Annotated in this window: 39 protein-coding genes, 1 rRNA gene and 1 pseudogene (1 of these 41 running past the window's edge); 25 read left to right on the plus strand and 16 right to left on the minus strand. The window is 56.3% G+C overall.

Annotated features, from left to right (window positions below):
- From rrf to Poly51_RS26120, 4 genes are all read left to right on the plus strand, one after another.
- Positions 1 to 104, plus strand: a 5S ribosomal RNA gene (gene rrf / locus Poly51_RS26105); the annotation flags it as partial.
- A 229-nt stretch (positions 105 to 333) separates the two neighbouring features.
- The gene (locus tag Poly51_RS26110; RefSeq protein WP_186775824.1) at positions 334 to 936 is read left to right on the plus strand and encodes a class I SAM-dependent methyltransferase; all 603 of its coding nucleotides are present in this window, start codon (positions 334 to 336) and stop codon (positions 934 to 936) included.
- Positions 937 to 1,026: 90 nt separating this feature from the next.
- Entirely contained in the window at positions 1,027 to 2,277 is a 1,251-nt protein-coding gene (locus Poly51_RS26115) for an alginate lyase family protein (protein WP_146461717.1), read from the plus strand.
- Between the two features lie 80 nt (positions 2,278 to 2,357).
- Positions 2,358 to 3,683 carry a sugar porter family MFS transporter gene (locus Poly51_RS26120; RefSeq protein ID WP_146461719.1) on the plus strand — a complete coding sequence of 442 codons (1,326 nt, stop codon included), beginning with the start codon at positions 2,358 to 2,360 and terminating at the stop codon, positions 3,681 to 3,683.
- 139 nt (positions 3,684 to 3,822) lie between these two features.
- On the opposite strand, the gene Poly51_RS26125 is transcribed toward Poly51_RS26120, so the two are convergent.
- The 3 genes from Poly51_RS26125 to Poly51_RS26135 are packed head-to-tail and all read right to left on the minus strand — an operon-like array spanning position 3,823 to position 7,924.
- Positions 3,823 to 5,298 (minus strand): rhamnulokinase, encoded by a 1,476-nt coding sequence (locus Poly51_RS26125; protein WP_146461722.1) that lies wholly within the window; start codon positions 5,296 to 5,298, stop codon positions 3,823 to 3,825.
- On the minus strand, positions 5,295 to 6,053 hold the full coding sequence (locus Poly51_RS26130; protein WP_146461724.1) for a class II aldolase/adducin family protein: 759 nt from the start codon (positions 6,051 to 6,053) through the stop codon (positions 5,295 to 5,297). Before Poly51_RS26130 ends, Poly51_RS26125 begins: the two co-directional genes overlap by 4 nt.
- Before the next feature lie 59 nt (positions 6,054 to 6,112).
- The gene (locus Poly51_RS26135) at positions 6,113 to 7,924 is read right to left on the minus strand and encodes an L-fucose isomerase (RefSeq protein WP_146461726.1); all 1,812 of its coding nucleotides are present in this window, start codon (positions 7,922 to 7,924) and stop codon (positions 6,113 to 6,115) included.
- A 290-nt stretch (positions 7,925 to 8,214) separates the two neighbouring features.
- On the opposite strand from Poly51_RS26135, the gene Poly51_RS26140 reads away from it, so the two are divergent.
- The 8 genes from Poly51_RS26140 (at position 8,215) to Poly51_RS26175 (ending at position 22,193) form a co-directional block, all read left to right on the plus strand.
- The gene (locus tag Poly51_RS26140) at positions 8,215 to 9,417 is read left to right on the plus strand and encodes an AraC family transcriptional regulator (protein ID WP_146461728.1); all 1,203 of its coding nucleotides are present in this window, start codon (positions 8,215 to 8,217) and stop codon (positions 9,415 to 9,417) included.
- 63 nt (positions 9,418 to 9,480) lie between these two features.
- Positions 9,481 to 12,432 carry a PDZ domain-containing protein gene (locus Poly51_RS26145; RefSeq protein WP_146461730.1) on the plus strand — a complete coding sequence of 984 codons (2,952 nt, stop codon included), beginning with the start codon at positions 9,481 to 9,483 and terminating at the stop codon, positions 12,430 to 12,432.
- 173 nt (positions 12,433 to 12,605) lie between these two features.
- Complete coding sequence (locus Poly51_RS26150; protein WP_246114785.1) at positions 12,606 to 14,360, plus strand: alpha-L-fucosidase; 1,755 nt, start codon at positions 12,606 to 12,608, stop codon at positions 14,358 to 14,360.
- A gap of 77 nt (positions 14,361 to 14,437) precedes the next feature.
- Positions 14,438 to 16,009, plus strand: coding sequence for a sulfatase (locus Poly51_RS26155; protein ID WP_146461731.1), 1,572 nt, complete (start codon positions 14,438 to 14,440; stop codon positions 16,007 to 16,009).
- Between the two features lie 49 nt (positions 16,010 to 16,058).
- Positions 16,059 to 17,492, plus strand: coding sequence for a sulfatase-like hydrolase/transferase (locus tag Poly51_RS26160; protein ID WP_246114786.1), 1,434 nt, complete (start codon positions 16,059 to 16,061; stop codon positions 17,490 to 17,492).
- Between the two features lie 24 nt (positions 17,493 to 17,516).
- Positions 17,517 to 19,055 carry a sulfatase family protein gene (locus Poly51_RS26165; protein WP_246114787.1) on the plus strand — a complete coding sequence of 513 codons (1,539 nt, stop codon included), beginning with the start codon at positions 17,517 to 17,519 and terminating at the stop codon, positions 19,053 to 19,055.
- A 127-nt stretch (positions 19,056 to 19,182) separates the two neighbouring features.
- On the plus strand, positions 19,183 to 20,616 hold the full coding sequence (locus Poly51_RS26170; protein WP_390621811.1) for a sulfatase: 1,434 nt from the start codon (positions 19,183 to 19,185) through the stop codon (positions 20,614 to 20,616).
- 365 nt (positions 20,617 to 20,981) lie between these two features.
- Entirely contained in the window at positions 20,982 to 22,193 is a 1,212-nt protein-coding gene (locus Poly51_RS26175) for a hypothetical protein (RefSeq protein WP_146461735.1), read from the plus strand.
- Positions 22,194 to 22,409: 216 nt separating this feature from the next.
- On the opposite strand, the gene Poly51_RS26180 is transcribed toward Poly51_RS26175, so the two are convergent.
- A complete protein-coding gene (locus tag Poly51_RS26180) occupies positions 22,410 to 22,592 on the minus strand; it encodes a hypothetical protein (RefSeq protein ID WP_146461737.1) in 183 nt (60 codons plus the stop codon).
- 155 nt (positions 22,593 to 22,747) lie between these two features.
- The gene (locus Poly51_RS26185; protein WP_246114788.1) at positions 22,748 to 26,185 is read right to left on the minus strand and encodes an aminotransferase class I/II-fold pyridoxal phosphate-dependent enzyme; all 3,438 of its coding nucleotides are present in this window, start codon (positions 26,183 to 26,185) and stop codon (positions 22,748 to 22,750) included.
- A gap of 264 nt (positions 26,186 to 26,449) precedes the next feature.
- Between Poly51_RS26185 and Poly51_RS26190 the strand changes: the two genes are divergently transcribed.
- Complete coding sequence (locus Poly51_RS26190; RefSeq protein ID WP_146461739.1) at positions 26,450 to 27,874, plus strand: asparagine synthase-related protein; 1,425 nt, start codon at positions 26,450 to 26,452, stop codon at positions 27,872 to 27,874.
- 43 nt (positions 27,875 to 27,917) lie between these two features.
- Here Poly51_RS26190 and Poly51_RS26195 read toward each other — a convergent pair whose 3' ends face one another.
- The 5 genes from Poly51_RS26195 to Poly51_RS26215 all read right to left on the minus strand — a co-directional run bounded on the left by Poly51_RS26195 (position 27,918) and on the right by Poly51_RS26215 (position 34,037).
- The gene (locus Poly51_RS26195; RefSeq protein ID WP_146461740.1) at positions 27,918 to 28,835 is read right to left on the minus strand and encodes a ZIP family metal transporter; all 918 of its coding nucleotides are present in this window, start codon (positions 28,833 to 28,835) and stop codon (positions 27,918 to 27,920) included.
- 105 nt (positions 28,836 to 28,940) lie between these two features.
- Positions 28,941 to 31,358 (minus strand): dockerin type I domain-containing protein, encoded by a 2,418-nt coding sequence (locus tag Poly51_RS26200; protein ID WP_146461742.1) that lies wholly within the window; start codon positions 31,356 to 31,358, stop codon positions 28,941 to 28,943.
- Between the two features lie 223 nt (positions 31,359 to 31,581).
- A complete protein-coding gene (locus tag Poly51_RS26205; protein WP_146461745.1) occupies positions 31,582 to 31,914 on the minus strand; it encodes a co-chaperone GroES in 333 nt (110 codons plus the stop codon).
- 98 nt (positions 31,915 to 32,012) lie between these two features.
- The gene (gene gmd, locus Poly51_RS26210; RefSeq protein ID WP_146461747.1) at positions 32,013 to 33,029 is read right to left on the minus strand and encodes a GDP-mannose 4,6-dehydratase; all 1,017 of its coding nucleotides are present in this window, start codon (positions 33,027 to 33,029) and stop codon (positions 32,013 to 32,015) included.
- 54 nt (positions 33,030 to 33,083) lie between these two features.
- The gene (locus tag Poly51_RS26215) at positions 33,084 to 34,037 is read right to left on the minus strand and encodes a GDP-L-fucose synthase family protein (RefSeq protein ID WP_146461749.1); all 954 of its coding nucleotides are present in this window, start codon (positions 34,035 to 34,037) and stop codon (positions 33,084 to 33,086) included.
- Positions 34,038 to 34,294: 257 nt separating this feature from the next.
- On the opposite strand from Poly51_RS26215, the gene Poly51_RS26220 reads away from it, so the two are divergent.
- On the plus strand, positions 34,295 to 37,297 hold the full coding sequence (locus Poly51_RS26220; RefSeq protein WP_146461750.1) for a hypothetical protein: 3,003 nt from the start codon (positions 34,295 to 34,297) through the stop codon (positions 37,295 to 37,297).
- Positions 37,298 to 37,390: 93 nt separating this feature from the next.
- On the opposite strand, the gene Poly51_RS26225 is transcribed toward Poly51_RS26220, so the two are convergent.
- Positions 37,391 to 38,488, minus strand: a complete 1,098-nt coding sequence (locus Poly51_RS26225) for an acyl-CoA dehydrogenase family protein (RefSeq protein WP_146461752.1) — start codon at positions 38,486 to 38,488, stop codon at positions 37,391 to 37,393.
- Between the two features lie 166 nt (positions 38,489 to 38,654).
- Between Poly51_RS26225 and Poly51_RS26230 the strand changes: the two genes are divergently transcribed.
- From Poly51_RS26230 to Poly51_RS26240, 3 genes are read left to right on the plus strand one after another with little or no spacing between them, the layout of a single operon-like run.
- On the plus strand, positions 38,655 to 41,204 hold the full coding sequence (locus Poly51_RS26230) for a circularly permuted type 2 ATP-grasp protein (protein ID WP_246114789.1): 2,550 nt from the start codon (positions 38,655 to 38,657) through the stop codon (positions 41,202 to 41,204).
- Between the two features lie 49 nt (positions 41,205 to 41,253).
- Complete coding sequence (locus Poly51_RS26235; protein WP_315853691.1) at positions 41,254 to 42,168, plus strand: transglutaminase family protein; 915 nt, start codon at positions 41,254 to 41,256, stop codon at positions 42,166 to 42,168.
- Positions 42,165 to 43,307, plus strand: a complete 1,143-nt coding sequence (locus tag Poly51_RS26240) for a tRNA-uridine aminocarboxypropyltransferase (protein ID WP_146461755.1) — start codon at positions 42,165 to 42,167, stop codon at positions 43,305 to 43,307. The genes Poly51_RS26235 and Poly51_RS26240 overlap by 4 nt, the downstream gene beginning before the upstream one ends.
- A 26-nt stretch (positions 43,308 to 43,333) precedes the next feature.
- On the opposite strand, the gene Poly51_RS26245 is transcribed toward Poly51_RS26240, so the two are convergent.
- The 4 genes from Poly51_RS26245 to rsmG form a co-directional block, all read right to left on the minus strand.
- The gene (locus Poly51_RS26245; protein ID WP_146461757.1) at positions 43,334 to 44,017 is read right to left on the minus strand and encodes a CDP-alcohol phosphatidyltransferase family protein; all 684 of its coding nucleotides are present in this window, start codon (positions 44,015 to 44,017) and stop codon (positions 43,334 to 43,336) included.
- A gap of 75 nt (positions 44,018 to 44,092) precedes the next feature.
- Positions 44,093 to 46,039, minus strand: coding sequence for a sulfate adenylyltransferase subunit CysN (gene cysN / locus Poly51_RS26250; protein WP_146461758.1), 1,947 nt, complete (start codon positions 46,037 to 46,039; stop codon positions 44,093 to 44,095).
- 97 nt (positions 46,040 to 46,136) lie between these two features.
- Positions 46,137 to 47,048, minus strand: coding sequence for a sulfate adenylyltransferase subunit CysD (gene cysD / locus Poly51_RS26255; protein ID WP_146461760.1), 912 nt, complete (start codon positions 47,046 to 47,048; stop codon positions 46,137 to 46,139).
- A 96-nt stretch (positions 47,049 to 47,144) separates the two neighbouring features.
- Positions 47,145 to 47,807, minus strand: a complete 663-nt coding sequence (rsmG, locus tag Poly51_RS26260) for a 16S rRNA (guanine(527)-N(7))-methyltransferase RsmG (protein WP_146461762.1) — start codon at positions 47,805 to 47,807, stop codon at positions 47,145 to 47,147.
- A gap of 90 nt (positions 47,808 to 47,897) precedes the next feature.
- Between rsmG and Poly51_RS26265 the strand changes: the two genes are divergently transcribed.
- A complete protein-coding gene (locus tag Poly51_RS26265; protein ID WP_146461764.1) occupies positions 47,898 to 48,302 on the plus strand; it encodes a gamma-glutamylcyclotransferase family protein in 405 nt (134 codons plus the stop codon).
- A gap of 43 nt (positions 48,303 to 48,345) precedes the next feature.
- Here Poly51_RS26265 and Poly51_RS26270 read toward each other — a convergent pair whose 3' ends face one another.
- Positions 48,346 to 48,963 carry an HAD family hydrolase gene (locus Poly51_RS26270; RefSeq protein ID WP_146461766.1) on the minus strand — a complete coding sequence of 206 codons (618 nt, stop codon included), beginning with the start codon at positions 48,961 to 48,963 and terminating at the stop codon, positions 48,346 to 48,348.
- 331 nt (positions 48,964 to 49,294) lie between these two features.
- Here Poly51_RS26270 and Poly51_RS26275 point away from each other — a divergent pair.
- From Poly51_RS26275 to Poly51_RS26305, 7 genes and pseudogenes are all read left to right on the plus strand, one after another.
- Positions 49,295 to 49,582 (plus strand): annotated as a pseudogene (locus Poly51_RS26275) (H-X9-DG-CTERM domain-containing protein); the annotation flags it as partial.
- Between the two features lie 151 nt (positions 49,583 to 49,733).
- Positions 49,734 to 49,925, plus strand: a complete 192-nt coding sequence (locus Poly51_RS26280; RefSeq protein ID WP_146461768.1) for a hypothetical protein — start codon at positions 49,734 to 49,736, stop codon at positions 49,923 to 49,925.
- A gap of 242 nt (positions 49,926 to 50,167) precedes the next feature.
- Complete coding sequence (locus tag Poly51_RS26285) at positions 50,168 to 51,976, plus strand: alpha-L-fucosidase (protein ID WP_315853689.1); 1,809 nt, start codon at positions 50,168 to 50,170, stop codon at positions 51,974 to 51,976.
- A gap of 42 nt (positions 51,977 to 52,018) precedes the next feature.
- On the plus strand, positions 52,019 to 54,181 hold the full coding sequence (locus Poly51_RS26290; RefSeq protein ID WP_146461770.1) for an alpha-L-fucosidase: 2,163 nt from the start codon (positions 52,019 to 52,021) through the stop codon (positions 54,179 to 54,181).
- Between the two features lie 24 nt (positions 54,182 to 54,205).
- Positions 54,206 to 55,405, plus strand: a complete 1,200-nt coding sequence (locus Poly51_RS26295; protein ID WP_246114791.1) for a putative glycoside hydrolase — start codon at positions 54,206 to 54,208, stop codon at positions 55,403 to 55,405.
- Between the two features lie 36 nt (positions 55,406 to 55,441).
- Complete coding sequence (locus Poly51_RS26300) at positions 55,442 to 57,256, plus strand: arylsulfatase (protein ID WP_146461772.1); 1,815 nt, start codon at positions 55,442 to 55,444, stop codon at positions 57,254 to 57,256.
- A 12-nt stretch (positions 57,257 to 57,268) separates the two neighbouring features.
- A protein-coding gene (locus Poly51_RS26305) for an alpha/beta hydrolase (RefSeq protein WP_146461774.1) crosses the window boundary here: on the plus strand, positions 57,269 to 57,671 show its beginning. 569 nt of this gene lie beyond the right edge of the window; only the first 403 of its 972 coding nucleotides appear in the window; it begins with the start codon at positions 57,269 to 57,271; its stop codon lies off the right edge, out of view.

Genomic DNA, 57,671 nt, shown 5'->3' on the forward strand with positions numbered 1-57,671 from the left:
CGACCATATCGCAAAGGTTATACCTGTTCCCATCCCGAACACAGTAGTCAAGCTTTGTGAGTCGATGATAGTGCCTACCAGTGCGAAAGTAGATATTGCCAGATTTTAAAAAACCTTCTTGTGACGATAGTCACAGGAAGGTTTTTTTATGCGCACACAAAATTGCCGTGCGACGCCGTAGCACGCTGTACTTGAGTCTTGTCTTGAACTGTTTGACAGAACACGTGGCACCGCGACCCCGGTTACCTTGCAAGCCGGAAAATCTCACCTTGTAGTGGCATTTGTTAACTCGCCGATCTGCTTGATCGCTAGAATCTCGGTCGGAGATCCATCATGCCTATATTAGAACGCGTCCGTGCGGTCGCTGGTTCGATTAAGTTCAATCTGCAAGTCCAGTCACTGCCAGATCGACGCTATTTGCGCAAGACCATGTTGCCAGCTATGGCCAAGGCGTGCCCAGCCAATGTTTTATTGGCTGGTACTCGGCGGTATACACGGCGTTACCCGGCGGCGTTTGATCCGCATGTAACCAAGGTGTGGACGATCGACTTTGACCCTGGCGCCGAACGTTTCGGAAATGGGTCGCTCCATCACACCGGTGATATGTGTGAAGTGGACCAAGTCTTTCAAGGTGTTTTGTTCGATGTGATTCACGTCAATGGCCTATTGGGGTTTGGCGTGAACGAGCCAGCGGAAGTTTGTCGGATGGTCGAGGCGTGTCACCGTGCGCTAAAGCCGAATGGGTCGCTGATGCTTGGTTGGGACGTTGATTGCTCGCCAGATCCACTGGACAACCCGGATGTGATTCGTTTGTTTTCTCACCAGCAGATCGGCGACCTGCCGGCCCGCCACCGAGAAAGCCGAGTCAATGGTTTTGATCACGTATTCGATTGGTTTGAACGACGCGAAATTTCTTTTCCCGGTCTGATCATTTGAGCGATGGGCGAATACGATAAGGAAACCGTTTGCCCGTAAACGGCTCAGATCACCCTACCACACTCGTCCATACGCCATCCAATTGCTTTCATGACACAGCATCTTCGTTCGTGCATTGTACCTTTCGCTGTCGTTTTCATCGCTGCTTCGTCCGTCGCTTTGGATGGACATGCCTTTGAGCCCGACGGTGGCTTCTCGCATCCAGGTATCGCCCACCGTCGTGCTAGTATCGATTTTGTGAAAGAGAAGTTGAGGGCATCTGAGGAGCCTTGGTCGACGGCATGGAAGCAGTTGTGCGATTCGAGCTACGCCAGCCTGGATTGGGAAGCCCAGCCTCGAGCCCACGTCGAGCGGGGGCCCAGCAACGATCCCAACATTGGATCATCGGAGTTCACGCAGGACGGCACAGCGGCGTACACGATGGCATTGCGATGGACGCTCTCGGGAGACGCCCGCTATGCCAACAAGTCGGCTGAAATCATTGACGCTTGGTCAAGCACGCTGAAGTCGATCTCCAATCACGACGCGCGGCTGTTGGTCGGAATGGACGGCCAGAAGTACTTGAACGCTGCCGAACTGTTAAAACACACTTGGGACGGTTGGCCCGACCAGAATCAGGCACGATTTCGCGAAATGTTACTCGGCATTTGGTATCCCATCATCAAAGATTTCTATCCGTCCGCGAATGGCAATTGGGATGCGTCGATGCTTCAGACGATGATTGCGATGGGGATCTTTTTGGATGATCGTGAAATCTTCGATCGCGCCGCCGACTATTTCCTTTCGGGAGAAGGTAACGGTGCCGTTGCCAACTATTTCAACCAATTTGGTGAGTGTCAAGAATCGGGCCGCGATCAGGTTCACACACAAATGGGATTGGAGTTTCTTGCTAACACGTGCGAGTTTGCGTGGAACCAGGGCGTTGACCTGTACGGCGCCCACGACAACCGTTTGCTTTTGGGGTTCGAGTACACAGCCAAGTACAACCTTGGCCACGATGTTCCCTACGTCCCGTATCGCAGTTTTGAAGGGCGGTACCATTACAAGGAAATTTCGGATAACAGCCGCGGTTCATTGCGTTTGATGTACGAGAAGGTTTTTAATCACTTCGGCAATCGTAAGGGAATGTCCGCCGAATTTACCGAGCAAGCGGCGTTGAAGAATCGCGAGCGAGTTTTTCAGAAACCCGATTCCGATCGTGATCGGGGGCGGAGCCGACGACGTCGGTCTGATTCGGATAGCGAAAGAGGTCGTCGCCGTGGTAGTCGTGGGCAGGGCTCGTTGCCGTGGGACACGCTGATGTTCGCCAATCAATCGACCGTTCTTTTCGCGATTCCGTAGTGAGGCCTGCCTTTTTCGGCAACCTGCATTTAGCTGCTACGTCTTCGTAAGTTTCGCACTCTCGTTTTGATCGGATCATGATGCCCAGTCGACTTTTCCTTTGGTCGCTCACGTCCGCGCTGGCAGGATTTTTGTTCGGCTTTGACACGGTCGTGATTTCGGGCGCTGAGAAAACGATTCAGCAACTGTGGTCGCTCAGTCCCGGTCTTCACGGTTTGGCCATGAGCATGGCGCTTTGGGGCACCGTGATCGGTTCGCTTGTTGGTGCTTGGCCGACGGATCACTTCGGTCGCAAGAAGACATTGCTTTGGATCGGAATTCTTTACCTGGTCTCGGCGGTCTGGTCGGGGTTAGCGACGGACGTCTATTCGTTCATGGTTGCCCGTTGGATCGGCGGACTGGGCGTCGGGATATCGACGGTCGCCGCACCGCTTTTTATCTCGGAAATCTCGCCGCCCGACCGGCGTGGCCGATTGGCGGGAATGTTTCAATTCAACATTGTTTTTGGAATCTTGGTCGCGTTCGCTTCGAACGCACTGCTTGGCGGAATCGGCGACAACGCATGGCGTTGGATGCTGGGCGTAGAAGCCATTCCCGCATTGATCTATAGCTTGATGTGCATCGGGCTTCCCGAGAGTCCAAGGTGGTTGATCTCGCACGGGAAGAACGAAGCCGAGGCGTCTCGCGTCATCGGGCTGGCAAATCCCCGTTTTTCAGAATCGGAAATCGACGGCCAGATACGGCAGATCCGAACGGATGCAGAGAAGTCAGTCGGTTCGGGGAAATTTTGGCAGATGCGACTGCGGACGCCGATTCTGCTTGCGTTCTTGATCGCGTTCTTCAACCAGCTATCGGGTATCAACGCGATTCTCTATTTCGCGCCGCGTATTTTTGAACTCACCGGACTCGGCCAGGAAGCAGCATTGTTGCAGTCGGTCGGCATCGGGGTGACAAACTTAGTTTTCACGTTTGTGGGGCTTTGGTTGATCGATCGATTGGGGCGTCGGACGCTGTTGTTGATCGGATCGTTTGGGTACATCGTATCGCTGGGGATGTGCGCGTGGGCTTTTCAGACCGAGGCGTTCAAGATTGTGCCGGCGTGCATTTTCGCCTTCATCGCGGCGCACGCCGTCGGGCAAGGTGCTGTGATTTGGGTTTTCATTTCTGAAATCTTCCCGAACAAGCAGCGGGCAAAGGGGCAAACCCTGGGCAGCTTCACGCACTGGATTTTCGCGGCGCTGTTGACGACGTTTTTTCCCAGCATGGTGACCGCGTTTCCGGCATCCCAAGTTTTCTTTTTCTTCTGTTTCATGATGGTGCTGCAACTGGTCTGGGTGATTTTTATGGTGCCCGAAACCAAAGGCGTGCCGTTGGAAGAGATGGAAGCGAAGCTGGGCATCGAATGAGGTAGCGACTCAGGCGGCGCGTCAAAGTAGCCGACAAGCGATGAATGAATGTCGAGGGTCGTACAGCGATACCACGCTGGATTGGCGCAGCAATCCACGACAATGCGACACTTTCCGCTCGCCTTATGGACGCTCGTTGCTAACCGGTCAGCGCGTCGAGTCGTTCCCGCGCACTCTTCCACTGGGGATCGCAACTGGGCGAAAATGTGTCGATGGAACACGAGCGACCAACGATTTCTCGCACTTCGTCGAGCGATTTCAGTTCGCCCATCGCAATCGCTTGGATCAAGACGTTGCCGATCGCCGTCGCTTCCACGGGGCCGGCAAGCACCGTGCGTCCCGACGCGTCGGCAGTGAACTGGTTCAGCAACTGGCTTTGGCTGCCGCCGCCAACAATGTGAAGTTTTGTGATCGTACGGCCGGTCATTTGTTCGATCGTGTCGAGAGTCTTTGCATACAGCAAAGCTAGACTCTCGAAAATTGTGCGTGCAAATTGACCGTGAGTTTCAGGCTCGGGCTGGCCCGTTTCGCGGCAAAACTTTGTGATCGTTCGAGGCATGTTCTTCGGATTCAAAAAGCGAGGGTCGCCGGCGTCGATGATCGATCGAAAAGGTTCCCCCTCACTTGCCAGGCGATTGATCTCGGAATAATCGAGTTCGGTTCCGTCGAGTTGCCACAGGCGTCGCGATTCTTGCAGCAGCCAAAGTCCGACAATGTTCTTCAGGAATCGTGTCGTCCCGCCATATCCGGCTTCGTTGGTGTAGTTGTACTGCAGCACAGAGTCATTGATCAATGGTTCGGGAAGTTCGACGCCGATCAGCGACCAGGTCCCCGAGCTTAGGTAGGCCCAGTCGTCGCCGGGTTGCGCAGGCACGGCGGCAACGGCCGACCCCGTATCATGCGAACAAGTGGCGATGGCTTGCGTTGCCCACAGGCCGGTTTCCTCCATGATTTCGTCGGTCAATTGCCCGAGCCGAGTTCCGGAGGGAACGATTTCTGGAAACAGCTTTTTCGGGAGACTGAAACGATCGATCAGTTTGGTCGACCAGTCATGTGTCGTCGGGTTATAGATCTGAGTCGTGCTGGCCAGGCTTACCTCGGATCGGGCCACGCCACAAAACAGGTAGTTGAAGTAGTCCGCGATATTTAAAAACTGATCGGCAACCGAAAGCGTGTCCGGGTTGTTTTCGACGTCGGCGATCAAATGGTAAAGCGTGTTGATCGACATGAATTGGATGCCAGTTTCGGCAAAAATCACTTCGCGACCGTCTTGTTCCAACGACTTGGCATACGTCGACTCGGTCCGCGCATCGCGGTACTGGTACGGCGCCGCAACGAGTGGCTGTCTCTTGTTGAACAGAACGTAATCCACGCCCCACGAATCAACACTCAGCGACGACACGGCAACACCGCGCGAAGCCACTTGGCGAAGTCCCGACTTCAGTTCCTCGAAAATGCCCAGGACATTCCAGCGGAGCGAACCTTGGATTCGCGAAACACCGTTGGAGAATCGGTGGACTTCGTCGAGTTCGATGCGCCCATCGGTGAGTGTGCCCAGGATGACTCGACCGCTCTCGGCTCCAAGATCACACGCGACATAGTGACGGCTGGTCATAGCTTCAACGCTTGTTGGCGATAGTGTTCGTCGATTCGATTGGCGATCCGGTGGACTTCGGCAGGTTCCATAAACACGGGGCCGCCCAATGCCGCAGCGCCGACGAAAATTTCGGCCGCTTTGTGTGCCATCACCATCGCGGCTTTGACCGCACCGGATGTCTTTCCGATCGTGATCAGGCCGTGATTCTGTAGCAAGATGACTCGCGGTGGTGCCCCGTTGCGGTCCATGTACTCGTTCATGGCGTCTCGCATCACCTGGGAAAGTTTCAAGCCCGGGTCGGTGTAATCGACGAACAGCGATTCCGATCCACAGCAAACGATTTCATCGGGAAACAGTCGTTTCGTGGCAAACGATTTCGCAAGTGGTGAGCAAAGGATTTGGTTCACCGCGATGCTGTGCGTATGGCCAACGAACTGGATGCCCGGCAACGTCAACAGGTACGCATGGAACAGAGTTTCGACGGATGGCTTCTTCGATGTCGAATCAACGCGACAAGCGAGCAAGCGATCTTCGACACCCTGGTCGCTGATATCGTCTTCGTCCAACATCGGAAGCAACGCGTCGAACCGGCACGCGACCGCATCGTTCTCGCTAAGCGTTTGCAAGCAGCTTCCGCTAGCTTTGACCAAGAACGTGTCGTTGTCGATTTTCGCTGACGTATTGCCTTCACCAAGAATCGCCAAGTGTCGATGCTCTTCGCCGAGGTAATGGGACAGCTCGAGCATCGCGGCAAGGGTTTCGGGATGGGGCATCAGTGGTCTGCTTAGAAGGAAGGTTTGCTTGCGGTCGTTTCGTTTACTTTCGGCTGGTACTACTTGCGCCCGTACAGCGGGCCAAAGTTTTCACAGGCACGGAAGTCGGCTGATTCCAGTCCGTCGGTTCCGAATGTGTTCCAAGCACTGGGGCGGAATACTCGGCCCGCGTCGACATTGTGCATGTAAACCGGAATACGCAGTATCGATGCCAACGTGATGAACAAGTGTCCGACGTGGCCGGCCGTCATCACGCAGTGGTTGGCACCCCAGTGGTTCATCACTTCATACGTCGACGTGAACGCGCCGCGGCCTGTGACCGTTGGTGCAAACCATGTGGTCGGCCAAGTCGGATTGGTGCGTTGGTCCAGCGCGTCGTGAACGTCCGTCGGCAATTCGACGGTGTGCCCTTCGGCGATCTGCAATGCTGGACCCAAGCCGTCAACCAAATTGATGCGTGTCATGGTCGCCGGCATTCCGCCGCGAGTCTTGTAACGCGTACTCAAACCGCCACCCGGGAAGTACTCGGTGATCGACGGGTGCCACGTCGTCTCCTTCAAGCATTTGGCGACTTCTTCGTCCGTGATTTCCCAGAACGGTTTCATCGTCGGATTACCATCCGCATCGGATTGTTGTCCCGTTCCGTCCAGCGTCGCGGGTCCGGAATTGATCAGGTGCAACAGTCCGTCGCTGGCTAGGCCGTCGAGTTTGTGGCCGCCGCATGCCGACGCCACGGCATCGGGACTCCAATACGTTCGCAGGTCCGCAAACACTTGCGCCGTGTTGGTCAGCAAGTGTCCGAACAGCATCGTGGCCGCGTTCAGGGCGTCGTTTTCCGTCGCGACAATGTACGGGGCTCGTTTGCCGTTCCAGTCGAACGACGTATTCAGAATCGCTTCTAGGAAATCACCGTTGGGGAAGTGGTCCGTCCATTGTCGTTGGCCTTGGAATCCCGAAGCGATGGCACCGTGGCCCTGTGCTTGTTCCTTCAGTCCCATTTCTGCCAGCTTCGGATTGCCGACCATCAAGTCGCGTGCAATCAGCGACATCTTTACGCTGTCGGACCATTCGCTATCGAGTTGCTCGCGAGAACGTTTGCCTTCGTCGCTGTTGTAGTCGTCACCTTCGGGGCAGTTCTCTTTTGTCCACGCCAGCGCCTTTTTGTACTCGGCCGGATCAAACTGGCCTTTGTTCATTCGGCCGATGAATTCCGACATGTCGATGTCTTCGACTCGCATGCCCAGCCATTTTTCCCAGAACGCGACATCGATCATCGATCCAGCGATGCCCATCGATGTTCCACCCATCGAAAGATACGACTTGCCACGCATCAGCGCCGCGGCTAGACCGCAGCGGACGAAATCAAGAATCTTGGCTTGTACGTCGTCAGGCATCGTTGCATCGCCGGCTTCTTGCACGTCGCGACCGTAAATGCCAAAGGCGGGGACGCCCTTCTGTGTGTGTCCGGCTAACACTGCGGCCAAATAAACCGCACCGGGGCGTTCGGTGCCATTGAACCCGAACACGGCCTTGGGGCGCGTCGGATCCATGTCCATCGTTTCCGAACCGTAGCACCAGCACGGCGTCACCGTCAGCGACACGCCGACATTTTGGCGGCGAAATTGGTCCTCACATGCCGCGGCTTCGGCAACACCACCAATGCAAGTATCGGCGATCACGCACTCGACGGCGTCTCCGTTGGGATACCGCAAGTTTTTTGAAATCAGCTCGGCGACCCGCCGAGCCAGATTCATCGTCTGATCTTCGAGTGATTCACGTACGCCGCCGAGTCGACCGTCGATGGTCGGGCGAATGCCAACCTTGGGGAGTTCGCCTTTCCAGACGGTTGGCGATGATGCTTGTTGACTCATGACTTGGCTTTGTTGCGTTTAAGGGAATAGTAGAGCAGACGGTAGTTGTACCAGCCAACGTCCGCGGAACGGATTTCTACAAAACTTTCGTGCTGAAGAAGATAGCGCGTCGAATCACTTTCTTCCAATAATTCCTGGAAATTGCTTCTCACGGAGCCGCGAAAGTAATAGTATGCGTCCAGTCGCAATGCATTTTTACACTACAATCGCGTGCTTTAGCAAGTTGGCAATAACATTTTGCGGCACCGTCGTATCGATTTGCGACACGGCGGAGTTCGATGACTGAATCCATGAACCAAAAACATCGTCCTCAAATCGCCTTGCTGGTCGAAGCTTCACGTGCGTATGGGCGCGAGCTACTTCGTGGTGTCGCGTACTTCGCCAGAACGCAAGTCGATTGGTCGCTTTTGCATCAAGAGATGATGCTCGATTCCGAGATTCCCGATTGGATAATGAGTTCTCGCATCGATGGAGTGATCGCGCGAGTCGACACGCATACGATCAAGCCGCTGAAGAAGTTGAATGTTCCGATTGTCGATGTGCGATGTAATCGGAAATTTCCGGGAGTCCCACAAGTAGGGACCGACGATCGATCCGTTGCCGAGATCGCGTTCAAGCATCTTTGGAATCGTGGATTCCGTCGGTTCGCGTTCTGCGGCTTTCGCTTTGCAACCTATTCCGAGTCGCGGCTTAAACACTTTCGAGCGCTGGTGGAGGAAGCCGGCTGTCCGTTCACCCATTACGAATCCGCGGGCGTCCCCGGCAGCTCAATCACCACAATCGAACGAGCGGGGATCGTAGATATCGAACCTTTGGCAAAATGGTTGTGCACGCTCGAACGACCAACTGGCATGTTGGTTTGTAACGACATTCGCGGGCAGCAAGTGTTGAACGCTTGTCGAAAAGCGAGCATCGGCGTTCCTGATGATGTGGGTGTGATAGGCGTCGACGATGACGACGCGATTTGTTTGATGTGCGATCCGCCGTTGTCGAGTGTCCGTCCCGATGCGGAAGGCGTCGGCTATCGAGCAGCCGAACTGTTGCACTCGTTGATGTCGGGTTTGGCCAATGAAACGGAGATCGAGAACATTAAGCCAAAATCGGTTTCTGAAAGACTGTCGACGAAGGTGCTTGCGATTGATGATGTCGAACTGGCAAAGGTTTGCCGCTACATCCGGCAACATGCATGCGATGGAATCAACGTGGGCAACGTGATTGAAATCACATCACTTTCCCGACGTCAATTGGAACGACGTTTTCGTGAAGAGCTGGGCGTGACGCCGCACGAACAGATCACGATGACGCAGATTGCCCGTGTCAAACAGTTGCTGTCCGAAACCGACATGACGTTGGAGCAGATTGCGCCGAAGGCCGGTTATAGCCACAAGGAAAGTTTGAGCGCGGTTTTCAAACGAGAAACGGGAATCACGCCTGGCGATTTCCGGACTCAGCAGCACGCGGCTTCGTCCAAGCTGGCTGACGAAAAACCTTAGATTGGTACGCACCGTTGTTAGACGTCGGGCCAACAAAATTCATAACAATTACCGAAAAAAGTGATGCGAGAACCACTTCCTCTGACATCCGCCCTCTTGGCGTTTGTGCTGACATCAACATTTGTTTTTACATCGCCGTTGTTTGGCGCGGATCTGTACGTCAGTCCCGACGGAAACGACGTAAACGCGGGGACGGCTGATTCGCCCCTGGCCAGCCTAGCGCGGGCGAAGGCGTTGGCCCGGCCGGTTTTGGGTAAGGAAACGGTGACGGTGCATGTCGCCGATGGCACGTACTACTTGCCCGAAACGCTTGCGTTTGAGCCCGGCGACTCGGGAACTCAAGAGTTTCCGGTCGTCTATCGGGCTGCCAACGAAGGCGGCGCGATACTAAGCGGTGGCACGCGTTTGGAATTGGTTTGGCAAGCCCACCGCGATGGAGTCTTCGTCGCCAAGACGCCGACCGGCTTGACGATCGACCAACTGTTCATCGACGGCCAGAACCAACGCATGGCGCGGTACCCGAACTTCGACGCGGCCAAGAAGACGGCGGCCTATCAAGGTTTCTCGGCCGATGCGTTCGCGAAATCGCGAGCGGACGGATGGGCCAACCCCGTCGGCGGATACATCCACGCGATGCACCGGTCCCGATGGGGCGGATACCACTATCGAATCACCGGCAAGGATTCCGAAGGCGAGGTGACCTATGAAGGCGGCTGGCAGAACAATCGCCAAATGGGAATGCACGACGAGTTCCGGATGGTGGAAAACATCTTTGAAGAACTTGATGCGCCGGGCGAATGGTTCCACGACCCGAGCACACAGTCGCTCTACTACATGCCGTTCGCTGGGACAGATCTACACAGCGCGACCGTTGATGTCGTGCGTCTTCGTCATTTGATCGAGTTCCGCGGAACGGAAGAAAAGCCGGTTCGATTCATTGCGTTGCAGGGCTTCGTCATTCGCCATGCCGCTCGAACGTTCATGGACACCAGCGAGTTGATGCTGCGATCGGACTGGGCGATCTATCGAGGCGGCTCAATCGTGCTGACGGGAACCGAAGACGTTCAGATTCTTGACACCGAATTCGATCAAGTCGGTGGCAACGCGGTATTCGTTAGCAATTACAACCGCCGCGCGCTGGTCAAGGGTTGTCACATTCACGATGTCGGCGCGAGCGGAGTTTGCTTTGTCGGTGATCCTGATGCGGTCCGGGATCCTTTGTTTGGCTATGGCCGAAAAAATGATCTGTCAAAGATCGATCGCACACCCGGGCCGAAAACGAACAACTACCCGGCGGACTCGCGCGTCGAAGACTGTTTGATTCATGGAATCGGTCGCGTCGAGAGACAACCGGCGGGCGTTCAAATCGAAATGGCTAGCCGCATCACCGTTCGCGACTGTTCCGTTTACGATTGTGCCCGCGCGGGATTGAACGTCGGCGACGGAGCCTGGGGCGGTCATTTGATCGAAGGCTGTGACGTGTTCGACACGGTGCTAGAAACCCATGACCACGGTTCGTTCAATTCGTGGGGACGCGACCGTTATTGGCGAAGCGATCACTTGACGGCAAGCCAAGCTGCCGTCGACAAGGATCCCACGTTGCCATTTCTAGATGCCGTCGAAACGACCGTCATTCGCAATAACCGGTTTCGCTGCGACCACGGTTGGGACATCGATCTGGATGACGGTTCGTCGAATTACGACATCTACAACAACTTGCTGTTGTCCGGTGGATTGAAGTTGCGAGAAGGCTTCCGCCGTCGGGCGTGGAACAACATTACCGTCAACAACGGACTGCATCCACACGTTTGGTTCAATCACAGCGACGACGAAGTCTTTGGCAATATTTTCATGTCAGCACCCAAGGGGGCGCGAATGCCAAGCGAAACGGCCAAGGGCAAACGCGTCGACGGCAATCTGTATTTTTCGAACGATCCGAGCATCAAAGATGTTCATGCTAAATATGGATGGGACGTCCACTCGATCGTTGCCGACCCAGGATTTGTCAATCCAAAAGCGGGCGATTTCCGTGTCGCCGACGACTCGCCGGCGCTGCAGATCGGGTTCGCGAACTTTCCGATGGATCAGTTCGGTGTTAAGAAACCGAGCCTTCGTGCGATCGCCGAAACGCCGGTGATTCCGACGTTGACGATTGTCGATGCCGAATCACCAGAACGGCGAACGCAAGTCGCAAACGAAAAACCGTTCACATATTTCTGGCTGGGTGCAAAGCTGACTGAGTTGACCGGTGAAGCATTCTCGGCATTCGGTGTATCCAAAGAGGCCGGCGGCGTCGCCTTGTCAGACGTCAAACCGACCAGCGATGCGGCTCGATCGGGGCTAAAAGATGGCGACTTGATTCAGGGCATCAACGGATCCGGCGTCAAACGCGCTGTCGATCTGTTGGCCGTGTTTCAGAACGGCGACGGAGCGCCTGTGTCGTTGAAGTTGGTTCGCGACCAACAAGCGATGGAGTTGGTCATTGAACCGACGGTCGTTGTTTCGTTTGAATCTTCGGAAACGGATGACGGCTTTTCAACGCTGGTCCCCGAAGCACAAACCAACCGAAACGTCGACACGAATCTCGGCGTCAAAGAATCACCAACCCGCGTTCTGGTTGATGGCAAATTGAACCGCGGCTACGGCCCTGTTTTTCCAAACGGGGTCACGGGCGGCATCTACCGCATGGATCTCGGTTCACCCCAGTCCGTGACGGCCATCACGAGCTGGACGTCCAACGTGAACGGAATCCGCGGGGCGCAGAAGTACACGCTTTACGGCAGTCGCGCGGACAAGGATCCGGGATGGGATGTCGACGATGCATCACGCTTCACCGCGATCGGTTCGGTTGATACGACGTCGGTCAAGTCACAAGCCTTGAATGCCGTCTCGGTGCGGGCAAAGACCGGGTCGGATTTGGGCGAGTTCCGCTGGGTCGTTTGGCGGACGTCGCCGGTATCGCCTCGATCGGAAAACTCGGCATTCCAAGAATTGAACGTCCAAACGGCGCCTTAGCAAAGAGCGGAAAATAGGTGTCGGAAAGTCGCCGAACCTGTCCGCCAGTTCGCATTGAATAAACCGATCGACGAAGCGATCGGACGACGATCATTTTCCGCTCGGTCCTTCGTCTTTTGAAGACGCCCATTTCACTTCCCGTTCCACACCTCGTTCCATTTTTCTTAGGTTCCATGAATATCAACCGATTACGTTTCACCGCGCTTGCATTGTTTGCGATGCTTGGCATCAACGATCTTTGTGCCCAAGATTCTTCGCCGGCCAAACAGTCTCGTGACGAACGGATGGCTTGGTGGCACGAAGCCAAGTTCGGCATGTTCGTTCACTGGGGCATCTATTCAACAACGGGCGGCGAGTACAACGGCCAAAAACTGCCCAACAGTGCCGAATGGATGATGAACAAGGGACGTATCCCGATCGCGGAGTACTCAAAGTATGCCACTCAATTCAATCCGGTAAAGTTTGATGCGGCCGAGTTCGTGGGTCGTGCCAAACAAGCCGGCATGAAGTACTTGGTGATCACGGCCAAGCATCACGACGGGTTCTCGATGTTTGGATCCACGTGCAATCCTTACAACGTTGTCGAAGCGACTCCGTTCAAACGCGACATCATGAAAGAGTTGGCGGATGAGTGCCAGAAACAAGACATCAAGTTTGGTTTCTACTATTCACAGGCCCAGGACTGGCACCACCCGGGCGGGTTCGGCAACAACTGGGACAAGACCTTCGAACGTGTCAGCACCGACGAGTATGTTCGCGACAAGGCGGTTCCCGAGGTCAAGCAGTTGCTTACCGAGTACGGTCCGATCGGAATTTTTTGGTGGGATACGCCACGTGCGATGAGCAAAGAGTCGTTCGACGCGTTGCATTCGCTGACCAAACTGCAACCCAACGTGATCACCAACGACCGGTTGGGCGAAGGATACCGTGGCGACTACAAGACGTTTGAACGCAACATTCCTGCCGAAGCACCGGCAGGCGAAGACTGGGAAGTGTGCATGCCGATCAGCGGTAGTTGGGGATACAAGAAGGGCGACAACGACTTCAAGTCACCGCAAACGTTGATTCGTAACTTGGTCGACATCGCCGGCAAGGGCGGCAACTATCTGTTGAACGTCAGCCCCACCGGCGAAGGCACGTTGCTTCCGCAAGCGATCGAAAACTTGAAGGCCGTCGGCCAATGGATGGCCGTCAACAGCGAATCGATCTATGGAACCACCGCCAGCCCGTTGCCCAAACTTGAATGGGGACGCTGCACCGCGAAGACCACCGATGGCCAAACGACGCTCTACTTGCACGTCTTCGATTGGCCCAGCGACGGAAAGTTGAACGTGCCCGGCTTGAAGACGGCGGTTCGTTCGGCCCGCTTGATTGCCAACAATGTATCAGTGGACGCGAAGTCCATCGATGACGGCGTCGAACTGTCGCTTCCCGGCGAAGCGACCGATCCGCACGCGAGTGTCATCGAGCTAAAACTTGACGGTAAACTTGAGGTCGAAGCGACGCTGCCCAAGCCCGACAAGAACGGTTTGTTGGTCCTGACCGCCGACAAAGCGTACATGCACAACAACGAAGGAAGCCGCGAAGTTGGCGTTCGCATTCACGATGACATTCCGCATATCGGTTACTGGACCGACGATCAAGCATGGGCGGAATGGAGTGTCCAGATGGATCAACCCGGCGACTATGAAGTCACGGCGGTCTTATCGGTCGAAGGTGAGAACACGCACTTCCAGTACGGATTGCCGGGCGGCTTCCAGACCGCAAAAGTGGATTCCACCGGCGGTTACGGCAACTACGTCGAAAAGAAGCTAGGCACGATCAAAGTCACGGATCCTGGTACGACCAGCATCCAAGTCAAACCGGTCCCCGGCCAATGGAATCCGATGAACTTGCGCCAATTGAGTCTGCAGCGAGTCGACCGTTAGCGTTGAGTCACTGAGCGTCAGCGGTATTGGCCTTACGGTGCGCGGCTGCCCGTTTTTTTTCCCAGGAATCTGAAGCCATGAAGCTCTTCTCGTGCATGTTGATATTCACGTTCCTGGTTGGCAGTTGCGCCAACGGCGCTGATACGGCGCCGGCGGCGCAGCCCAACGTTTTGTTCCTGTCGATTGATGACTTGAACGACTGGACGGGCGCGATGGGTGGCCATGCGTTGGCGAAGACGCCGAATCTGGACAAGTTGGCCCAGCAAGGAATCTTGTTCACCAACGCGCACTGTTCGCAAGCCGTTTGCACGGCGTCGCGGAACTCGGTGTTGAGCGGAATTCACCCGAGCACCTCGGGTTGGTACACGTCGACGACCAGGATGCGGAAGACGTACGACCAAGTGATGGGGTCGGAACACCGAATGTTGCCCCAGCATTTCAAAGAGAACGGATATCAAACCTTTGCCGTCGGAAAGGTCTTTCATCAAGGCGTCTCGGATTATGGCGACCGAACGAAAGACTTTTGGACCGAGACGGCGCCGGGTTACAAAGTGCCCAAGAACTTGCTGGCGCGAGGCGATGGTTACGGCGGAAAGCACTTTTATCCGTTCCCGAAAAACGGCAGCCAGATTGTTGATCGATACGGCAAGAAGTATGCCGATGGTCATTCGCTTTGCTACGGCGCATTAGACCGCGACGACATTCCTGGCGGCAAAATGTTTGACGAACAGATTGCCGATTGGGCGGTTGAGCAGTTGCAACACGACCACGACAAACCGTTCTTTTTAGCCGTCGGTTTCGTTCGTCCGCATGTCCCGTACACCGCGCCCAAGGAGTATTTTGACTTGTACGATTTGGACGACATCCAAATTCCGAGCGTGCCCGATGACGAGATGTCGGACATTCCGATGATGGGAAAATCGATCGCCTATGGGACGCTGCGATCGGGCGACCACAATGCCGTCGTCAATCTCAGCGACACGTATTGGAAAGAAATGGTTTATGGATACTTGGCATGCGTTTCGTTCGTCGACGCCCAGGCCGGCAAGGTGCTCGATGCGCTGGCGACCAGCAAGTATCGCGACAACACGATCGTGGTCCTCTGGTCGGATCATGGACAACACTTGGGCGAGAAGAAGCACTGGCGAAAACAAGCGTTGTGGGAAGAATCGACGCGAGTCCCGTTGATGATGAAGGTGCCTGGCGTCTCGCAACCGGCGACTCAAAGCAGCCAACCGGTCAGCCTGTTGGATCTGTATCCGACGCTCGTTGAACTATGCGAGTTGCCGAAATTCGAAAAGCTGGAGGGCGAGAGTCTGGTGCCGCTGATCGCTGACCCGTCGTCGGTGCGAACGCGGCCCGTGCTGAACAGTTGGTACTACGGAAACTATGCCGTGCGAAGTCATGATTGGCGGTACATTTGCTACCGAGACGGCACGGAAGAATTGTACGACCATCGAAGCGATCCGGGGGAACACGTCAATTTGGCCGGCAATCCCGAGCACGCGAACGTGATTGCCCAGCATCGCGAATGGATTCCCAAGACGGATGTGCTGCCGGCGGGAACGGATGCGTGGAAGAGCGATTCACTGGATCGCCGCATCGAAAAATGGAATGCCGACGACTCGCTGCCGGATTGGCTACAGTAGTTCGATCGAAACTGATTCCATTTTCCACCAAGCATCCAAGGACTTCACCTTGTCGCGAAACAAATCTCTGCCCTTTTTGCTCACCAGCGTTTTGCAGGTTTGCATCGCCATTGCGATGACGATCGGTGCGAGTGCCGCGGCGCCGAACGTGATCCTGCTGATGAGCGACGACCAGGGCTGGGGCGATATCGGGTTCAACGGCAACGAGGACATCATCACGCCGAACCTTGACGCGATGGCCGCGGATGGAGTTCGTTTCGATCGCTTTTATGCCGCGGCGCCACTTTGCTCGCCGACACGTGGAAGCTGTTTGACGGGGCGGTTCCCGTTTCGATTTGGGATTTTGGCGGCTCACACTTCGGGGCTTCGCGTCGCAGAAATCACGATCGCCGAAATGCTGAAGAAGAAGGGTTACGCGACGGGCTTCTTCGGTAAGTGGCACATCGGCTGGGTCAAACCGGAAGAACGTGGAACGCGCGGACACTACTCGCCACCGTCGCATCACGGGTTCGACGAAGTGTTCGCAACGACCAGCGCCGTGCCGACTTGGGACCCAACCGTTACGCCCGAGGGATGGAAAAGCAACTCGAACAAGCCGGGACAGCCTTGGAAGGGCGGATTCCCGTACATGCACAACGGAGTCGAGGCGACGGAGAATTTGGACGGTGACGATAGTCGCGTGATCATGGACCGTGTGATCCCGTTCATCGAAGAACGCGTCGCGGCAGGACCGGACGAACGGTTCTTTGCGACCGTTTGGTTCCACACGCCGCATGAACCGGTTGTGGCCGGTGAAAAGTACAAGAGACTTTACGCGGATCGCGGCAATTCGCGTCAAAACTATTATGGCGCGATCACGGCGATGGACGAACAGGTCGGACGACTGCGCAGCAAACTCCGCGAGCTGAAGATTGAGAACGACACGCTCGTTTTTTTCTGTAGCGACAACGGCCCGTCCGATGGTTTGGCCAAGAAGGGTGTCGCGTCGGCGGGGCCGTTCAAGGGTCACAAGCACCAAATGTATGAAGGTGGAATCTTGGTGCCCGCATGTGCTGAGTGGCCGACCAGAATCAAGGCCGGCTCAACAACCAACGTGCGTTGTTCGACGATCGATTACTTTCCAACGATCGCAAACGCCGTCGGTTTTTCGTTCTCGGATTCTCAGTCGCGTCCGATCGACGGAATCGACTTGATGCCAGTCATTCAAGGAGCGTCGGCGCAGCGCGACAAAGACATGTTCTTCGGTTTTCGCCGATTGCATGACGGAACCGATGGTCAGGCCGTGATCCGCGGTGACTTCAAGCTGTTGCGTGAAGCCAAGCGTGAAGGTCGAACGCGATTGTACGATCTGAAGAAGGATCCTTACGAAACGAACGACATCGGCGAGTCGATGCCCGAGTTGTTTCAGTCGATGTCCAGTCGGCTCGAAGAATTAGACGCCAGTTGCCAACAGAGTCGCGACGGTGCGGACTACAGTTACTAACTTCCTTTAGGGAAACGATTGCTCATGACAAACACGACTCTCCGATGGGACGCGCCCATGGCTTTGGCTGCGTTGGCACTCTTCGCCGCGTTCAGCTTTTCAGCGCGCGACGTGCGAGGGGCCGAGGCCGCCAAGCCGAACATCGTTTGGATACTCGCAGACGACTGGGGTTACGGGGACGTCCAGTGCTTGAATCCGAATCGCGGGAAGATCGCGACACCGGCGATGGACCGGCTTGCTGCGCAGGGGATGACGTTCACCGACGCGCATACGACGTCATCCGTTTGCACGCCCACTCGGTATGGCATTCTGACGGGACGATACAACTGGCGGACGCATTTGCAAAAGAGCGTCCTGTACGGTTTTAGCGAACCATTGATCGCCGAAGATCGAATGACGGTCGCCGGACTTCTGAAACAGAACGGATACGCGACGGGGGCCATCGGAAAGTGGCACTTGGGTTTGGACTTGCCATTCACCACCGACGAACGGCCGAAGGGTAACAACCCTGATAACATCGATTGGAAGGGGCGAGTGGGTGGAGGCCCGGTGGACCGTGGATTCGATTACTTCTATGGCATTTCAGCATCGCTGGACATGCCGCCCTACATCTACATCGAGAACGATCGTTTCGTCGGGGAAGCAACGGCAACCAAAGCATTCCAACGAAAAGGGCCGGCCGAACCGGATTTTGAAGCAATCGATGTTTTGCCGATGATCGGGAAGAAGGCGGTTGAGTTTATTTCAAAGCAAGACTCGTCCAAGCCGTTCTTTGCCTATGTTGCTTTCACGTCGCCACACACGCCGATCTTGCCGTCAAAAGAATGGCAGGGCAAAAGTGAACTCGGCAAGTACGGCGACTTTGTGATGCAGACCGATGCGGTCATCGGCGACATCGTTGCGGAAATCGACCGAGCCGGTTTCGGCGACAACACGTTGGTGATCGTGACCAGCGACAATGGTTGCTCGAAGGCGGCCGGCATTGAAGCGATGCAGGCCAAGGGACACTTTCCAAGCGCCAATCTTCGTGGATCGAAGGCCGACTTGTGGGATGGCGGACACCGTGTTCCGTTCATTGCCCGATGGCCGGGTGTTGTCCAGCCTGGATCGAAGTCGGATCAAACGGTTTGCCAGGTCGATTTGATGGCGACGTGCGCAGACATCTTAGGCATCGCGATGCCCCCGGGCGCGGGTGAAGACAGCGTCAGTTTTCGAGCGGCGTTGTCGGACAAGCCGATCGCGTCGACTCGCAAGGGGCTGATTCACCATTCGATCGAGGGAAACTTTGCCTATCGCCAAGGCAAATGGAAACTGCTGTTGGCTCGCGGATCGGGTGGATGGACTGCGCCGCGAGAAAAGCAAGTGCCGGCCGGCAGCCCCGATGGCCAACTTTATGATATGAGTGCCGATCCGGGTGAGACGAACAATCTGTTTGATTCCAAGCCTGAGATCGTGGCGATGCTGTTGGCCGACTTGACCGCCGATGTGGAACGAGGCCGCAGCACCGACGGGCCGGACGCAACGAATGATGCACCGATCGTGGTCTGGAAAGGCAAGCAATAGGCATCCATGATGTTACGCTGGTCGTTGTTTGTGTTTTAAGACGAGTTTCTACGCAAAGGTTAGCTCGAGTATGAAGTCCCGACATTCGTTTTGGTCTCGCGCGATCGCCGTGATTTTCTTGGTCGCCATGTCACTTTCGCCGGCAATCTCGGCGGCTGATCCAGCAACGCCGAACTTTGTCGTCTTCTTGGTGGACGACCTTGGCTACATGGACATCGGGGCGAACAACCCGAATTGCTTCTACGAGACTCCCAATATCGATCGCCTCTCGGAATCAGCGATGCGGTTTACTGACGGATACGCCGCGAATCCGGTTTGCTCGCCAACTCGCTATAGCATGATGACGGGCAAGTACCCGACACGTGCGGGTGCAACGAACTTTTTCTCGGGCAAGCGAAGCGGAACATTCAACCCCGCGCCGCTTACAAGTCACATGCCGCTCGATGAAATCACGATCGCCCAGACGTTGAAGCAACGAGGCTACGGAACGTTCTTTGCCGGCAAGTGGCACCTTGGCGAATCGGAAGAGTACTTTCCACAGAACCGTGGCTTTGACGTTAACGTCGGTGGCCATACCGGCGGCGGCCCCTACACGGGCAAGCGGTACTTCGCACCGTTTCAAAATCCGCAGATCGAGGTCGAGAGTCCGGACGGGGACCATTTGCCCGATCGGTTGTCCCGCGACGCGGCCAGTTACATCGAAGCCAACAAAGACAGTCCGTTTTTGGTGTACCTGTCGTTCTATTCCGTTCATACGCCCTTGATGGGTCGGCCCGATTTGGTGAAGAAGTATCAAGCGAAAGCTGCGGCGATCGAAGGCGTAGAGTTCGGCGAAGAAGAGCAAGTGCTCGGCAACTCGCCTCGGAAAGTTCGCGTGCTGCAAAAGCATGCCGTCTACGCAGCGATGGTCGAAGCGATGGACCAAGCGGTCGGCAAAGTGCTGAAACAGCTTGTTGAATCGGGAGTTGCCGATAACACGGTCGTTGTCTTCACATCAGACAACGGCGGGTTGTCGACGTCCGAAGGCTTGCCCACCAGCAACCTGCCGCTGCGGGGTGGAAAGGGCTGGGTCTATGAAGGCGGCATTCGCGAACCGTGGATCATCCGTTACCCCGGTGTCACCAACCCAGGTTCGGTTTCGAAGCAACCGATCTGTTCGATCGACCTGTTTCCAACGATTGCGGCGGCGGCCGGTATCGAGTTCGATCATTTGGTAGACGGAGTCGATTTGCGACCAGCGCTCGAAGGCCGGTCGCTTGATCGGAAATCGTTGTTCTGGCACTACCCGCATTACAGCAACCAAGGTGGCATCCCCGGCGGCGCGATCCGCGAGGGCGACTACAAGCTGGTCGAGCGGTACGAAGACGGAAGGGTGCATCTTTACGACTTGGCGTCTGACATCGGCGAAGCGACCGACTTGGCCAGTGAGATGCCTGATCGCGTGGCCCAAATGCGAGATCGCTTGCACGCTTGGTACCAATCGGTGGACGCGAAGTTCTTGCAGCCCAAGGACGGCGCGGTTCCTTGGCAACCAGCGTTCAGAGAAACGCTGGAAAATTAGACTCTCGCGTGATTCGGGCTGAGTGTGCCACTTTGGGCGGAATTCGCTGGCCCTGAGGGGCTTCGGCGCCCCGGCGATGGTTTGTGAAACAATGCCGGTTTTGCAGATTCTTACTCTTTTACCGTTTCTATCCCCAAAGAAACTAAGCCTTTTCGCCTGACCTGGCCGATACTACCGGCACAACCCGAAGTTTTCTAGTTCGGCGAGCTCCTTTCGGGGAGACGATTTGTTGGAAGGATCAAGGTCCTGAAGACAGTTCAACTGGAAATTGGGGGTGCCGGAAGCTGTTCCGGTACTGGGATGACGGTGGTCGGTTATGGATCGGCTGCCCGAGAAAAATTAACTGCAAGACGGTGGAACAAGCGATGTCGGTACGGAAGCTGACTGCAAGTCTACTCACAGCCCTGGCGTTGCTGGGCGGAGTCGCATCTGTGGAAGCCCAGGAGCATTTTCCTGCGGCGGACCCTTTCGCGTTCGATCCCGACTTCAATTGGTTCGAGCCGGTCTATGACATGGACTTGGCCGACATGAAGCCGAGCAAGCGAGCGCCAACGGGCTGGTTCGCGACGTACGATCGCTTGAACCTTTATGGGTCTCGTCCGGAATTGAACGAGCCGCAAATTGCTGGCTTGTCCGGTACGACGAACGCTCAAACGAAGCTCGACTCGGGCTGGGGGCATCGCTACGAAATCGGCTACATGCTGCCGGGCGAGGACAAAGGTTGGACGTTCAACTGGACATCCAACGATGTTCACGAAACGTATGCTGTGCGTCGCGAACGACTCAACCGGTACAACGGTGGCCAAGTCGTCGGCGGCAGCGGAACCAGTGATACGTTCGGTGCATTCGGGTTTGAAACTCCGCCGGGAACTCGTAACAACGAGGGCTACAGCTATCGTTTCATCGATATCACCGACTCCTTGAACTTTATCAATTACGACAGCTACGAGCTGAACAAGACTTGGCGAATGGAACCGTATCACTACGGCGGCATTCTCGAGCCTTTGGTGGGACTTCGATGGATGCGGCTTAACGACCACAACTATGCCGAAGATTTTGCCATCACCGGACTTTTGCCCGGAGACCTGGGCGGAGCGGGCGACTCGGTCGCGGAACAGTTGACCACGGACGAAGCACTCACGACGAACGATATGCTGGGAGCTCAGGTTGGTTTCCGCTACACCAAGGCGGTGAATCGTTTCACCTACTCGAGTGACTTCAAGTGCTTCTTCGGCGGCAACTACCAGTGCTCGACCTACGACCGAACTATCGAGCGGGTGATTTACGACAACCCAGTCACCATCGGCGACCCGCCGATCTTTATTCGATACGACCAGGATTCAGTTCGTCCGACCAACACTCGCAACGAAGAATTCTTTGTCGGCTTCGACGTTCGCGGTGAAGTCGGATATCAACTGACAAAGATGATCCAAGTCCGAGGTGGTTTCCAAGTCATTGACATCGCTCGCGGCGTTTGGCGAGGAGGAACCGGTTCGGGTGGTGCCCTGGGTTCGGGTGACAATGACCAAGATTACCTGATGGTCGGCGGTACCTTCGGACTCAGCCTAAACCACTGATCCGGCAGACCAATCGGGTCGGAAACAAAGAGTCAATCGCGGGGGCGAGAGACAACAACAGCTTCGCGAGAGAAATCTCGCGAAGCTGTTTTTTTATGCGCGCATAAAAAATCCCGAAGCGATGCCCAACATCAACAATACGGGCGGCCTCGGGAACGGGATCGACTGAGGTAAGCTCTATCCGAACCTATCCAGAGAATTCCTAAACGACAAACCCTAAGACTTTGTCGCCAACATTCGCAGTTCTTCCAGTTCAACCGTCAAACGATGACGTAACGGGCTTTCGGGACGGAGCTCGTCTTCGAGCAACTCTTCGGCCTTGTCGAACGTTTCTTCTGTTCGCTCTTCGGTCTTCATCAACTCGCGAAACATAGATTCGACGGTGGACTCGGTAAGCAAGACAATCTCCTCGAGATTAGGGCAAGTGTCGTTGCTGCGAGGAAACCAAAGTTTCCTATCGCCATCCGCAGCAGCCGCACCCCCTAATTCTAGAACGGCGATCGGGCGCCGCAAGGGCTAAACCGGATTGCTGGGGTGAAGTGCTTCGCAACGCGCTAGGCTTTCGCCTCGAGTTCCAATCCGCCTGACGCAAGTTCGTTCAAGTGGTCGGCCGTTCGGGCTACCGTAAAGCGAATCTGTTCTTCACTATGCTCGCTGGTGATGAAGAACCGCAGCCGAGCGGCCGATTCATCGACGGCTGGGTACAAAATGGGTTGAACGTTGATGCCATCGCCCTTCAATCGATTTGACAAACGAAGTGCCAACATTGAATTGCCTGTGATCACCGGAACGACGGGGGTACCGCCGCTGTCGCCGGTGTCGAGTCCGGCTTCGCGGCACAGCGAGAGAAACAATTCGCTTCGACGTCGCAAACGATCGACGCGATCAGGTTCTTGGTCCAACGTGTCGATCGCGGCGAGGGCTGCGGCAACTTGTGCGGGTGGCATACCGACACTGAACACGAATCCGGGCGCCGTGTACCGCAGTAACTCGACAAGGGCTTCGCTGCCGGCGATGTAGCCGCCGCACGACGCCGCACTTTTGCTGAGCGTACCCATCCAGATATCGACGTCACGGGCGTTGATGCCAAAGTGTTCGGCCATCCCACGGCCGGTCGGGCCCATCGTGCCGAAACTGTGCGCTTCGTCGACCATCAACATGGCGCGGTGTTTCTTTTTGACTTCGATGAACTTGGGAACGTCCGAGAAGTCACCGTCCATGCTGTAAACGCCCTCGATGACCACCAAAACGCGTCGGTATTGGTCGCGAAGTTCGGTCAGCATTCGGTCCAATGCCGCGTAATCGTTGTGCGGAAACGGTCGGCGTCGTGCACCGGACAACAACGCGCCTTGCACGATGCTGTTGTGGGACAGTGCGTCGTGAACGATCAAGTCGCCGGCACCCACCAAATGGCCAATCGTGGTTTCGTTGGTAGCGTGGCCGCCGACCATCAGGATCGAATTGTCGACGCCGATCCACTGGGCGATGCGTCGTTCAAGCTGTCCGTGAATGGGCTTTTCACCAGAAACCAACCGACTGGCCGAGACACTTGTGCCGTACTGGCGGACCGCGTTGGCGGCAGCGTCGGAAACGTCCGGGTGACCGCTCAAACCGAGATAGTTGTAACTCGCAAAGCTGATCAATTCACGCCCGTTGACGATCGTCTTATCACCAACGATGCCGTCGTGAACCGTGAAGTAGGGATTCGGCACGCCGGTCATCAACATTTGACGCATCGTCGTTTTCAGGCGGCGATATTCCGCAAACTGTTCGACGCTGTCCTCCGCTTCGACTGTCGTCGGTGGGCGACCGTTTTGAATGACGCTGCTGCGATTGTCGGATCCCGATGCGCCGTCGTCGTCGCTGATACCGCTGCGCAGCATCGCCTCGGCGCGTGCTTCGCCGCCGGGTGGCAAGTAGCGTTGAATGGCCATCGCCGTTTGGCCGATCGTCTCGATCTCATCCAGAACCTGTTCGGGAAATCGACCGCCAAACGTACGTTCCAATTTGCGTGCAATTTCGAGTCGCTCGAGACTGTCCAGTCCCAAGTCCAGCACGATGTTGGTGCCAATGTTCAAGTGTCCCGCCCGTTCGCCGGCGACATGGCGAACATGATGCCCGATCACTTCAACGATCGCGGCGCTGACATCCGAAGCATCAATCGACTCGGTGCCGCTTGCAGAAGCCGCTTGCATCATCGGCGCGGCGTTCATCTTTGTACCACCGCCCGATTCTTCCCATCGAACCCACTTCGCGATCAACTTCAAGTCGCCGTCGCGTACCGCGTGCAGGCAAGCATGACGCTGGATTTTGCCGCTGCTGGTCTTCGGGATGCTGCTGTTGCGGACCAGGTATACCGCATCGGGTGGCAGTTCATGTTCGGCGGTTACGGCGCGACGGATGGCTTGGATTTCCGAATCCCAATCCAAGTCGCGTGCCCGTACGGTTTCGGCAACGATCACAAGTTGCTCTCGTCCGTCGTGTTCCATTGCCACGGCGCCGACGGATCCGGCTTGGACGGCCTCGGATGCTGCTTCGACGGTCTCTTCGATGTCCTGCGGGTAACGATTCACTCCGCGAACGATGATCATGTCCTTCAACCGGCCCGAAACGTACAGTTGATGGTCGTACAAGAATCCGAGGTCGCCGGTGCGAAGAAACGGACCGTCATCGTCGATCGTTGTGGCGTGGAACGTTTGTTCCGTGGCTTCTTTGCGTCGATAGTAGCCTTGGCCGACGGACGGGCTTTGCACCCAGATTTCGCCGATCGAATCGCTGGGCAGCTTTTCGCGGGTTTCCGGGTCGACGATGATGACGCGCTCGCTGGACAGCACGGCGCCGCAGCCGACCAAATTCCGCGCCGACGCGTTGTCATCCGATACGGGGCGAACAATCTTTTCTTCTAAAGCGCGACCATCGAACGTCGTCATCACAGGACGCGGTGTCCGTGGGCCGCCGGTCACCAGCAGCGTTGTTTCGGCCATCCCGTAGCAGGGCAGCGATGCCTGTGGATTGAATCCATACTTCTGGAACCGCGCCGCAAACTCTTTCAACGTGGATGACCGAATCGGTTCGGCACCGTTGAATGCGATCCGCCAATTGGAAAGGTCAACGCCTTCCATCTCAGAATCGAGAATCTTATCGGCGCACAGCTGGTACGAAAAGTTCGGCCCGCCACTGATCGTCACGCCGTACTGCGAAATGCCCTGCAACCAACGTGCTGGGCGTTGCAGGAACGTCATCGGGCTCATCAGCACCGTGGTTCGGCCGGTATACATCGGCATCAACACGCCGCCGACCAGACCCATGTCGTGGTACGTCGGCAACCAACTCATGCCGACGAAGTCGACTTCGGGATCAAACGCCTCGAGAATCAATTCGCTATTCGCGATCAGATTGCGATGGTTCAGCATCACTCCCTTGGGCGATCCCGTCGAGCCACTGGTGTATTGCAACACGGCCAAGGAATGTTCGCTCAATTTTGGCCGTTGCCACCCGCTAAGATTGCGACAATTCGGGTTGTCCGTCCCCAGCAATTGAACGCCGATCAAATCGTCGTGCTGTTGATCACCGGAAAGTTGGTCAACGATACTCGAAGTCGACAATGCCCAGCGTGCATTGGCGTCTACGACGATGGACCGAATCCGCGAAGCCTTGCGGTTTCTTCGCGGCGGATACGCGGGTACGGCTATCGCACCGGCTGCGTGGCACGCGAAGAAGCCAACAACAAATTCCAATCCGGGTGGATACAGCAACAAGATGCGATCGCCAGCTCGTACGCGACATTCCGTTTGTAGGTAGCCGGCCAAAGCACGGACTTCATCCCACAATTCGCCATACGTCAAACGCTGTTCCACCGATTCGGTGTCCGTGAAGACGTAGGCAGTCTCACTGTGGCGGTGCGCAGCCCAATGTTCGATCACTGAGATCAAGTGATCTCTTGGCGGCGGCTCGGGGCCAAAGTACGTATGCAAGTCCACGGAGCAAATCACCGTTCGGTCGGCGGGGGGAAAGGACGTTATTCTAACTCGACGAATCCACTAGGATAACGGAACGGACATTCGCGTCACCTTGCCTGCGTGACTTTCCCCCAAAATATCAGGTTTGGGGAGGAAATGACGCTTTGGCCCAGTTTGTTCGCTAATCGCTTACGAAGTTCAGAATGTCAGAGTCCCAACGGGGGGAGCCCACGGGCATCCATGGGCCGGCCCTCGTTGCCCTACCTCTACTGCACCTATTTTCGGAATCACCGATCGATGACGACTGCTAAATCAACCGGCACGAACGAATCGTCGCAACCGACAAATGTGAATGATCGGTCGACAAAACTTTCCGCCAAATCGCCCGCGGTTGGCCAACCCTTGGAATTGATTGATCGCGTTGTGGATCTTTTGGACCCGACCGGCGACATCTTGCTTGGTATGAATCGAAACCAAGCATGCGAAGCCGTTCGCAGCGGGAATGTCGAAGCGGTCCGTCGAATCGGCGGTCAATTCGCCATCCTGCAACAATCCGGCAAGACGATCCGTATGGCCCGTTCGATCGGTCGACCGATGAGATACTTTTTGGCCAAACGCGCCGAAGGGCCTGCTTTGATCGTCGCCGAACGGATGGACGAAATCGCCCAGCAGCTTGCCAAAGAAGGATTGGCGGACCAGTTCCGCCCGGCCTACACACGGATGGTTCCGGCCCATCACTTGTTGGAACTGCAGTTGGTCGGATGTCCTGATCCGAATCCGAAGCTGCACCGATATTTTGCACCGCCTCGCAATCGGTTGCCCACCAACATTGAAGCCATCGGACGATCGTACATCGGTCGGCTCGCCGAAACGATTGACGCTTGGTTGGACACGATGCCGTCGGACGAACCGATCGGTGTCATGTTTAGTGGAGGCGTGGATAGCGGCGCCGTATTGATGGTGACGGATTTCTTGATCCGCCGTCGAGGACAATCGTCTTCGCGGCTAAAGGCGTTCACGTTGTCGGTCGATGGCAATGCGACCGATCCGCAACAAGCGACTGAGTTTTTGAAGCAGATCAACCGTGAAATGTTGCTGGAAATCATATCGGTTCCCAAAGCCGATGTTTCTTGGCGCGATGCGATCGCGGTGATCGAAGACTACAAACCGCTCGACGTGCAATCGGCGACGATGGGCTTGACGCTACTTCGTGAAGTTCGGCGCCGCTATCCCGATTGGCGCTGTCTGATCGATGGCGACGGTGGCGACGAGAACTTAAAAGACTATCCGATCGAGGAAAATCCTGAATTGACAATCCGCAGTGTGCTTGGGAATCGGATGCTCTATCAAGAAGGCTGGGGCGTCGACGCGGTGAAACACTCGTTGACGTATAGCGGCGGGCAAAGCCGTGGCCATGTCCGCACAAGTGCGCCGGCGACGTCGCTGGGCTTCCGTGGTTTCAGCCCGTTTGCGGTGCCCGATGTGATCGAAGTCGCCGAGGCCATCCCGTTTGTCGATCTGACGGACTGGGATCATGAACGACTCTACGGACTCAAAGGACAAGTCGTTGCATCGGGGGTCAAGCAGATCACGGGTGAAACGATGCCTGTGTTCCCAAAGCAGCGGTTCCAACGTGGTGCCGTTGATAAAGCAACGTTCGAGGCGGTGTTCCCAAAGTCCGACCGCGAGTATCGCGAAGCATTTGATCAACTGTTCGCGTAGAGGCGAGCAGCGTCGCGGGGCACATTTGCCGACCGTTTTTGGGCTATTGGTCCAGTTCCAACGGCACCGCTTGAGTCGTTGGCGGTTTTGGCGCCGAGTGTGAATGGCCTGGTAAATTTTCGACCGCCACTGCCAACGCGACACCGATCAGTAGCGCGGCCGTTAACTTGCCGCGGTCGTGGTCGTGAAAGGCAACTTCGGGCAACAAGTCGGCCAACGAGATGCAAATGAAGAATCCGGCCGAAATCGCCAATCCCCATCCCAAAATCGCTGATCCGCCGTTCATCCGCATCACGCCAAAATAGAACAACGCTGCGCCGATCGGGCATGCCATTGCGAATGTCATATTTGCCAACGTTCGTTGCCCCGGCGTCCAGCCACCCTTCTGCATGACCGACGTGATCGAGAATGCGTCGAGCGGTTTGTGCAGCGCGACGGCCAGAAACGTTCCAACGCCAGCAAGCGGTAACCATGAACCGTGAGCCGCGTCGGCGACCACGCTTGCGGCCAACGCTACTCCGTCGACCAACGTGTGCAGCCCCAAACCGAACAACATCGCCAGCCACCCCCAGCCCGCATTCGCGTGATTGTGAGGCTTGTTGTGCGAATGCGAATGATCACAGTCGGCCGCGTGATTGTGGTCGTGCGATAGCTCGTCCGCCGCGGAAGACTGGACCGATGGAGCGTCGTGTTGGTGGACATGGAAGAGGCGGATCAGCAAGAACATCGACAGAACTCCGCCCAGAGTGGCTGCGCCCGCCTTTCGTGCCGAATCAAGTTCGACGGTCGCGTGAGGCAGTAGGTGCAGCGTTGCAATCCCCAGCATCAACCCCGACACGAAACTCATCAACAATTGAGTCCGCAAGTGCGTCATTCGCATCAGCGTCGGTAACCATCCGCCCGCCATGGAGGCGATCACGATGACGACGCAGTAAGTCAGAAGTAGCGGTTCAACCGTCATGGTAATGTCGCGGGAAGATTGCGAAAAACGATGCAATCCTACAGCGTAGGCGATCAGCGGAAACCTGGGAATCGGCGGTGGCATCCGTCCAAGAAACTACGGCGACTAAAACAACCGAATTTCCCCGTCGCGGTCGTCAAGATCCCAGTCTGACGCAACCGCTTGAAAAATGTCGCCCGATTGAAAAATGTGATCGACCGCTTCTGTCGAAACCGATCCGAGATTTTCAGCTTCTAGATTTTCAGAACCTTCGTCTACCAATCGCGGTAACTGGTTGATGATCTGCAGCGCGTCCAACGCCGTGACTTGATAGTCGCCGTTGACGTCAAAAAACGACTCTCCCGGCGAATCGTTCACCGGATCTAAGTCGGGTGTGGTTTGTCGCGCCAATTGGTTGATCACCAGCAGAACGTCGCGAGCGGTGACGCCCTCGCCGTTGGAAACATCAAAACGATCGACCGGGTTTTGGAATTTTGCAGGCTCGTTGTCAAGCAGCGTGAACGATGCCGACGCCGAGTCGTAATTCGTGGCCGAGAACGTCAAATCAAATCGGATCGACCGTTCGGGCAAGTCATCGTCGATCGGTTGCACGGGCAGTCGAACTTCGCGTACGCCGGCAGGCAGTTCGATTGACGTGGCTAGATCCAATTGAGTCGTGTTAACGCCGACGACGCTCACGGTGATCGCTTCGTCGACGTCGGTGTTGGATCGCGTCAAAACGAAAAAGATCGCTGGCGTTCCTGCCTCGTTCGTCGATTCGCCGGTGAAGCTGGCGCTGAGCGACTCGGCATCCCGGACCTGGACATCGACCGAGCCTCCGCTGACGCCACTGCCGGTCGCCGAGATCGTGACGGACTGGACGCCGTCCAAAAGTGCATCGTCGACGGCCGCCACAGAAACGGTAGCCGACGTTTGGCCCGCAGGGATCACGACGGTTGCGGGAACAGTCGCTTCACCGATGTCGCTGGATGACAACGTGATCGTTTGGTCGGTTGTCGGCGCCGCTCCGGTACGACGGACGGTCAATGTTGCCGCGTCTGCGCCCTGGTCTTCGTCAATCGCCGGGATGTCAAGTTCTAGGATCAGTTCGGGCGGTTCGCTCACCGTGATCGTGAACATCTTTTCGCTTGCACCATTGTTGTCGTCGGTGACTCGCACCGTCACCGTCTTGTTTCCGGTGGTCGTGTAGGTGTGGCTGCCGTCGAACGAACCTTCGGTGACGGTTCCGTCACGCCCACCAAGTTGATCGACCGTTGCGGTTCCCGAGTCGATCGTCCCGTCGCCCCAATCGATCGTGAAAGGAAATTCCTCGACAGTGGCGGGGTTGCTACTGGGATTTGAGAAGCCTGGATCAATGAATGTGCCGATGTTTTCGATCGAGAACGGCTGATTAACGGTTTCGGTCCGATTGCCAACGACCGTCAATGTCGGCGCGACGTTGTCGACTCTGACGGTGCGGATGTCCTGGTAAACGATGTCTCCTTGGACCGCACCGGATATCGTCACCGAGATCGTGTAGTCTCCGTCGTCGGCGTAAACGTGATTCCCGGCCGCGGTTGCCGAAAGATCGACCACGTCCCAACCGATGTCGTCCATCGCTGCAAAATCCAGAATCGAAAATGCGGTCCGCGCATTGCCGACGATAACGGGGCCCATCAACGAAGGCTGGCCGGCGGGAACGGATTCGGCCCAGTGCTGTGGCGCCAGAGGGACGTTCCCCGAACCGACGTAGGCGGCTTTGGCGTTCGTTCCTGCGAACGAACCACTCGTGGTGACGGTGTTCCAGGAATCGGACGTTCCGAAACCGAGTGCGTGTGCCAATTCGTGGGTCGCGATGCTGAGGAAATCGAGACCGTCGATGGGGATCTCACTGGGATCGTCACCGACGTAGTACAGCGACTTCCTGGGCGCATCAAAGCTGATCGACGCGTACAGCGGTGCGATGTCGGTTGCCGGTGACGCTAGCACGCCCGGTTCACCGCGGCTGAAAATGGCGTTTTGGTTGGCGATCGCTTCGTTGCATTGGGCACCGGGAATGCACGTCCGGCTGAAGCTGATCGAGGCTCCTCCGCCGACACCGGCCGTGCCCGCCGGAAGGTCTCTAGCGCCGGCGTAAACAATGATCGTGTTCGCTGCGATCGTCGGATTCTCGGGTAAAGCGAACAGATCGCCTTCGACCTTTGCGGGAGACCCTTGCGACGGATGAAAAATTCTCGGCTTTACCGTCACGAACTGCTTCGGGGTGACGGCATCCAGCGTGTCGGTAAAACGAGACACGATGGCGTCGGCTGCCTGCTGAAGCTTCACCCGGCGAGGGTCACTGGCGCTGTTACCGAAGAAACCCGATGAATCTAGCGAATAGTCGAGAACAATTTTGATGTTGCCCGTCGCGTTGCCGCCTGTGACCGTCCCGGTGGACGTCGTCCCATCGCCCCAGTCAATCAGAGCCGTGGCATCGCCGACGAGTCCGGCCGTTGAAACGGGAATACTGAGCGAAAACGAATCGCCCTCTGCGATCATCATCCGCCGAGTCTCGAGCGATTCAAGTCGGCAATGACGACGTCTTAGAAGCTTCGGCCGAGAACACGGCCGAAGAAATCGCGGCATTTGCATGCTATCCCCATGCATAAGTAGATAAGACGAAGCCGCAGAATCGATCCCTCGAGTTCCGCAGAACGGAACCTGATCCTATCGGTTTCCCCGAATCGAACAAGCCGATTTTATCGACCGCGTCGTATCGCAGTGCCTATTCGGCATCCGGCGATGGTGAACGTCGGAACACTGCGACAATGTCATCGACGGGGACGACGAACAATTGGTTGTCGTGTTCCAGGTCGACGGGGATCGCATTTTTGGGGTGAAACAGGATCTTGTCGTACTGGCGCAGCGGCAATTCGTCGTCGTTCTCAACGGCCGCACTGATAGTGACGATGCGTCCCGTAATCGTCGGGATCTCGGCTGCATCGGGCAATGCGATACCGCCTCGCGTCTCGCGTTTCGGTTCGTCCTTGCGAACGAGAACGCGGTCGCCGATTGGTTCGACGTGTTCAAACGCGTTGGCGGTCTTCTTCTTTCCCATCGTCACTCCGAGAGTCCTCCCGTAATACGGGCCGGTCGGGCATCGACCGGATACGCGATTGTGAACTTCAAATCAGGTTGCGCCGAGACGGCACAGGCTCAGTTCGGCACGAACGTCTTCGCGTGCGATTCGCGTTGGGCCAGTTCCAAGTCGTGCTGCGTCATGATGCGCGCGAGTTCTTCTAAATCCGTCGTCGCCACCCAGCCCAGTTTGTCCTTGGCCTTCGACGCGTCGCCAAGCAACAGATCGACTTCGGCGGGGCGGAAGTATCGAGGATCAATTTCGACGTGGTCTTCGTAGTTGAGTCCCAGTTGCTCGAACACCAGGCGACAGAAATCTCGCACCGATTCCGTGCGACCGGTCGCCAGCACAAAATCATCAGCTTCGCTGTGCTGAAGAATCCGCCACATGCCTTCGACGTAATCTTTGGCGTAACCCCAGTCGCGTTTCGCGTCCAGATTGCCGAGGTACAGTTTTTCCTGCAGACCGACTTTGATTCGTCCGGCCGCACGCGTGATCTTGCGAGTCACGAAGGTCTCACCCCGCCGTTCAGATTCGTGGTTGAACAAAATTCCATTGCTGGCGAACAGATCGTAACCGCGCCGATAGTTCACCGTTTGGTGATAGGCATACACTTTCGCACATGCATAAGGCGATTGCGGGTTGAAAGGAGTCGTTTCTTTCTGCGGCGTTTCCAAAACATCGCCATACATTTCACTGCTACTGGCTTGGTAGACCTTCACTTCCTTGTTTTTGTTCAACAACCGGGCCGCTTCCAATACATTCAGAGCGCCGACGCCAACGGTTTGCAGCGTGTAATTCGGTTGATCGTAGGAAACACGAACGTGGCTTTGAGCGCCGAGGTTGTAGATCTCGTCCGGCTCGATTTCCAGAACCAAATTCGTCAGCGCTTGACCGTCCGTCAAATCGCCATAGTGCAAACGCAATCGCGATTCGGTGTGAACGTCTTGATAAAGGTGGTCGATCCGTTCGGTCGAAAACGTGCTGCTGCGTCGTACCAGTCCATGAACTTCATAGCCCTTATCGAGCAACAGTTCCGTCAGATAGCTGCCGTCTTGGCCGGTGATTCCGGTGATCAACGCTGATTTGGTCATGATTGGGAAAGTAGGTTGGTGGCTGCTTCGTGGTAACGTGATTGAATGAGATTCTTAAACCGACCGTAGGTCGCCGGCTTTGTTTTCAGACAGGAAACTCTGGTACGTTCGTTTGAGTCCGTCGGCGAGAGATACTTTGTGTTTCCAGCCCGTCGAATGCAAGCGAGTCGCATCGGTGCATTTTACGGGCGTGCCATCGGGCCGCGTCGGATCGGTGACGACTTTGCCTCGATAGCCGACGGTATCGGCGACCATTTGGGCGACTTCAAAAATGGTATGGTCAACTCCGGTGCCAACATTGACCCAATCCGGTGGGTCGTCGTTCATGCACAGGTGTACCAGCGCGTCGGCCAAGTCGTCGACAAACAGAAACTCGCGTCGTGGTGAACCCGTTCCCCAAATGGTAACCGACGGCGCCGATTCGACGGCCGCTTCGTGGAAACGACGAATCAACGCCGGTAAAACATGACTGTGTTCTGGATGATAGTTGTCGCCGGGGCCGTACAGGTTGGTCGGCATCGCGCTGTGGAACATCACGCCCTGCTGGCGACGATAATACTGGCAAAGCTTCAGACCCGAAATTTTTGCCAACGCATAGGCTTCGTTGGTGGGTTCCAACGGGCCCGTCAGCAGCGATTCTTCGCGGATCGGTTGCGGGCAATCGCGGGGATAGATGCACGTGCTGCCCAGAAACAAGAATCGCCGGACACCGGCTGCATACGCCGCGTTGATGGCCGACATCGCCATGGTCACGTTCTGGGACAGAAACTCAACCGGGTACGTGTTGTTAGCAACAATCCCACCAACCTTGGCAGCGGCAAAAATAACGGTGGAAGGGCGATGCTGGTTGAAAAACGCCAGCGTCGCGTCCGAATCGCACAGATCCAAAGTCCCACGGTCGGCCGTGATCACTTCGCACGGTTCATCCGCAAGCCGTCGGCATAGCGCCGACCCGACCATTCCGCGGTGACCCGCGACGTAGACCTTTCCGATGAGTTCTTTTTTCATGCCCCAAGGGTAATCCGCTCGCCCGTCGCTTGGAATGGAGGACAGGATGGTTTCGCTTGAGTCGCTCGGGGCGTCGGTTGGGAATGCGCTGATTATGCCGGTATCGTCGCCTTTTGCGTTTGGGGGAACTCGACAGGGGATAGTGGACATTTCCGCCTGGCTCGGTCGATCAGCTTGGTACACGTCTGCGTCAAGTCCGGAGGGTCGGGGTTTGTCGCCTGCGTAAACGTTAACGCCAGCATGGAAGAGACTGAGGGATGCGCAAGGAAGTCAAAAGATCGCTACTGCTGTGGCCTGCCGCTGCATCAGCCACCATTACAGCCGCCGCTTGGATCGGAATCCAAGTACCGGTGTATCAATCGCTGCATCCCACGACGGCGTCGCAAGCTCCGGCGCAGTCGATGGCGTCCGTGCGAGTCGCTGCGTTTCGCCAATCGGTTGCTGCCTGGACGAAGAGTGCAAAGCGTTCGGCGTCGAAGCCGTCAGGGAAGTGCCTCTCGTCCGCGTCCTTGTCGTCCGCCGACATCACGCCGCTTGAACCGACCGGGCCGTCGACACAGCCGAGCGCAAACCTGATGTCGCTGAGTTCGGGATCGCTCGCCGATCGTAGCGAGTACGGATCGCGTGGCGTTCGGTTGCCTGCACGCGTCGCCAGCGTGTTTGGCGAAGGCGAACGATTGTTTCTGTTGGCGCCCGTCCGCGATCCGAAGCAAGAATTGGCCGGACTCGCACGTCAGCTTCACGATGAAGCCGCATCGCGTTTCGACGTTGCCAGCGGTACGTGCATCGTCAGCGACGTTCCCATGAGCACCCGGACTCTGCAAAGCTTGCGAAATCGCAGTCGCGTCATTCAAACGGCGCCCGTCGAAGCAAACGCAGTGGGGAGCGTCGAGGAAACCGTCGGGGCCGATACGTTTGAGTTGACGCCCGCCGCCATCAAGCCGAATGCCATCACCGTCGCGACGCCAGTTGCCGAGAAGCCGCAGCCGAAAGTGGCGGCTCGGAAATCGAGTCTGCCCGAATCGAATCGCGTCTTGGCGAAACCGGCGCGGATCGAAAAGCCTGTGTTGGAGACATTGTTCGCAGGTGATGAAGAAGAACAGTCCTACGTCACCGACCTGCCGCAAATCAAAATGAGCGTACGGTCGGATCAACTGACAAAGAAGTCGGCCAGCGATTGGCCCGCCGGTTGGCCGGTGACATCGCAGCTAGACAATCAATTGCAATCGTTGACAGCATCGACGGTCGATCCGCAGATCGCGGACTGGTCGCAACAAGTCCAGTCGGCGCTCGGCCAACTGAGATCGCTTCATCGCTTGGGTGACGCCGAAGCCGGCGATGTGTTGGCCGAACTGGATCTTGTCGCTCGTTCGGGCGAAATCGCAGCCGAGCGTTTGGACGATCGGGACCAGCAAACGAAGTGGTTGCAAGCCGTTCACGCGCTCAACCGTCGGCTTCGCGTGTGGCGGCCGGTTTGGGAAGTCACCCGAAACAGCCAGTCCACTTGGATGGTCTCTGATCAAGTCTCCGATGCGAAGCCGGCGTCGGTATCCACCGAGGAAGTTCTCGCCGCTGTTGAAATCGTCCGCAACGAATTGACGGAAACTGGCGACGAAGATGGCTGGGCGGCGTACCTGTTGCTAGACGAAATCCAAACGGCGGCCAATTCCCAATTTCGTGAAGTCGCTCGCCGCGAAGAGCGATCGATCGTCGCACAACGGTTGCTGTCGCGTTTGAGTTGGCACGCGTTGCAGGAAGACCATTTACAGTGGTTGGACCGCGCGTCGGTGCGAACATTGGCCAGCGTGATCCGTCCTTGGGCCCGCGGCGCCGTGGATTACGCCGACTTGATGGACCAGATCGAACGTCAAGAAAGCGACGCACTCGACATGGCGGCTATCGAGATCGCAGACGCCGTTCAAACGCTTCGCTATGCCGACAATCCTCAAGCCGTTGAAATTGCTTCGTCGCTGGAATCGTACTACCGCAATGCGAACGTTCGAATCGCGATCAGCCAAACGATGCTGAACCGAATGCTGCCGACGATCGATCCCAAGAGTGTTCCGCTGAACACGACGATGTTGGGAACGCGCGTTCGCGGTACCAGTGACATCAGCAGCAACTTAGCGATCCAACTGACGCCCGCAGCAGATCGATGGGCGATGCAATTGCAGACGCTTGGAAATGTGACGACACGATCGACCGGATTCAACGGACCCGTCGCGCTACGGACGACCGGTTCGTCGAGTTTCGTCGCCGCGACACCGATCGAAGTATCAAGTGATGGTGTTCGGACGGGCAACGTATCGGTGGACGTCCAAGGCAATACCCGATTGCGAGGCGTTCGATCCGACTATGACAGTTGGCCTTTGGTTGGGACGCTTGTTCGCTCGATCGCCGAGTCTCGCTATGATCAAGCGTCGCCGATGTCGAATCGCTTGGCGAACCGAAAGATCAAAACGGAAGTCAGCTCAGAAATCCAGACTCGGTTGAACGAACAAGTCGGCGCCGCGTCGGCACAATTGTCGTCCTTGGTTCTGGGGCCTTTGGGCAAATTGCAACTCGATCCCCAAGTGATCGACATGCAAACGACCAACGAGCGATTGTTGGCCCGCTATCGTTTGGCGGGCGACTGGCAGCTGGCTGCGTTCACTCCGCGTCCACGGGCGCCACAGTCGAGTCTGATGAGTTTGCAAGTTCACCAGTCGGCCATCAACAACACGTTGGAACAATTGGTGCCAAGGGACAAACCGACGGCAATCGAGGAAGTACTGAGTCAGGCCGCTACCCTGTTCGGGCAAGAGCTTACGATGCCCGATGACATGCCCGAAGGCGTCACGATCCAGTTTGCTCGGACGCGACCGATCACCGTCGAAATCGAAGACGGCCAGTTGTGGGTGACGATGCGGATCGTTCGATTGAACCAAGGCTCGCGAGTCGACTTGACCCAGTTCATCGTTCGTGCCGCATTCACGCCCCAAGTCAACGGTTTGGAAGCGTCGCTCGTCCGCGAAGGGCACCTGCGAATCAGTGGACCGGGAATGTCGATGCGTGAACGCTTGCCGGTGCGAGCGATCTTCAACAAGGTACTCGCGCAAAGCCGCCCGCTGCCGTTGACGTTGCCCATGATGACCCAACACCCATCAATGAAAGGTCTCGCAGTAAGCCAGTTGGAACTGCGTGGCGGTTGGATCGGAATGGCCTTCAGCGAAGCGACGGCACCGCGAATCGCATTGCAGACGCTCGGCACGGATCGGTAAACCAGATCACAAACGTGGGGAAGGCATCTTGCCTGCCAATCCATTGAGCCAGGCGATCGCAGGTTGGAAGCCTACGCTAAGACTATGCTAAAACTATGTAACGGTCCCTTTCGCGAACTCACAAATGTGTGCGTTCGCGACGGGTGCCGGGCAACTCCAAACCAAAAAGAACATAGCCTGTTTGCAGAGTCGTCCGGCCAAGTGCCCGTCGACGAAACCGGCTCCCTTGGCTGCGGTCAACGCCGCTTGCGTTGATCGCAAAGCCAAACGGTTTGCGTCACCGCGAATTTTTGCGGGGTCGCAATCCGACAACGAAACTTCACCCCGACCTGCGCGCAGCAGCGATGCCTCCGATTGATCAACCTCCCGGGTCAACTCATCGCTTGCTTCGCGCAGGTCGGGTCGGCGTGACGCTTCGTCAGCCAATAACTTACTCGCCGCTCGCGACAGCCCCACCGCCAGCGCTGACGTCTGCAACCCGCCCGCGCCGCCGCTTTGGCTGCTCAACACATTCGTGACTGGGCCGACAAGGACATCGTCGCGTTGGATGCAAACATTGTCGAACCGAACTTGATCGGTACAGCTTCCCGATAGCGCGATCAGGTTCACGCCATCACCGGTGCTCACTCCCTGCATATCCGACGGCACGGCCGCCAAGATTTCACGCCCATCCGAAAGCGTTGCACCGATCACAAACACATCCGCGTAAGGTGCGCCCGTGACCCAAGGTGAAACCCCATCAAGGCGATACCCATCGGCCGTTGCTTGCGCGGCCAGGATGGGGGTCGCCAAGTGGCGACTGCTGGTCGTCAGATGGCTGATGCCGACGGTCGCGAATTTTTCTCCGCTGGCCAAATCACTGATCCAGCGATCGATCATGCTGGCATTGCCACTTGCCGATATTCGTCGGAGCGCACCCATGAATTGCGTGATCACAAACGCGGTCGTCAAATCCGCTTCCGCCAATCGGATGTAGCCGCGAATCAGGTCCTCGTCGCTCCATCCCAACCCACCCGCATTTTTGGGCAAGAACCAACGGTAGACGCCCGCCCGGCCGCACAACTGAAGCGACGCTTGCGGCCATGCGTGGGCCGATGCCGATTCGTCAGCTAGGATTCGCAAATCGTCTCGCAGCCGGGTGATCGCCGGTCCGGTGGGGGACTGCACGATCAGAAATTCGTCATCAGGCATCGCTAAACTCGTCAAAGGCGGAACGCTGTTCAAGACTAACTGCGTGAAGGGCTCGGGCCCAGCATGCGGGCGTGCCAAAGCGGGACGGCTGAGATATAACCAACGCTCAAAGTTCCATTTATTCTGTATGCGCCGAGGTTCGCGAGTTTTGAACTCTACCGTTTCCATGATCAGCTCGCTCAGCAATTATCAGCCGTTGGCGAACCGATACGACGAATGCATGACTTCGGACGGAAAAATCCGTCCGGCCTGGAGTCTATTGTCGAAGCAAGTCGACCAACTCGGCGTCGATGGGATGAGCGAGCGGAAGGCGACGATCGACCAAATGCTCAAAGAGAACGGTACAACGTTCCTTGTCGAAAACGAAAGCGACGGCCGGCAGAATCGACCTTGGCAACTGTCACCGGTACCGCTGGTGATCGACGCCAACTCGTGGGCGACCGTCGAATCCGGTCTGGCGCAGCGGACGCGATTGTTGGAAGCCCTTTTGAAGGATCTGCTCGGCCGCCAACGCTTGATCAAAGAACGAATCGTTCCAGCAGAGCTGCTTGCGGCCAACCCGATTTTCCAACGTGCTTATCACGGCCTGCCCAGCTTCGGTGGCAAACGACTTCACATTACCGCCACCGATATGGCACGTGCGGCCGACGGTTCCTGGTGGGTGCTCGGCGATCGCACGAGAGCGCCAAGCGGGCTGGGATATTTGTTGGAAAACCGCATCATCACCAGCCGCGTTTATCCGAATCTGGTGCGTCAATGCAACACCCGCCGGTTGGCTCACTTTTTCGAATCGCTGCGCGACCACCTGCGATCGCTCGCGCCGGCGATGCGAGAAAATCCTCGCGTCGCATTGCTGACGCCGGGCGAAGACAGTTACCGCGAATTCGAAGACGCTTACCTGGCCCGCTATCTCGGAGTGACGTTGGTTCAGGGCACTGACTTGGCCGTTCGCGGTGGTCGACTGAATCTGAAAACGTTGGGCGGTTTGTTGCCGATCGAAGTGCTGTGGCGCCATGTGTCGGATCGAAAGTGCGACCCGTTGGAATTGATGTCGCATTCATCCGAAGGTGTCTCGGGGCTATTGGGAGCCGTTCGCGAAGGCAAGCTAGCCGTCGCCAATGCCATCGGCAGCGTCATGGCCGAAGTGCCCGCGCTGATGCCGTTCTTGGCCGGTGCGAGTAAGTTTTTGTTGGACGAAGAACTGCAGTTGCCGTCGGTTGCCACGTACTGGTGCGGCGGTGCAAAAGAGCTTAGCCATGTGTTAGCGAACTTGGATTCGCTGACGGTCCGCAATGCCTTTGTCGTTACCGAGGCAGCGCCGGTGATCGTCGCCGACCTATCGCCCGAAGCGAAAAACGAACTGGTCGCTACACTCAAAGCTCGCCCCCGCGAATACGTCGCTCAGGAACGTTTACCGCACAGCACAACGCCGGTTTGGGATAACGGAGCGTGGCGACCTTGGCATGTGGCTATACGCTGCTTCCAGTTGCAAACGTCCAAAACTGTCGAGGTCTTGCCCGGTGCTTTGACGCGGCTCAGTCCCGTCGAAAACGTGCTCGGTCGGTCACCGGTCAGCGGTTTGTTGACCCAGGATTGCTGGATCGCGAACGAACATCCCGTCGACAACGAAACAACGCTGCTGCCGGCGCCCGATGCGAAAGTCGCTCTGAAGCGATCGGGCGATGAGTTGCCCAGTCGTGTGGCCGAGCACCTGTTTTGGTTGGGGCGGTACGCCGAACGGGGCGAAGCGATCGCAAGATTACTGCGAACGACGCTGACGCGATTGGCCAGCGAGAACGAACTCGATGACCTGCCGGAATTGCCGCGTTTGATTGCCGCGCTGGCTGCGATTGGACAGATCGAGCCCGATTATGCGATCGCGCCGCTGGAAGTCTCGATGCCGAAGCTCGAAGACATCTTGCCTGCGTCCGTGCTGGACTCGAGCCAGAGTCGCGGCTTGCAAAGCACCATTCGATCGGTCGTGCATAATGCGTCGGTCGTCCGCGATCGATTGTCGATCGACGCCTATCGGATCATCCAACATGCGTCGTCCGATTTGAATGCTCCATTGGCAGACCGAAACATTGGCCGGCTGATCGAGCGAATGAACGGATTGATCGTTGACCTGCTGGCGTTCGCCGGTGTGCTTGGCGAAAGTTTCACGCGAACGCATGCGTGGCAGTTCTTGGAGTTGGGACGCCGCTTGGAGCGCGCGTATCAAACGGCCGAGTTATTATCAGCAACCTTAGTGCCCGTTGGCGAAGGGGTTCGCGCGGTATGCGAAGCCGTGCTGGAAACGTCGGATTCGCTTATGACGTATCGATCACGATACTTGAATCTGGTTCGCGTCGCCCCCACGCTCGATCTGTTGGTGACCGACGAATCGAACCCTCGCTCGATCCGGTTTCAACTTGACGAGATCGCGAGAGTGTTCGCACAATTGCCCGAACAGTCTCGCCCGGTCGGGCTGGGCATTGACGAAAAGATTGCCTTGGAATTGAGACACCATTTGCAAATGGCAGATCCCAATGTTTTGTCCGGGGAAGATGAAAGTGCGCGAAGAGTACATTTGGAACAGCTCCTCGATCGGTTGATCCAACGTCTGCCCGAATTGTCGAATGCGATTGCGGCCCGATACTTGATTCATACCGGCGCGACGCAAACATTGACGGGGGTCACAGCAGGCCTACCCGGCGTTTTCCCCAAAGAAGCCTAGGCGCGTTCCCATCGATACAAACGTTTACAATCTGCCCGCCCGCTATCGAATCACTCACCGTACGCACTATACGTACTCCGAGGCGGTGGCGATTTGCCAAAATCAATTGCGGATGCAGCCCCGCTCGAGCGGTCGCGTCGTCGTGCATACGTCATCTGTGTCGATCTATCCCAAGCCTGACAATACGTTCGAACACAAAGACTATTTCGGCAACCAGGTCTACTCGTTCGCGATTGAGTCACTGCATCGCGAATTGAAAGTGACCGCATCAAGCAACGTATCGGTGGAGCCGATCGCGTTGCCGCTCGCGACGAAGCAAAACGGAGAGTCGTTTTTTGAAGGCGATATGCCTTGGGAAACGGTGGTCGAGCAATCCCGTACCGCGTTGACGCTACCGCTTCGGGTGCTGGAATATCGTTTCAATTCGCCTCGCATCACAGCCTCCGACGTGTTCGCGTCGTACGCGAAAAAATCGTTCACCCCCGGACGTGGCTTGTTCGCTGCGACCGAGGACCTAACGCGGCGAATTCACGATGATTTTGAATACAACACCGTCCTGACCGACGTGAACACGCCGACCGAAAAGTCGTTCGGCCTGCGCGCCGGCGTTTGCCAGGACTTCGCCCATATCCAGATCGCTTGTCTGCGATCGTTGGGTTTACCGTCTCGCTATGTCAGCGGCTATCTGCGAACGATTCCGCCCGCCGGCACCGAACGCATGGTTGGCGCTGACGAATCCCATGCATGGTTGAGTGTCTACGCCGGCAAAGGTCATGGCTGGGTCGCCTGCGATCCTACCAATGCCTGCTTTGCCGGAACCCAACACATCCCGATTTGCATCGGCCGCGATTATGGCGACGTCAGTCCCATGCGGGGCGTTGTGCTTGGCGGTGGAACGACCTCGCTTCGCGTTAACGTCGACGTCGAACCGATTGATGCTGTTGTCGCGGCTTCCGGCGCGTGAACGCGGCTGAACCAACGACTGAGTTTGCGGCACGCTGTGTTCGTTGTTTTCGGCCCGCCGATCGTTGCTACTGTGCGTCGGTGCCGCGCGTCAACAATCGAACTGATGTTCTGATCTTGCAGCATCGACGCGAGCGTGAGCATCCCTTCAACACGGCACGCATCGTCGACATGGCGCTGGATCGTTGTCGTCTGATGGTGGATCACAACGATGCGCTGGCCCGGCGATTGGGCGACATCACGCTTGCGCCCGACGCGGCGCTCCTTTACCCGACGGACGAAGCACCGTTGTTGATGGAACTAGCGCCCGAGTTACGGCCGAGTCAGTTGGTGGTGCTCGATGGTACTTGGCACCACACCAAAACGCTAATGCGTGACATCCCGCGACTGCAACAACTTCGCCAAGTTCGACTTGCGCCTCCGAAACCAGGCAATTATCGAATTCGGCGCGAACCCAACGACCATGCTCTTTCGACGCTGGAAGCGGTGATCGCGGCGCTGGCCGAGAACGAGCCCGATACGCTGGGCTTGTCCGAACAGTTGTCCGCGTTGATGCAAGCATTCAACGGCATGGTCGACCAACAATTGCAGTGTCCCAAATCCAATTGGCGAGCCAACCAACGCCGCACGCCTGGCGCAGCTAACGTGCCCCGCTTGCTGTTGGGCGACCAATCCGACGTCGTCGTTGCTTACGGCGAACAGCAACAAGGCGACTATCGCTCTGATGCTCCACCACCTCCCAAGGGTGAACCGCCGCGACCTGTCTACTGGGTCGCCCAGCGGATGGTCAGCGGCGAGACTTTCGAGATGGTGATCGACAACGACTGTTTGCACGACGCCTACTTCGCCGATCGTCTGCAGCTTTCCCCATCGCAAATCGGTTCGGCGGTAACGCTGGACCAATTTCGAAGCCACTGGCAAAATTTCTTGCATCCGACCGATACGATCGTGGTCCCCGGCCCAGGGACGGCCAAGCTGCTTTCGGCGAACCAGTTGTGTGACAATACGTGCTTGATCCTAAAGTCAATCAATGCACCGGAGTCACCGGAGATCGAATCCACGGATCCGATCAATCCAACTCGCGCCGCCGCAAGACTTGCAAACGCCATCGCCAAAACCATTCGCTACGGAAAGTCTTAGCGATCAACTTCGTTGCTGCGTAGCGCTCAAGACGCGGCGCGAGTGGTTTCCCACTCACTCGTGTCCGGTTCGCTTCCGCAGCGGTTGACCTCGCGAATCGACTGGATCAACTGGATCGGCAGCAGGAACAAGCCCAGTCCGCATAGCGCCGACAAGGCAACCAACGAAACGCCTGTCGCCATCGCCGCACCGATGGTCGCCATCACGGCCGCCATCAACGCGCCAAGTCCAACCAGCAGCGCCTTGAATTCCGTCGGGCCAAACGATGCCAACGTGAATTCGCCCGTCAACTTCGCACGCAGATTCGTCAGCACGGCCATCGCCATCAACACGATCACAGCCACCAAACCCAGATCCAGACGTCCACACGCAACCGCTAGACCGACCATCCAATAGGTGAACGAGAGCGGGTCGGTGAAGTGGTCCAACAGTTCGCCACCGTTTCGACATTGGCCCGTGGTTCGTGCATGCCGGCCATCGATACAGTCGGCGAAATGGTTCCCGACGACGCCCACCGAGGCTACTAATCCGCCCCACCAGTACGTGGTCGATACCGCCAGCCCGACGGCGCCCAGGATCGCGAATCCGTGGCCGATCGCAACGATTCCTTCGGGCGGGAACCATCGTGGAATCGGCAAATGGGTGTACAAGGCGGAAAGGCGAGGGCCCACGATGGGATCCAGTACGCTCTTGGAAATACGCTTGCTCATCAGAAGTTTCCTTGTTGGACGAATCTACCAACAAAGAACCCGCCGACGCCCACACGTAGCGCGAAATCTTTTCCTCTACTTCACCATCGATTTGGAACGCAGCAGTTCGATCACCGCCTCGGCACACTGATCGACCGATCTCGACGACGTATCGAGCGTCAAATCAGGATCCGCGGGTGCTTCGTAGGGTGCCGTGACGCCAGGGAAATTCGGCAACTCGCCAGCATCCGCCTTCGCATACTGGCCCTTCGTATCCCGTTGGCGACAAACTTCGACGGGCGTCGCTACGTGGACAATCAAGAATCGGTCGTCGCCGATCAGCTTGGCGACCTTTTGCCGTACGTCGGCTGATGGTGCGACAAATGAAGCGATGCAAATCAGGCCGGCGTCGTTCAGCGCGTGAGCCAGGTGGCCGCTGCGTCGAAGGTTTTCGCTACGATCGTCTGCAGTGAACCCAAGGTCGCGGCTCAGCCCTCGTCGAACGGCTTCGCCATCGATCATCGCGACTGCACGCCCTTGGTCAAACAGTTTTCGTTCGACGGCCAATCCGATCGCGGTCTTGCCGCTGCCCGTCAGCCCCGTCAACAAGACCGTTGCCGGTTTTTGTCCGAACCGGGCGGAACGCTCGTCGGTTGAGACTTGCGAAACTTCGACTGGGGTACCGTCGTCCGCCGATTGTTCGTCATCCCAGACCGTTTTCGTTTTGGCGTCGCCCGATTTATCCAAAATCATGCCCGCGGCGACGGTCGCGTTGGTGATTCGGTCGACAACGATGAAAGCACCCGTGCCGCGGTTGCGGCGGTAGGGGTCCAAGTGGATCGGCGCGGACAGCGAAACGCTGACACGACCGATTTCGTTCAATTCCAGCGTCGGCGCGGGACTGCGATGCAATGTGTTGACATCGACTCGGTATTTCAATGTTTCGATGGTTCCCGGCAGCGTTTGCGTGGTGTGTTTGACCAGATAGGTCTTGCCCGGCACCATCGCATCGGCATTCATCCACACCAACATGGCGTCGAAGTCGGACTTCGATCGCGGCAGGTTGCCCGGTTTGACGAACATGTCGCCACGGCTTGCATCCACTTCATCAGCCAGCGTCAACGTGATCGATAGCGGCGCGAATGCTTCTTCGATATCACCGTCGAACGTGACGATCCGCTTGACTTTCGACTTCTGGCCACTGGGCAGGATCATGACCTCTTCGCCGGCCCGAATGATGCCCGACGAGATCGTGCCACAGAAGCCGCGGAAGTTCAGGTCGGGGCGATTGACGTACTGGACCGGCATGCGGAAATCTTGCAGGTTCCGGTCGCTGCCGATGTAGACGTTTTCCAAAAAGTTCATCAGCGTGCTGCCGCTATACCACGGCATCTTCTCGCTGCGATCGACGACGTTGTCCCCGTCCAAAGCGCTAATCGGGATGAAGTGTAAGTCGGGCAAATCCAATCGAGTCGCAAAGGCTCGATAGTCATCGCAAATTTCTTCGAACCGTTCTTCGCTGAAGTCGACCAAGTCCATCTTGTTGATCGCAACGACCACGTGGCGAATGCCAAGCAGCGACACGATGAACGAGTGCCGTTTCGTTTGAGTCAGCACGCCGTGATCGCGCCGCGCATCGATCAAAATGACGGCCAAGTCGGCCGACGAAGCACCTGTCGCCATATTGCGAGTGTATTGCTCGTGGCCGGGAGTGTCGGCGATGATGAATTTGCGTTTCGCGGTGCTGAAGTAGCGATACGCGACGTCGATCGTGATGCCTTGTTCCCGTTCGGCCTTCAAGCCGTCCATCAGCAGCGCGGTGTCGATCTTGCCGCCGGTCGTGCCGACCAGTTTCGAGTCGACTTCCAATTGCGTCAAATGGTCTTCGTAAACCATCTTGCTGTCATACAGCAAGCGACCGATCAGCGTACTCTTGCCATCGTCGACGCTGCCGCAGGTGATGAAACGAAGCAATTGCTTCTGCTCATGCTGCTTCAAGTAAGCGTCGATGTCGGTCGCGATCAGGTCAGATTTGTGTGACATGGGGAGAAGTAGGTATCAGGGATCAGGTGGCAGGTAACAGGAAAAAGGCATCGGCGACATCGTCATTGCTGTGACCTGTCGCCTGTAACCTGTTTCCTCAAAAGTATCCTCGTCGTTTTTTCTCTTCCATACCTGCGCCGCCTTCGTCTTGGTCGATGATTCGTCCCTGGCGCTCGCTGGTGGTGGCCAACAACATTTCCTGGATCACTTCGGGCAACGTGGTCGCTTCGCTTTCGACGGCGCCCGACAACGGATAGCAACCGAGAGTACGGAAACGAACCATCTTGGTTTCTTCTTTCTCACCCGGCAGCAGCGGCATCCGGTCATCGTCTCGCATCAACAACACGCCGTTACGATTGACCACCCGGCGCGGCGCCGACAAGTACAACGGCACGATGGGGATGCTTTCCAAGTGGATGTATTGCCAAACATCTAACTCGGTCCAGTTGCTCATCGGGAACACGCGGATCGATTCGCCTTTGTTCACGCGACCGTTGTAGACGTTCCACAGTTCGGGCCGTTGGTTCTTGGGGTCCCAACGGTGCGACTTGTCGCGGAAGCTGAACACGCGTTCTTTGGCACGACTCTTTTCTTCGTCACGACGGGCACCACCGAAAGCGGCGTCGAACTGGTACTTGTCCAGCGCGGCTTTCAACGAATCGGTCTTCATGATTTCGGTGTGCCGTTCACTATCTTCCCACGGCTTGATTCCTAGTTTCAAGCCTTCGTGGTTGATGTGTACCAACAGGTCTAAGCCCAGTTCTTTGCGAGCGTAGTTTTCGCGAAAATCGATCATCTCGCGAAACTTGTACGTCGTATCCACGTGCAACAAGGGGAACGGCGGTTTGGCGGGATAGAACGCCTTCAGTGCCAAGTGGACCAGGACGGCGGAGTCTTTCCCGATGCTATAAAGCATCACCGGTTTTTTGAACTCGGTGATCACCTCGCGCATGATGTGGATCGATTCCGCTTCCAGTTGCTTGAGGTGGGTAAGGTTGTAGTCCGACATTTCGTCAAGAAGTTTTGTGTGCGGAAGTGAGTGAATCTGGGAGTATAAACATCCCTGGAAACGGTAGTAGCCCAGTGATCGCGACGGCCTGGAATGCTACTCTTGGTAGCGTGTCGATTCTTTGGGCCAGATTTGCAAGATCACGCCTTCGGATTCTTCGGCATCGCCAAGCGGATAAGCCGCCACTTTGCGAAGTTGAAGGTTCGCCAAAACGCCAAGGTGCCGCGCCTCGCCGCGTTCTTCCAACCACTTGGGACCCTTGATCAACAGCAGCCGATCGACGTTCATCCAGCGTTCTTCGATCCAACGACAGAACTTGGCGATGCTGCCGACGGCTCGTGAGACGACCGACGTGAAACGAAAGTCCTCCAACAGGTCTTCGCCACGAGCACCATAGACAGTCACTTGGACGCCGATTTCACCAACGATTTCGCTAAGCACCTTGGCTCGTTTGGCGACCGATTCGGCCAAAGAGACTTCGATGTCCGGACGCAGAATCGCCAGCGGGATGCCCGGGATGCCGTTTCCGCTGCCCAAGTCCAGCACTTCTTCGCCGGCTTCCAACAGCGGTGCCAACTGCAAACAATCACGCAGGTCACGGCTGACGAACAAGTCCCACGTCGTGTGACGGGTCAGGTTGATGTCTTCGTTCCAGCGCCACATCACCGTAACATAGTGCTGGATTTTTTCCGCAACCGCATCGTCCAACTCGATCGAGTGCTCGGATAATGCGGTAACGAATTCGGGGTCGAGCGGCATGGTCGGTGGAATCGCGGAAAAGCGAGGCTGGCGGAAATTTGGCTGTGTGCCCAGATCATGACATATCCCACCCACTTACCGAAACCCAACATGATCCAACACGTCTTTGTCTACGGAACGCTCAAAACGGGCCAGTGCCGGGCCACGATGTGGCCCGCCAAACCTATATCAATCGAGCCCGCATGGGTCCGCGGGCAATTGTTCGGGCGGTCCGACTATCCCGCGATGATGCCCGGCGAAGACCGCGTTCTGGGCGAAATCTGGCACTTCGCCGGTCTAGACATGCCCCGAGTGACGGAGGTTCTGGACCAAATCGAAGGAACAGGGCAAGTCGGGTTCCCCGATCTTTACGTGCGAGTCGTCGTGGACGTGTTCGGGATGGACGGTCATCTGATCGCCGCCGCCAGCGCCTACCACTACGCAAAGTCCCCCGAAATTGACGGGTTTCGGCGCATCGATGCCACCGATTTTGCCCAGTGGCCCAGTACGTCTTAGCGAAGCCAATCCCTGATCCGAGGCTACCAGCCCCTTGCCGAGGCTAACTGGGATGCCAAGGACGGACGTCGATCCACTTCATCCCCGCCGCTTCGGCAGCCTGGAACCCCAGCGGCGAATCTTCGAAAACCAAGCACTGGGTCGGTTCGACACCCATCCGACGCGCGGCCTCCAAGAACACGTCCGGCTCCGGCTTGTGCAGTTTTGTGTCTTCGGCGGTCACGATCGCGTCAAACAGTTCCGCGATTCCCATCTTCGCCAATTGGCGATCAATGATCGGCCGAATCCCACCGCTTGCCACCGACATCGGCATCCGGCCGTGGTGCCGTCGGGCCACGTCGACCACGATCTCCAGCGCCGGCAACTGGTCGATCAAGTTCGCAAACGCTGCTTCCTTTTCGGCGGCCAGTGCGTCCGCGTCGACGGAAACGTCTTGTTCCTGGGACAAGGTCGTGATGATTTTCTCGCTGGGCATGCCGCCCATCGAGTAGAAACGACCTTCGGTAAAGACGATCCCGTGCCGTGACATTGTGTCACGCCACGCGACATAGTGCAGCGGCATCGAATGGCTGAGCGTGCCGTCGCAATCAAAAATCAAGCCGGCAAACTCGTTGGCATAGTCAGCGTCTTGCACGAAAGGTCTCTCCGAAGTGGGTTCCATGAATTCAAAACGCAACCTAACCACTGCACCGCCCTTCGCAAATCCCCAAACTGCAAATCCCTCAGTCGCAGGTAGCTAGTGTCTGTCCAGAAATCGCATGGCCGCAGGAATTACGACTAATTTCGAAGAAAAGCTCCCCGAAGATCGAACCCGCAAGCGGGTTCGCGCGTTGGAATTGTTGACTAAAAGCAATTTCAAACGCCATCACGTAGCTTCTTGATGATCTGTTCGGGTGAATGTCGTCGTCGTTTCTTGCTCATGGAAAATCCTTCGCCGGAATTGGCTCTAGACTTTCATAACCCCTGGATCAGGTTTTGGGGAGCATTCCATCACCATCCTGCCACCAAACGATGTTTATTGCGGACGGCACAATGCGAAAGACCTGTCGTTCCCCGCACCCATGTCGAGTCGGCACTCAGGTGGTGTTCACGTCCTGATGGGTGACGGAGCTGTGAAGTTCATCACCGATTCGATTGAAGCCGGAAGCCGCAACGCGGGCATGGTTTGGAATGGTGCGACAGGCATCGGACCTCGGGCGCCTGGCAAAGAGAGCCCCTATGGCCTGTGGGGAGCACTTGGAACTCGTGCCAACAAGGAAATTGCCAGCCTGGACGACTGATCCAAGTTGTGCTCGCTATTATGCAAGAACACCCGGTGGCGTTGAGCGTGGCTCGTCGCCACCGGGTGGCATTACTGTAAAACGTCGTAAGAAAACTGTTCATTGTTTCATTTTTTAACTTTCACTTCATCCAGATAGGTCGCGAACACTTATGAAAACCACCTCCTTATCTTTGGCGTTGCTATTTCTATCCGTCACGGTGTCTTCTTTCACGGGATGTGGAGAACCAGAAGTGAAATCCATCGCGGAAGGTATTTCGCCAAGTGAGATTGAGACTTACGAAACGAACCTGAAGGAAATGGAAGCACAAGCCATGAACGACATGGCCGAAGATGGTGAATGATCACAGGTCTTTGGGACATCACACCCGTGCAGATGGTCGAGAAACGCCCGCCTGAATTTTCGCCAGCATCTTAACTGCTGGCCATCTAACAAGAAGGCAGCCTAAAGACATCGGGATCCCTCAACGGGCGCCCGAATGGATTCGGGTTCTGTGGGTCTGCTGCTGCACCGAACCGGGTAAACTCTGATCGTCCAGAACTCGGCAAACAAATCTGTCCGTTAAATATTGAAGGAAGTGATGCGATGAAGGCGTTCATCTTGGGATTGATTGGTGCGGCGCTCATGGCGGTCACTGCACACTCCGCAGACATGGACGAGATGTGGGGTGAGAGCACGGTCAAGCTGCGTGCTGAAAACGCAGAGCGCGGCGAGCTCTTTGATGAGGGCAACTACGCGATGTTCATCCATTGGGGGTTGTACTCGCAGTTGGCTAACCGAGTGGACGGGAAAACGTACTACGGCATTGGCGAGTGGATCATGGATCCAAAAATGGCCGGCATTCCTGTCAAGGATTACAAACAGCTAGCCGGAACCTTCAACCCGACCGATTTTGACGCCAAGGCCATCGCCCAGTTGGCGAAGGACGCGGGAATGAAGTACATCGTCATCACCGCGAAACACCATGACGGTTTCGCGATGTATCACTCCGAAGCATGCGACTTCAACATTGTCGATTCCACGCCCTGGAAAACCGACCCGATGAAGGAACTTTCTGCGGCCTGCCGCGAAGCCGGGCTGGGTTTCGGTTTTTACTATTCCCACAGCCAAGATTGGACGTTCCCCGGTGGCCGAAAGGGTCCCGAAGTGGATGAAAACGGCAATCCGGCAACGTTCGACGACTACTTCACCAAAAAGTGTCTGCCGCAGGTCGAGGAACTCACGACACAGTACGGTCCTATCGAATTGATCTGGTTCGACACGCCCGGCGGCATGGAGAAACACTACGTCCAACAGCTGGTGGACATTGTGCGAAAGAATCAACCCAAGGCTCTCGTTTCCGGACGCGCCGGACATGATTTGGGTGACTATCAAACCATGGGCGACATGGAAGTTCCGCACCACAACATCGAAGGGATGTGGGAAAGCGTCGACACCACCAACGATTCTTGGGCCTACGCGTGGTACGACCAGCGATGGAAGGCACCCAAAGAAATTTTGCACCGCCTGATTTCCTGCGTCGGTCGCGGCGGAACGTACATGCTCAATATCGGACCGACCGACACAGGCGCCGTTCCCGATCGCGCTGCCCGTTCATTACGCGACGCTGGCGAGTGGATTCGGCGATATCCACAGGTGGTCTACGGCACCGATGCGTCGCCCTGGCAGCACGCGATGCCGTGGGGTGATGTAACCGTTCGGGAAGACCGAATGTTCCTGTCAGTGTTTGACTGGCCGGAATCGGGCAAGCTCTTCCTGCCCGGACTGAAAACCAAAATAGAATCGGTACGACTTCTGCAGGATGGAAAGGCCACTCCGATCAAGTGGGACTCGGAAGAAGGGTGGAAAGTGCTTGAGCTTCCACCAGCCGCGCCGGAGCACCTGGTTTCCGTCATTGAGATTGATTTGGCAGATGCGCCGGAAGTGGATCCTACGTTTGGGCTCGATCCAAACACGGGAACGGAGATTCTTGCCGAGTTTGCAAACGTCGAAGGCGCGAAGATCGTGAAGCATCGCTGGATGGAAAAATTTGGAGAGTGGATATGCGTTTATCCAGCGACGAAGTGGAAGTCGGGCGACAAAGCGGTTTGGGAAGTCGATGTCCTGACGCCCGGCGACTACGACGTCCGCCTTACCTATACCGGCGAGGGGCGTTTGGTTTGGGGTGTCGACGTTGTCGGAGGCGAGCACATCCAAAACCAACAGAACGCGTCGCACAACTACCAAGAATTCCCCATCGGCTGGCTCAATTTTCCAGCACCCGGAAAGTACAAGGTGGCCGTGTCCTGTCTGGAAGGGAACATCGAAACCGCCATGCTCAAATCCATCCGTCTGACGCCATTGGACGAGTATCGGGGAACGCCTAAACGGATGGCTTCCGCCGCTTCGAAATAGACTTGTCCAACACGACTGCACGCCGATCAAAACTGAAATTGAATGAAGTTCTTACTGCGAACACTCTTGATAGTGATCCTGGGTACGCACGCGGCCCAGGCGGATGAAGCCCAAGAGAACTCTCAGCCAAAGCCAACTCGGAATACGAGTTTTGAATATCGCTTTTCCGATGACTTGGAACAGACTGCGGACTCGAAAGCTCGTCAGGAACTTTGGTTCCGCGACGCGAAGTTCGGTGCGTTCATCCACTTTGGCGTTTATTCGACGCTGGAAGGCGAGTATCAGGGCCGTGGCTCGGATTTTCGTTATTCCGAGTGGATTCAGATATCCGCCAAGATTCCTGCTAAGGAATACCATCAAGTCGCCGCGAAGTTTAATCCAGTGGAGTTCAATGCCGACCAGTGGGCGAAGACCTTTAAAGATTCCGGCATCCGCTACGTTGTCATCACGTCGAAACATCACGATGGATTCGCGCTCTTCAAATCGATGGTCAGCGACTACAACATTGTTGACTACACACCGTTCAAACGCGACATCATTAAAGAGCTGAGCGAGGCCTGCCACCGCCAGGGCCTGAAGTTCGGCGTCTACTATTCGCAGGCTCAGGACTGGGATGAACCGGATGCGCCGTATCTGAACCAGCGAGCCAAGTTAAGCGATATCCATCCCGAGCTGCCGGCTGATTTTCAGCCCGACATGGATCGCTACATCATGAAAAAGAGTCTTCCCCAGGTCGAGGAGCTGGTGAAGAACTATGAACTGGATCTGATCTGGTTCGATACTCCGGTTGGCATGAATCTCCAGCGGGTCAAGCTGTTTAGCGAAATGGTTCGGAAATATCGTCCCGACTGCCTAATCAATTCCCGCATCATCCATAGTGGTAAAGGAAAGATCGAGGCGCAATATCTGCCGTTCTATGACTACGTTTCGATTGGCGACAAAGAAGTCCCCACCCGAAAATTGCCGCTCTACGTCGAGTCGCCTGACAGCGTCAGTTCTTCCTTTGGCTACAAGACCAAAGGCGAGTGCTACTACCATACCGAAGAAGAAATGCTTCATCGTTTCGTGCATACCGTTTGCGCTGGCGGAAACGCGCTGATCAACAACGGCCCGATGGGCAGCGGCCGACTCGACCCAGAAGCAGTGCGGCTATACGGCGCGATCGGCGACTGGCTGAAAGTCAACGGCGAATCGATCTATGGGACCGTCCGCAATCCATTGCCACAGCGACCGCAGTGGGGCGATATATCGGCAAGCAAGGATGGCAAGACGCTCTACTTGCATATTCTCCAGTGGCCAGAATCTGGAACGATCACGGTCAACGAACTGCCCTCCGGAGCAACCTCTGCTGTTTATCTGGCGAACGGTGAAAATGCGGTCTTTGCCCAGCAAGGTGATTCGCTCGAAATCACACTCCCCGCTAACCCACTCAACCAGTACGACACCGTTGTCAAAGTGACGCTGGAAGCAACCGCCGATTCGGAAGTCAGTTCGACAGGCCGATCAAAGTCGGCGAAGGAGGCGTGGGCCAAACTGGCGGGAAAGTCCGCCAAGCGTCCCGAATTTGCTTTCGTTGAAAACGATCCGGCCTTGCCCAATGTGCTAATCTACGGCGATTCGATCTCGATCATGTACACCCAACGCGTCCGCGAAAAGCTCAATGGCAAAGCGAACGTGTACCGGCTGCATTGCAACGGCGGCGACTCGGGTTCATTCATCGCAAAGATGAAGAAAATGCACGAGACAATGAGGGACGAAAAACTTGATCAACCATGGACGTTCGATTGGGACGTGATCCATTTCAACGTTGGTTTACACGATCTCAAATACGTCTCAGGCAATAGACTCGACAAGAAGAACGGGAAGCAGGTTTCCTCGCTTGATACCTACCAAATGAATCTCGGCGACATCGTGGATTACTTGAAGAAGCTCGCTCCCGACGCAAAGCTGGTCTTCGCAACGACGACTCCCGTACCCGAAGGTGAACCGGGCCGGTTCGCGGGCGACGCGCAAAAGTACAACAAGGTGGCCGAACAGGTCATGCGTAAATTCCCGGAAATCACTATCAACGATCTCTACACCTTCACCAAGCCGAATCAACCAATCTGGTGGGCCAAACCGGGCGACGTTCACTACAAGATGGAAGGTCGCAGCGCCCAAGGCGACGAGGTGTCGCAAATCATTCTTGATTCACTGTCCAACTGAAATCGTTCTAACAGAGAAAAGTCGATGACAACCGGATCAACTTACCGGGCATTTCAAATAGTCGTTTTGACGATGGCTGCGGCGTCAACGTTTGTTGAGGCAGAGGATTTATCAAGTTCGTTAGATGACAAGTCGTTGCGTATCAGTGATGGCATTCAGTTTGTGCCTCAGGCATGTTTCCCCAAGTTTAGTTGGGACACCGTTCCAACCTACTACATGTTTGGAGACCCGAATCGGCTGTTGACTCCGAATCAGGTCAGCTTCATTGCCGAGCGAACGGGTTTCCTCTGCGTTGAAAAGTCACATGGGACGAAACCGCTTGGGGCTGCGGAATTAGGAGCAAAGCATGAGGCTGCGGCCTTCAAGAAAATCAATCCCGATGTGAAGGTCCTGTTTTACTTCAACGCAGCCTACGCATGGCCGTATACCTCTTACAACCAGGTTTTCACCAAAGCGCTTATTGATCAAGAACCTGAACTAAAGAAGTTTCTGATCCCGCACCCAAAAACCGGGCAGTTAGCAGAGCAGTTTGGTGCTTTTTGTTTTGATGTATTGAACCCCGATTTCCGAGACTGGTGGGTGGAAATCGTGACAAAGGGCGTTCGCGAATCCGGCTGTGATGGTGCTTTCATTGATCAAATGCACGGCTCGGTGAAGCTGCGCAGAAACAAGAGTGTGGAGATCCAAAAGGCCATGGGTGAGATGATGGCCGCGCTGAAGAAGAGCCTAGGACCTGACAAAATTCTGCTTGCGAACAATGCCTACAGCGAGGATGCCAGATATGTGTATCCCGTCAGCGACGCAATCATGTTTGAAAACTATGCGAACGTAAAATCCAGCAAGGAAAGCTTGCTGGCCGAGTGGGCAGAGATGCGAAGAAATGCCGAGCAGGGAAAGACCTCGGTTTTTCGCCTTGGTGTTGAGGGGACAGGCCGAAGAAATCTTAAGCCGAATATGCCAGAGCATGCGAAGGAAAAGGTGGAGTTCGCATTGGCTTGCTATCTGATCGGTGCGCAGCCTTATTCCTATTTCTTATACAGTTGGGGTTGGAAGGTGGCATCCGGCGCACTGGTAGATTATCCCGAATTTCACAAACCGCTCGGCCCGCCCAAGGGCCAAGCTCAGCGAACCACGCCCGATGGTTGGGAGTTCACCCGTGAGTTTGAGCACGCCAGCGTCTGGGTGAACACCGAAACCAGAGAGGCCAAAATCACTTGGCGATAACGATCAAACAACAATAACCTCACCGCGGATAACTTCATGCAACTAAGACGCTTCATTCAGATTGCAATTCTAGCTGCGGTCTTTGTGCCCTCGGCTTTCTCGGCCGAAGGCCAACGACCCAATGTTATTGTCGTCATCACAGATGATCAGGGCTATGGCGATGTGGCCTTCACTGGTAACCCTGCCATCAAAACGCCGACCATCGACAAGTTGGCCAAGCAGGGGACGTTGCTGAACAACTTTCACGTCGATCCAACGTGCGCGCCGACCCGATCAGCGTTGATGACCGGCCGCTATTCCGATCGCGTGGGCGTGTGGCACACCGTCCAGGGTCGCAACATGCTTCGCCGCCGCGAAACCACCATGGCCGATGTCTTTGCCGCCAACGGCTACGCCACCGCTCTGTTTGGCAAGTGGCACCTTGGCGACTGCTATCCGTATCGGCCCGAAGATCGTGGATTTCAGCACTGCGTCTTTCATCAAGCAGGCGGCGTCGGGCAAGCACCGGACTACTGGGGCAACGACTATTTCGACGACACCTACGTTGTCAACGGCAAGCACCAACGCTTCGAAGGTTTCTGTACCGACGTTTGGTTCGATGAAGGCATCAAATTCATCGAGGCCAACAAAGACAAGCCATTCTTTGCGTATATCTCGACCAACGCCCCGCATAGTCCGTACTTCTGCCCCGAGGAATACAGCGATCCCTACGAAGGAAATTCGCAGGTTTCGATCGCCGAGTTCTATGGCATGATCACCAACGTCGACGACAACATGGCCAAGCTGATGAAAATTCTCGATGACAGGGGCATCGCCGACAATACGATCTTGGTTTTCATGACCGATAACGGCACCGCAGGTGGCTTGAAAGATGGTCGCGGTTTCGATGGCGGCATGCGCGGCATGAAAAATTCAGAATATGAAGGCGGCCACCGCGTTCCCTTTATCATCCGCTGGCCCGACGGCAAAATCGAAGCGGGAAAAACAATCGATCGTCTGACGGCGCACATTGACATCCTGCCCACGTTTATCGACCTGTGCCATCTTGAGGCACCCAAAATTGAATTTGACGGCCGTAGCATTGCAGGTTTACTGCACACCGATGGCAAAGACTGGCCCGATCGTGCATTGGTGGTTGAATCGCAGCGCGTGGTGGATCCGATCAAATGGCGCAAGAGCGCTGTGATGGATGACCGCTGGCGATTGGTCAACGGCGAAGAACTTTATGACATGAAGTCGGATCCGAAGCAGGACACCGATGTTGCCACCGGGCATCCGGAGGTGATGGAACGTTTGCGCGGTGAATACGAAAAGTTCTGGACAGAAGTGTCGGCGGAACACGACCTGACCAGCTACATGGTCATCGGATCCGATCGATCACCCGTCGTCTCGTTCTCATCGCACGACTGGCTGATCGACAAGCTGCCACCGTGGAGCCAAGGCCATATTCAAAACGGCGATGTCGCGGAAGAATCGTTCTGGGCGATCGAGGTCGAACGGGATGGTGATTATGAAATCTCTCTGCGCCGCTGGCCGGTTGAAGCTGACAAGGGCATCAACGACGGCACCTATGGCAAAGCGTTTAACTACGAGCAGGCGCGTCTGCGTATCGGCGATGTCGATGAAACTCAAGACATTCCAAACGGAGCCAAGGAGGTCACGTTCAAAGTCAACTTAAAAAAGGGAATCACCAAACTCGCACCTGTCTTCATTGGACCCGATCTGACGGCCACTCCGTACTATGCCTACGTGACGCACCAGCCCAAGACCGATTGGCAAACACCGCAAGGCATGGGCATTCCCGTCTACGACCCGTCCTTCGGACGCGTGCCACCTCCGCCAAAGAAATAGCTGGACCATCCGATGAGACAAACATTAATTTTTTTGCTGGCGATGATCTTCGGCGGTTCATGTGGCGCTGACGATGCAGTTCGTTCAACCAGCAAAGCGGAAACCCAGTGGAATGGAAAAAGTTTTCGCGATGTGACCTACAAGCAGGTCGGCAAGCGGAATCTTCGGATGGACATCTACATGCCGACTGTCGGTGGGTCCGAGAAATCGCCGGTCATCTATTACGTTCACGGCGGGGGATGGGCAGCCGGGAGCAAGCTGAACTTTGGAAACCGTCTGATGCTGCCCGTTTTTCAACAACTGGCCGACAGCGGCTTCGTATGCGTGTCCGTCGATTACCGATTTTGCAAGAAGGGATCTGGTGTATTGATGCGTGATTGCGTTACCGACGCCATGGACGGACTGCGTTTCTTGG

The organism is Rubripirellula tenax, from assembly GCF_007860125.1.
In the GTDB taxonomy this organism is placed as follows: Bacteria; Planctomycetota; Planctomycetia; order Pirellulales; family Pirellulaceae; genus Rubripirellula; species Rubripirellula tenax.

What these genes read in the sequence shown, in the direction of transcription:
- Poly51_RS26110 (WP_186775824.1), top strand. Translation starts at nt 334, where the DNA reads ATGCCTATATTAGAACGCGTCCGTGCGGTCGCTGGTTCGATTAAGTTC.
- Poly51_RS26115 (WP_146461717.1), top strand. Translation starts at nt 1,027, where the DNA reads ATGACACAGCATCTTCGTTCGTGCATTGTACCTTTCGCTGTCGTTTTC.
- Poly51_RS26120 (WP_146461719.1), top strand. Translation starts at nt 2,358, where the DNA reads ATGCCCAGTCGACTTTTCCTTTGGTCGCTCACGTCCGCGCTGGCAGGA.
- Poly51_RS26125 (WP_146461722.1), bottom strand. Translation starts at nt 5,298, where the DNA reads ATGACCAGCCGTCACTATGTCGCGTGTGATCTTGGAGCCGAGAGCGGT.
- Poly51_RS26130 (WP_146461724.1), bottom strand. Translation starts at nt 6,053, where the DNA reads ATGCCCCATCCCGAAACCCTTGCCGCGATGCTCGAGCTGTCCCATTAC.
- Poly51_RS26135 (WP_146461726.1), bottom strand. Translation starts at nt 7,924, where the DNA reads ATGAGTCAACAAGCATCATCGCCAACCGTCTGGAAAGGCGAACTCCCC.
- Poly51_RS26140 (WP_146461728.1), top strand. Translation starts at nt 8,215, where the DNA reads ATGAACCAAAAACATCGTCCTCAAATCGCCTTGCTGGTCGAAGCTTCA.
- Poly51_RS26145 (WP_146461730.1), top strand. Translation starts at nt 9,481, where the DNA reads ATGCGAGAACCACTTCCTCTGACATCCGCCCTCTTGGCGTTTGTGCTG.
- Poly51_RS26150 (WP_246114785.1), top strand. Translation starts at nt 12,606, where the DNA reads ATGAATATCAACCGATTACGTTTCACCGCGCTTGCATTGTTTGCGATG.
- Poly51_RS26155 (WP_146461731.1), top strand. Translation starts at nt 14,438, where the DNA reads ATGAAGCTCTTCTCGTGCATGTTGATATTCACGTTCCTGGTTGGCAGT.
- Poly51_RS26165 (WP_246114787.1), top strand. Translation starts at nt 17,517, where the DNA reads ATGACAAACACGACTCTCCGATGGGACGCGCCCATGGCTTTGGCTGCG.
- Poly51_RS26170 (WP_390621811.1), top strand. Translation starts at nt 19,183, where the DNA reads ATGTCACTTTCGCCGGCAATCTCGGCGGCTGATCCAGCAACGCCGAAC.
- Poly51_RS26175 (WP_146461735.1), top strand. Translation starts at nt 20,982, where the DNA reads ATGTCGGTACGGAAGCTGACTGCAAGTCTACTCACAGCCCTGGCGTTG.
- Poly51_RS26190 (WP_146461739.1), top strand. Translation starts at nt 26,450, where the DNA reads ATGACGACTGCTAAATCAACCGGCACGAACGAATCGTCGCAACCGACA.
- Poly51_RS26195 (WP_146461740.1), bottom strand. Translation starts at nt 28,835, where the DNA reads ATGACGGTTGAACCGCTACTTCTGACTTACTGCGTCGTCATCGTGATC.
- Poly51_RS26200 (WP_146461742.1), bottom strand. Translation starts at nt 31,358, where the DNA reads ATGATGATCGCAGAGGGCGATTCGTTTTCGCTCAGTATTCCCGTTTCA.
- Poly51_RS26205 (WP_146461745.1), bottom strand. Translation starts at nt 31,914, where the DNA reads ATGGGAAAGAAGAAGACCGCCAACGCGTTTGAACACGTCGAACCAATC.
- gmd (WP_146461747.1), bottom strand. Translation starts at nt 33,029, where the DNA reads ATGACCAAATCAGCGTTGATCACCGGAATCACCGGCCAAGACGGCAGC.
- Poly51_RS26215 (WP_146461749.1), bottom strand. Translation starts at nt 34,037, where the DNA reads ATGAAAAAAGAACTCATCGGAAAGGTCTACGTCGCGGGTCACCGCGGA.
- Poly51_RS26220 (WP_146461750.1), top strand. Translation starts at nt 34,295, where the DNA reads ATGCGCAAGGAAGTCAAAAGATCGCTACTGCTGTGGCCTGCCGCTGCA.
- Poly51_RS26225 (WP_146461752.1), bottom strand. Translation starts at nt 38,488, where the DNA reads ATGCCTGATGACGAATTTCTGATCGTGCAGTCCCCCACCGGACCGGCG.
- Poly51_RS26230 (WP_246114789.1), top strand. Translation starts at nt 38,655, where the DNA reads ATGATCAGCTCGCTCAGCAATTATCAGCCGTTGGCGAACCGATACGAC.
- Poly51_RS26245 (WP_146461757.1), bottom strand. Translation starts at nt 44,017, where the DNA reads ATGAGCAAGCGTATTTCCAAGAGCGTACTGGATCCCATCGTGGGCCCT.
- cysN (WP_146461758.1), bottom strand. Translation starts at nt 46,039, where the DNA reads ATGTCACACAAATCTGACCTGATCGCGACCGACATCGACGCTTACTTG.
- cysD (WP_146461760.1), bottom strand. Translation starts at nt 47,048, where the DNA reads ATGTCGGACTACAACCTTACCCACCTCAAGCAACTGGAAGCGGAATCG.
- rsmG (WP_146461762.1), bottom strand. Translation starts at nt 47,807, where the DNA reads ATGCCGCTCGACCCCGAATTCGTTACCGCATTATCCGAGCACTCGATC.
- Poly51_RS26265 (WP_146461764.1), top strand. Translation starts at nt 47,898, where the DNA reads ATGATCCAACACGTCTTTGTCTACGGAACGCTCAAAACGGGCCAGTGC.
- Poly51_RS26270 (WP_146461766.1), bottom strand. Translation starts at nt 48,963, where the DNA reads ATGGAACCCACTTCGGAGAGACCTTTCGTGCAAGACGCTGACTATGCC.
- Poly51_RS26280 (WP_146461768.1), top strand. Translation starts at nt 49,734, where the DNA reads ATGAAAACCACCTCCTTATCTTTGGCGTTGCTATTTCTATCCGTCACG.
- Poly51_RS26285 (WP_315853689.1), top strand. Translation starts at nt 50,168, where the DNA reads ATGAAGGCGTTCATCTTGGGATTGATTGGTGCGGCGCTCATGGCGGTC.
- Poly51_RS26290 (WP_146461770.1), top strand. Translation starts at nt 52,019, where the DNA reads ATGAAGTTCTTACTGCGAACACTCTTGATAGTGATCCTGGGTACGCAC.
- Poly51_RS26295 (WP_246114791.1), top strand. Translation starts at nt 54,206, where the DNA reads ATGACAACCGGATCAACTTACCGGGCATTTCAAATAGTCGTTTTGACG.
- Poly51_RS26300 (WP_146461772.1), top strand. Translation starts at nt 55,442, where the DNA reads ATGCAACTAAGACGCTTCATTCAGATTGCAATTCTAGCTGCGGTCTTT.